The organism is Pseudomonas sp. NY15181 (assembly GCF_048068055.1).
Lineage (GTDB): Bacteria > Pseudomonadota > Gammaproteobacteria > Pseudomonadales > Pseudomonadaceae > Pseudomonas.
On sequence record NZ_JBLUPT010000005.1, the window covers coordinates 1 to 53,944 of the forward strand.

The 53,944-nt window shown below is 62.2% G+C and carries 62 protein-coding genes, 4 tRNA genes and 1 riboswitch (1 of these 67 cut by a window edge); of the genes, 59 read left to right on the forward strand and 7 right to left on the reverse strand.

What is annotated here, in order from left to right:
- The first annotated feature begins 184 nt into the window (after positions 1-184).
- The 50 genes from birA (at position 185) to bfr (ending at position 36,877) form a co-directional block, all read left to right on the forward strand.
- Positions 185-1,129 carry a bifunctional biotin--[acetyl-CoA-carboxylase] ligase/biotin operon repressor BirA gene (birA, locus tag ACNFBT_RS13610; protein WP_416750119.1) on the forward strand — a complete coding sequence of 315 codons (945 nt, stop codon included), beginning with the start codon at positions 185-187 and terminating at the stop codon, positions 1,127-1,129.
- A complete protein-coding gene (locus tag ACNFBT_RS13615) occupies positions 1,119-1,868 on the forward strand; it encodes a pantothenate kinase (RefSeq protein ID WP_416750121.1) in 750 nt (249 codons plus the stop codon). The genes birA and ACNFBT_RS13615 overlap by 11 nt, the downstream gene beginning before the upstream one ends.
- Before the next feature lie 9 nt (positions 1,869-1,877).
- A complete protein-coding gene (locus ACNFBT_RS13620) occupies positions 1,878-2,555 on the forward strand; it encodes an SPOR domain-containing protein (protein ID WP_416750123.1) in 678 nt (225 codons plus the stop codon).
- A 141-nt stretch (positions 2,556-2,696) separates the two neighbouring features.
- Positions 2,697-2,781, forward strand: a tRNA-Tyr gene (locus ACNFBT_RS13625).
- Between the two features lie 25 nt (positions 2,782-2,806).
- A tRNA-Gly gene (locus ACNFBT_RS13630) sits at positions 2,807-2,880 on the forward strand.
- Between the two features lie 19 nt (positions 2,881-2,899).
- Positions 2,900-2,975, forward strand: a tRNA-Thr gene (locus ACNFBT_RS13635).
- A gap of 83 nt (positions 2,976-3,058) precedes the next feature.
- Positions 3,059-4,252, forward strand: coding sequence for an elongation factor Tu (gene tuf / locus ACNFBT_RS13640; RefSeq protein WP_152219891.1), 1,194 nt, complete (start codon positions 3,059-3,061; stop codon positions 4,250-4,252).
- A gap of 53 nt (positions 4,253-4,305) precedes the next feature.
- Positions 4,306-4,381: transfer RNA gene (locus ACNFBT_RS13645), tRNA-Trp, on the forward strand.
- Positions 4,382-4,425: 44 nt separating this feature from the next.
- Entirely contained in the window at positions 4,426-4,794 is a 369-nt protein-coding gene (gene secE / locus ACNFBT_RS13650; RefSeq protein ID WP_275609977.1) for a preprotein translocase subunit SecE, read from the forward strand.
- A 9-nt stretch (positions 4,795-4,803) separates the two neighbouring features.
- Positions 4,804-5,337 (forward strand): transcription termination/antitermination protein NusG, encoded by a 534-nt coding sequence (nusG, locus tag ACNFBT_RS13655; RefSeq protein WP_015475310.1) that lies wholly within the window; start codon positions 4,804-4,806, stop codon positions 5,335-5,337.
- Between the two features lie 119 nt (positions 5,338-5,456).
- Positions 5,457-5,888 carry a 50S ribosomal protein L11 gene (gene rplK, locus ACNFBT_RS13660; protein WP_024767122.1) on the forward strand — a complete coding sequence of 144 codons (432 nt, stop codon included), beginning with the start codon at positions 5,457-5,459 and terminating at the stop codon, positions 5,886-5,888.
- Positions 5,888-6,583, forward strand: a complete 696-nt coding sequence (gene rplA, locus ACNFBT_RS13665) for a 50S ribosomal protein L1 (protein WP_275609979.1) — start codon at positions 5,888-5,890, stop codon at positions 6,581-6,583. Before rplK ends, rplA begins: the two co-directional genes overlap by 1 nt.
- 202 nt (positions 6,584-6,785) lie before the next feature.
- Positions 6,786-7,286 carry a 50S ribosomal protein L10 gene (rplJ, locus tag ACNFBT_RS13670; protein ID WP_015475313.1) on the forward strand — a complete coding sequence of 167 codons (501 nt, stop codon included), beginning with the start codon at positions 6,786-6,788 and terminating at the stop codon, positions 7,284-7,286.
- A gap of 76 nt (positions 7,287-7,362) precedes the next feature.
- Positions 7,363-7,731, forward strand: coding sequence for a 50S ribosomal protein L7/L12 (gene rplL, locus ACNFBT_RS13675; protein WP_015475314.1), 369 nt, complete (start codon positions 7,363-7,365; stop codon positions 7,729-7,731).
- A gap of 222 nt (positions 7,732-7,953) precedes the next feature.
- Positions 7,954-12,027, forward strand: coding sequence for a DNA-directed RNA polymerase subunit beta (gene rpoB, locus ACNFBT_RS13680; protein WP_416750127.1), 4,074 nt, complete (start codon positions 7,954-7,956; stop codon positions 12,025-12,027).
- A gap of 62 nt (positions 12,028-12,089) precedes the next feature.
- A complete protein-coding gene (gene rpoC / locus ACNFBT_RS13685; RefSeq protein WP_275609982.1) occupies positions 12,090-16,289 on the forward strand; it encodes a DNA-directed RNA polymerase subunit beta' in 4,200 nt (1,399 codons plus the stop codon).
- A gap of 154 nt (positions 16,290-16,443) precedes the next feature.
- Positions 16,444-16,815 (forward strand): 30S ribosomal protein S12, encoded by a 372-nt coding sequence (rpsL, locus tag ACNFBT_RS13690; RefSeq protein WP_015475317.1) that lies wholly within the window; start codon positions 16,444-16,446, stop codon positions 16,813-16,815.
- 84 nt (positions 16,816-16,899) lie between these two features.
- Positions 16,900-17,370, forward strand: a complete 471-nt coding sequence (gene rpsG, locus ACNFBT_RS13695) for a 30S ribosomal protein S7 (protein ID WP_152219902.1) — start codon at positions 16,900-16,902, stop codon at positions 17,368-17,370.
- A gap of 30 nt (positions 17,371-17,400) precedes the next feature.
- Positions 17,401-19,530 carry an elongation factor G gene (gene fusA / locus ACNFBT_RS13700; protein WP_416750130.1) on the forward strand — a complete coding sequence of 710 codons (2,130 nt, stop codon included), beginning with the start codon at positions 17,401-17,403 and terminating at the stop codon, positions 19,528-19,530.
- 30 nt (positions 19,531-19,560) lie between these two features.
- Positions 19,561-20,754 (forward strand): elongation factor Tu, encoded by a 1,194-nt coding sequence (tuf, locus tag ACNFBT_RS13705; protein ID WP_152219891.1) that lies wholly within the window; start codon positions 19,561-19,563, stop codon positions 20,752-20,754.
- Positions 20,755-20,909: 155 nt separating this feature from the next.
- A complete protein-coding gene (rpsJ, locus tag ACNFBT_RS13710) occupies positions 20,910-21,221 on the forward strand; it encodes a 30S ribosomal protein S10 (RefSeq protein ID WP_003243886.1) in 312 nt (103 codons plus the stop codon).
- Between the two features lie 82 nt (positions 21,222-21,303).
- Positions 21,304-21,939 carry a 50S ribosomal protein L3 gene (rplC, locus tag ACNFBT_RS13715; protein ID WP_024767389.1) on the forward strand — a complete coding sequence of 212 codons (636 nt, stop codon included), beginning with the start codon at positions 21,304-21,306 and terminating at the stop codon, positions 21,937-21,939.
- A 14-nt stretch (positions 21,940-21,953) separates the two neighbouring features.
- Positions 21,954-22,556: a 50S ribosomal protein L4 gene (gene rplD, locus ACNFBT_RS13720; protein WP_017521904.1), complete on the forward strand. Its 603-nt coding sequence runs from the start codon at positions 21,954-21,956 to the stop codon at positions 22,554-22,556.
- Positions 22,553-22,852: a 50S ribosomal protein L23 gene (rplW, locus tag ACNFBT_RS13725; protein WP_015475322.1), complete on the forward strand. Its 300-nt coding sequence runs from the start codon at positions 22,553-22,555 to the stop codon at positions 22,850-22,852. Before rplD ends, rplW begins: the two co-directional genes overlap by 4 nt.
- Positions 22,853-22,863: 11 nt before the next feature.
- Positions 22,864-23,685, forward strand: a complete 822-nt coding sequence (gene rplB, locus ACNFBT_RS13730; RefSeq protein ID WP_024767388.1) for a 50S ribosomal protein L2 — start codon at positions 22,864-22,866, stop codon at positions 23,683-23,685.
- A gap of 16 nt (positions 23,686-23,701) precedes the next feature.
- Positions 23,702-23,977, forward strand: a complete 276-nt coding sequence (rpsS, locus tag ACNFBT_RS13735; protein ID WP_015475324.1) for a 30S ribosomal protein S19 — start codon at positions 23,702-23,704, stop codon at positions 23,975-23,977.
- Between the two features lie 12 nt (positions 23,978-23,989).
- Complete coding sequence (gene rplV, locus ACNFBT_RS13740) at positions 23,990-24,322, forward strand: 50S ribosomal protein L22 (RefSeq protein WP_015475325.1); 333 nt, start codon at positions 23,990-23,992, stop codon at positions 24,320-24,322.
- Between the two features lie 13 nt (positions 24,323-24,335).
- A complete protein-coding gene (gene rpsC, locus ACNFBT_RS13745; RefSeq protein ID WP_024767387.1) occupies positions 24,336-25,022 on the forward strand; it encodes a 30S ribosomal protein S3 in 687 nt (228 codons plus the stop codon).
- 11 nt (positions 25,023-25,033) lie between these two features.
- On the forward strand, positions 25,034-25,447 hold the full coding sequence (gene rplP, locus ACNFBT_RS13750; protein ID WP_009617163.1) for a 50S ribosomal protein L16: 414 nt from the start codon (positions 25,034-25,036) through the stop codon (positions 25,445-25,447).
- Complete coding sequence (gene rpmC / locus ACNFBT_RS13755; RefSeq protein WP_416750135.1) at positions 25,447-25,638, forward strand: 50S ribosomal protein L29; 192 nt, start codon at positions 25,447-25,449, stop codon at positions 25,636-25,638. Before rplP ends, rpmC begins: the two co-directional genes overlap by 1 nt.
- 2 nt (positions 25,639-25,640) lie before the next feature.
- Positions 25,641-25,907, forward strand: a complete 267-nt coding sequence (rpsQ, locus tag ACNFBT_RS13760) for a 30S ribosomal protein S17 (RefSeq protein ID WP_152219907.1) — start codon at positions 25,641-25,643, stop codon at positions 25,905-25,907.
- Between the two features lie 16 nt (positions 25,908-25,923).
- Entirely contained in the window at positions 25,924-26,292 is a 369-nt protein-coding gene (rplN, locus tag ACNFBT_RS13765; RefSeq protein ID WP_017521901.1) for a 50S ribosomal protein L14, read from the forward strand.
- Positions 26,293-26,304: 12 nt separating this feature from the next.
- Positions 26,305-26,619: a 50S ribosomal protein L24 gene (gene rplX / locus ACNFBT_RS13770; RefSeq protein ID WP_015475328.1), complete on the forward strand. Its 315-nt coding sequence runs from the start codon at positions 26,305-26,307 to the stop codon at positions 26,617-26,619.
- A gap of 19 nt (positions 26,620-26,638) precedes the next feature.
- The gene (rplE, locus tag ACNFBT_RS13775; protein WP_043248941.1) at positions 26,639-27,178 is read left to right on the forward strand and encodes a 50S ribosomal protein L5; all 540 of its coding nucleotides are present in this window, start codon (positions 26,639-26,641) and stop codon (positions 27,176-27,178) included.
- A gap of 13 nt (positions 27,179-27,191) precedes the next feature.
- Complete coding sequence (rpsN, locus tag ACNFBT_RS13780) at positions 27,192-27,497, forward strand: 30S ribosomal protein S14 (RefSeq protein WP_416750141.1); 306 nt, start codon at positions 27,192-27,194, stop codon at positions 27,495-27,497.
- 189 nt (positions 27,498-27,686) lie between these two features.
- Positions 27,687-28,079 carry a 30S ribosomal protein S8 gene (gene rpsH / locus ACNFBT_RS13785; RefSeq protein WP_015475331.1) on the forward strand — a complete coding sequence of 131 codons (393 nt, stop codon included), beginning with the start codon at positions 27,687-27,689 and terminating at the stop codon, positions 28,077-28,079.
- A gap of 11 nt (positions 28,080-28,090) precedes the next feature.
- Positions 28,091-28,624 (forward strand): 50S ribosomal protein L6, encoded by a 534-nt coding sequence (gene rplF / locus ACNFBT_RS13790; protein ID WP_015475332.1) that lies wholly within the window; start codon positions 28,091-28,093, stop codon positions 28,622-28,624.
- Between the two features lie 10 nt (positions 28,625-28,634).
- Positions 28,635-28,985, forward strand: coding sequence for a 50S ribosomal protein L18 (gene rplR, locus ACNFBT_RS13795; RefSeq protein ID WP_009617172.1), 351 nt, complete (start codon positions 28,635-28,637; stop codon positions 28,983-28,985).
- Positions 28,986-28,988: 3 nt separating this feature from the next.
- Positions 28,989-29,489: a 30S ribosomal protein S5 gene (gene rpsE, locus ACNFBT_RS13800; protein WP_009617173.1), complete on the forward strand. Its 501-nt coding sequence runs from the start codon at positions 28,989-28,991 to the stop codon at positions 29,487-29,489.
- Between the two features lie 2 nt (positions 29,490-29,491).
- Positions 29,492-29,668 carry a 50S ribosomal protein L30 gene (gene rpmD / locus ACNFBT_RS13805; protein WP_021219605.1) on the forward strand — a complete coding sequence of 59 codons (177 nt, stop codon included), beginning with the start codon at positions 29,492-29,494 and terminating at the stop codon, positions 29,666-29,668.
- 3 nt (positions 29,669-29,671) lie between these two features.
- The gene (gene rplO / locus ACNFBT_RS13810; RefSeq protein ID WP_138216856.1) at positions 29,672-30,106 is read left to right on the forward strand and encodes a 50S ribosomal protein L15; all 435 of its coding nucleotides are present in this window, start codon (positions 29,672-29,674) and stop codon (positions 30,104-30,106) included.
- Positions 30,107-31,438 carry a preprotein translocase subunit SecY gene (gene secY, locus ACNFBT_RS13815; RefSeq protein ID WP_207884734.1) on the forward strand — a complete coding sequence of 444 codons (1,332 nt, stop codon included), beginning with the start codon at positions 30,107-30,109 and terminating at the stop codon, positions 31,436-31,438.
- A 24-nt stretch (positions 31,439-31,462) separates the two neighbouring features.
- Positions 31,463-31,579 (forward strand): 50S ribosomal protein L36, encoded by a 117-nt coding sequence (rpmJ, locus tag ACNFBT_RS13820; RefSeq protein ID WP_014854209.1) that lies wholly within the window; start codon positions 31,463-31,465, stop codon positions 31,577-31,579.
- Between the two features lie 130 nt (positions 31,580-31,709).
- Positions 31,710-32,066, forward strand: a complete 357-nt coding sequence (rpsM, locus tag ACNFBT_RS13825; protein ID WP_017521894.1) for a 30S ribosomal protein S13 — start codon at positions 31,710-31,712, stop codon at positions 32,064-32,066.
- Between the two features lie 18 nt (positions 32,067-32,084).
- Positions 32,085-32,474 carry a 30S ribosomal protein S11 gene (rpsK, locus tag ACNFBT_RS13830; RefSeq protein ID WP_003093689.1) on the forward strand — a complete coding sequence of 130 codons (390 nt, stop codon included), beginning with the start codon at positions 32,085-32,087 and terminating at the stop codon, positions 32,472-32,474.
- 16 nt (positions 32,475-32,490) lie between these two features.
- The gene (gene rpsD / locus ACNFBT_RS13835) at positions 32,491-33,111 is read left to right on the forward strand and encodes a 30S ribosomal protein S4 (RefSeq protein WP_207884733.1); all 621 of its coding nucleotides are present in this window, start codon (positions 32,491-32,493) and stop codon (positions 33,109-33,111) included.
- A 22-nt stretch (positions 33,112-33,133) separates the two neighbouring features.
- Complete coding sequence (locus ACNFBT_RS13840; protein ID WP_009617182.1) at positions 33,134-34,135, forward strand: DNA-directed RNA polymerase subunit alpha; 1,002 nt, start codon at positions 33,134-33,136, stop codon at positions 34,133-34,135.
- A 43-nt stretch (positions 34,136-34,178) separates the two neighbouring features.
- Positions 34,179-34,568 carry a 50S ribosomal protein L17 gene (rplQ, locus tag ACNFBT_RS13845; protein WP_015475338.1) on the forward strand — a complete coding sequence of 130 codons (390 nt, stop codon included), beginning with the start codon at positions 34,179-34,181 and terminating at the stop codon, positions 34,566-34,568.
- A gap of 262 nt (positions 34,569-34,830) precedes the next feature.
- Positions 34,831-36,279, forward strand: coding sequence for a catalase KatA (gene katA / locus ACNFBT_RS13850; protein WP_416750150.1), 1,449 nt, complete (start codon positions 34,831-34,833; stop codon positions 36,277-36,279).
- A gap of 133 nt (positions 36,280-36,412) precedes the next feature.
- On the forward strand, positions 36,413-36,877 hold the full coding sequence (gene bfr, locus ACNFBT_RS13855; RefSeq protein WP_416750152.1) for a bacterioferritin: 465 nt from the start codon (positions 36,413-36,415) through the stop codon (positions 36,875-36,877).
- 155 nt (positions 36,878-37,032) lie between these two features.
- Here bfr and uvrA read toward each other — a convergent pair whose 3' ends face one another.
- Positions 37,033-39,867: an excinuclease ABC subunit UvrA gene (uvrA, locus tag ACNFBT_RS13860; protein WP_416750156.1), complete on the reverse strand. Its 2,835-nt coding sequence runs from the start codon at positions 39,865-39,867 to the stop codon at positions 37,033-37,035.
- 214 nt (positions 39,868-40,081) lie between these two features.
- Here uvrA and ACNFBT_RS13865 point away from each other — a divergent pair, with 214 nt between their 5' ends.
- The 3 genes from ACNFBT_RS13865 (at position 40,082) to ACNFBT_RS13875 (ending at position 42,358) form a co-directional block, all read left to right on the forward strand.
- Entirely contained in the window at positions 40,082-41,470 is a 1,389-nt protein-coding gene (locus tag ACNFBT_RS13865; protein WP_343575479.1) for an MFS transporter, read from the forward strand.
- 18 nt (positions 41,471-41,488) lie between these two features.
- On the forward strand, positions 41,489-41,986 hold the full coding sequence (ssb, locus tag ACNFBT_RS13870) for a single-stranded DNA-binding protein (protein ID WP_416750159.1): 498 nt from the start codon (positions 41,489-41,491) through the stop codon (positions 41,984-41,986).
- 183 nt (positions 41,987-42,169) lie between these two features.
- Positions 42,170-42,358: a hypothetical protein gene (locus ACNFBT_RS13875; RefSeq protein WP_416750160.1), complete on the forward strand. Its 189-nt coding sequence runs from the start codon at positions 42,170-42,172 to the stop codon at positions 42,356-42,358.
- 83 nt (positions 42,359-42,441) lie between these two features.
- Here ACNFBT_RS13875 and cobJ read toward each other — a convergent pair whose 3' ends face one another.
- From cobJ to cobG, 4 genes are read right to left on the reverse strand one after another with little or no spacing between them, the layout of a single operon-like run.
- Positions 42,442-44,091, reverse strand: coding sequence for a precorrin-3B C(17)-methyltransferase (cobJ, locus tag ACNFBT_RS13880; RefSeq protein WP_416750162.1), 1,650 nt, complete (start codon positions 44,089-44,091; stop codon positions 42,442-42,444).
- A complete protein-coding gene (locus tag ACNFBT_RS13885) occupies positions 44,091-44,834 on the reverse strand; it encodes a precorrin-2 C(20)-methyltransferase (protein WP_416750164.1) in 744 nt (247 codons plus the stop codon). The genes cobJ and ACNFBT_RS13885 overlap by 1 nt, the downstream gene beginning before the upstream one ends.
- Positions 44,831-45,457 carry a precorrin-8X methylmutase gene (locus ACNFBT_RS13890; protein ID WP_416750166.1) on the reverse strand — a complete coding sequence of 209 codons (627 nt, stop codon included), beginning with the start codon at positions 45,455-45,457 and terminating at the stop codon, positions 44,831-44,833. The genes ACNFBT_RS13885 and ACNFBT_RS13890 overlap by 4 nt, the downstream gene beginning before the upstream one ends.
- The gene (gene cobG / locus ACNFBT_RS13895) at positions 45,450-46,808 is read right to left on the reverse strand and encodes a precorrin-3B synthase (RefSeq protein ID WP_416750168.1); all 1,359 of its coding nucleotides are present in this window, start codon (positions 46,806-46,808) and stop codon (positions 45,450-45,452) included. Before cobG ends, ACNFBT_RS13890 begins: the two co-directional genes overlap by 8 nt.
- An 84-nt stretch (positions 46,809-46,892) precedes the next feature.
- A riboswitch (cobalamin riboswitch) is annotated at positions 46,893-47,134 on the reverse strand.
- A gap of 70 nt (positions 47,135-47,204) precedes the next feature.
- On the opposite strand from cobG, the gene cbiE reads away from it, so the two are divergent.
- From cbiE to ACNFBT_RS13915, 4 genes are all read left to right on the forward strand, one after another.
- Entirely contained in the window at positions 47,205-48,416 is a 1,212-nt protein-coding gene (gene cbiE, locus ACNFBT_RS13900; protein WP_416750170.1) for a precorrin-6y C5,15-methyltransferase (decarboxylating) subunit CbiE, read from the forward strand.
- Between the two features lie 15 nt (positions 48,417-48,431).
- Positions 48,432-49,529, forward strand: a complete 1,098-nt coding sequence (locus tag ACNFBT_RS13905) for a cobalt-precorrin-5B (C(1))-methyltransferase (protein WP_416750172.1) — start codon at positions 48,432-48,434, stop codon at positions 49,527-49,529.
- Entirely contained in the window at positions 49,526-50,254 is a 729-nt protein-coding gene (locus tag ACNFBT_RS13910) for a cobalt-precorrin-6A reductase (RefSeq protein WP_416750174.1), read from the forward strand. The genes ACNFBT_RS13905 and ACNFBT_RS13910 overlap by 4 nt, the downstream gene beginning before the upstream one ends.
- Before the next feature lie 78 nt (positions 50,255-50,332).
- On the forward strand, positions 50,333-50,956 hold the full coding sequence (locus ACNFBT_RS13915; RefSeq protein WP_416750175.1) for a glutathione S-transferase family protein: 624 nt from the start codon (positions 50,333-50,335) through the stop codon (positions 50,954-50,956).
- 199 nt (positions 50,957-51,155) lie between these two features.
- Here the strand turns inward: ACNFBT_RS13915 and ACNFBT_RS13920 are convergent, their stop codons facing one another.
- Positions 51,156-51,893: a vWA domain-containing protein gene (locus ACNFBT_RS13920; RefSeq protein ID WP_416750177.1), complete on the reverse strand. Its 738-nt coding sequence runs from the start codon at positions 51,891-51,893 to the stop codon at positions 51,156-51,158.
- Positions 51,818-52,825 carry an ATP-binding protein gene (locus tag ACNFBT_RS13925; RefSeq protein ID WP_416750179.1) on the reverse strand — a complete coding sequence of 336 codons (1,008 nt, stop codon included), beginning with the start codon at positions 52,823-52,825 and terminating at the stop codon, positions 51,818-51,820. The genes ACNFBT_RS13920 and ACNFBT_RS13925 overlap by 76 nt, the downstream gene beginning before the upstream one ends.
- A 143-nt stretch (positions 52,826-52,968) precedes the next feature.
- Between ACNFBT_RS13925 and ACNFBT_RS13930 the strand changes: the two genes are divergently transcribed.
- Positions 52,969-53,103 carry a hypothetical protein gene (locus tag ACNFBT_RS13930; protein ID WP_256205205.1) on the forward strand — a complete coding sequence of 45 codons (135 nt, stop codon included), beginning with the start codon at positions 52,969-52,971 and terminating at the stop codon, positions 53,101-53,103.
- Positions 53,104-53,403: 300 nt separating this feature from the next.
- On the forward strand, positions 53,404-53,944 hold the 5' portion of the coding sequence (locus ACNFBT_RS13935) for a 3-deoxy-7-phosphoheptulonate synthase (RefSeq protein ID WP_416750181.1). 557 nt of this gene lie beyond the right edge of the window; 541 of the gene's 1,098 nt are visible here — the first part of the coding sequence; its start codon is at positions 53,404-53,406; its stop codon lies beyond the right edge, outside the window.

Here is a 53,944-nt window from a genome sequence, read left to right on the forward strand (position 1 = left end):
CCGATGGTAGTGTGGGGTTTCCCCATGTGAGAGTAGGTCATCGTCAAGCGCCTATCCCAAAGCCCCTGATCAGCACTGCTGGTCGGGGGCTTTGCTTTTGCGCGCGGGAAAACTGGCAGCTTTGCTGCATAGGCAAGTCCGGCATGCCTCTATATGATGCGTGCCTGAATATTGCGGGGGTGATATGCAGACCTTGCTGACATTGCTGAGTGACGGCCGCTTCCATTCAGGAGAAGAACTCGGTGCTCTGCTCGGCGTGAGCCGAAGTGCCGTCTGGAAACGCCTCGAGGGTTTCGAGCGCGACTATGGCGTGGTCGTGCAGAGGGTGCGCGGCCGTGGCTATCGCCTGGAGGAGCCGCTGAGCATCATCGCGCCCAGGCAGGACTCCGGTCCCTGGCCGCTGGATGTGCTCTTCTCTATCGACTCCACTAACGCCGAGGTGCTCCGGCGACTCTCCGCGGGCGTGCCCGCGCCGTTTGCTGTTCTGGCTGAGCGCCAGACCGCGGGGCGTGGCCGGCGTGGGCGCCAATGGGAAAGTCCGTTCGGTGCCAACCTCTATTACACCCTGGGCATTAGCGTTCGTGGTGGCGCCAAGGAGCTCGAGGGCCTGAGTCTTGTGGTTGGGCTTGGTGTCGCACGTGCCATTCGCTCCCTAGGTGTTCTCGATGTCGGGCTCAAATGGCCCAACGATGTCCTGGTCGGTGGTAGGAAGATTGCGGGAATATTGCTGGAACTCACCGGAGATCCCGCCGATATCTGCAGCGTCGCCATTGGTATCGGCATCAATGTGAATATGCGCAAGGCAGAGGCTATCGATCAGCCCTGGACGTCGCTGCGCGAGGCGCTGGGTGTTCTGGTTGACCGTAACGCGCTGCTCGCGGCGTTGGAGTCGGAGCTCTCCCAGGTGCTTTCCCGCCACCGCGAGCAAGGCTTCTCCGCCAGTCTCGATGAGTGGGAGTCTCTCCATCTTTGGCAGGGAAAGCAGGTCACGCTATCCACTGCCGCCAATAATATCGTTGGGCGTGCGCTGGGCATCGATGAGCGAGGCGCCTTGCGCCTTCTCGTTGATGGGCAGGAGCAGCGTTACAGCGGAGGCGAGCTGAGCCTGAGGTTGTCTGATGATTCTTGAATTGGATTGCGGTAATAGCCTGATCAAGTGGCGTGTGGTCAGGAAGCACGATCTGGTAACGGTCGCAGGAGGCGTTGCCGATTCCGATCGGGCGCTGCTTGGGCAGTTGCAGGCGAACGGTGCCCTGGATATTCGTTATTGCCGCATGGTGAGTGTGCGTAGCGAGCAGGAGACCAATGCGCTGCGCTCCAGTCTTGAGAATGCTTTTTCCGTCTCCGTCCAGATTGCCGCGCCGGCGCAGGAGCTCAGTGGCGTGGTGAACGGCTACCGCGAATATCAGCGCCTGGGCATGGATCGTTGGCTTGCACTGGTGGCTGGGCACTGTCTTGCCGGGCGAGGTTGTCTGGTCATCGATCTTGGCACTGCAGTGACTTCCGACCTGGTGGATGCCTCGGGGCGGCACATGGGCGGCTATATCGCTCCTGGCATGCCGTTGATGCGCAGCCAGTTGCGCACGCATACACGCCGTATTCGTTACGACGATGAGGCGGCCCATGAGGCGTTGCAGAACCTGTTGCCGGGGCAGGAAACCTCTGAAGCGGTGGAGCGGGGCTGCGTGCTGATGCTGCGCGGCTTTGTGCGCGAGCAATACACCTTGGCGAGTCGTCTTCTGGGTGATGACTGTGCGGTTTACCTCACTGGCGGCGATGCCGAGCTGGTGAGGGACGAGCTCCCGCGCGCCGTGGTGCTTCCGGATCTGGTGTTCCTCGGCTTGGCGCTCGCCTGCCCGATTGAGTGAGTTTGATCGATGCGTTGGTTCTTTCTGTTCCTGCTGGCCCTGAATGTCTTCTATTACGTCTGGCATCAGCAGCAGGCGCCGCTCCGCCCCAAGGAAGTCGCTCCCCTGAGTCTGTTCCATAGCGAACAGAAGAATATCCGTTTGCTGAGTGAGTCGAGCGATGCGCCCCAGCGTCGTCCGTCTGACGAAAAGCCGGCAGCGCCGGCGTCGGCCTGCCTGTTCCTGGGGAGCTTCCCGGCCGAAGACCGTGCCCGGCTGCTGACGCAGCGACTGCTCAGCCTCGATGTGCAGGCTTCGGTGCAGACGGTGGATGCTGCGGCCGGTATGGATTACTGGGTGTATCTGCCGCCCTTGGCTTCGCGTCAGGCCTCACTGTGGCAGCTGCGTGAGCTGCAGGCGCGCAAGATCGACAGCTACATCATTACCGAGGGGGATCTCACGGACGGCATCTCGCTGGGGATCTTCCAGCGTAAGGATTCTGCGGACAGCATCGTGGAGCGCCTGAAGGGTGCGGGCTATGACGCGCTTATCCGCGAACTGGCGCGCTCGCAGCACGATTACTGGGTGCAGGTTGCCCCGGACAGCAGTCGCCTGGTGGACGACTCCCTGGTGCGTCAGTTGGCTGCGGATTTCCCGGAAATGCAAAAACAAACAATGCCGTGCAAAAACGTTGCAAGCCTTCAATAGTTTGAATAGAATGGCGCCCGCTTCACAGGGGTGACCTGAAAAGGGAGTGCACTGGAAGCCGTTGTCAAAGAGCTAAGCTCAAGTTTTTTAAAGAAAAACAGTTGACAACGCGGTGGCAGGCTGTAGAATGCCGCCTCACTCGGAGGGGTTCCCGAGCGGCCAAAGGGATCAGACTGTAAATCTGACGTCTCAGACTTCGAAGGTTCGAATCCTTCCCCCTCCACCAGTTTCAAGCGTGAGCCTCAAGCTCCGCGGGTATAGTTCAGTGGTAGAACCTCAGCCTTCCAAGCTGATGATGCGGGTTCGATTCCCGCTACCCGCTCCAAGTTTGTTGCTTATGTCTTGCTCATGTAGCTCAGCTGGTAGAGCACACCCTTGGTAAGGGTGAGGTCAGCGGTTCAAATCCGCTCATGAGCTCCATCTCGCAAAGGCAGATATGAAAATATCTGCCTTTGTTTTAATGGTGGCGTGACTTTCTCAATTCCTTACGGGAGGCGGTCAAGATGGCTAAAGAAAAGTTTGAGCGTAACAAGCCGCACGTTAACGTCGGCACCATCGGTCACGTTGACCACGGTAAAACCACTCTGACCGCTGCTCTGACCAAGGTCTGCTCCGAGACCTGGGGCGGCTCCGCTCGCGCTTTCGACCAGATCGACAACGCGCCGGAAGAGAAGGCTCGTGGTATCACCATCAACACCTCTCACGTTGAATACGACTCGCCCGTTCGCCACTACGCGCACGTAGATTGCCCGGGCCACGCCGACTACGTGAAGAACATGATCACCGGTGCTGCCCAGATGGACGGCGCGATCCTGGTTTGCTCGGCTGCTGACGGCCCCATGCCGCAGACCCGCGAGCACATCCTGCTGTCCCGTCAGGTAGGCGTTCCTTACATTGTCGTGTTCCTGAACAAGGCCGACATGGTTGACGACGCCGAGCTGCTGGAACTGGTCGAGATGGAAGTTCGCGACCTGCTGAACACCTACGACTTCCCGGGCGATGACACCCCGATCGTCGTGGGTTCGGCTCTGATGGCTCTGAACGGCCAGGATGACAACGAGATGGGCGTTTCCGCCGTGCGCAAGCTGGTAGAGACCCTGGACTCCTACATCCCTGAGCCGGTTCGTGCAATCGACCAGCCGTTCCTGATGCCGATCGAAGACGTGTTCTCGATCTCCGGTCGTGGCACCGTGGTAACCGGCCGTGTTGAGCGTGGCATCGTCAAGGTTCAGGAAGAAGTGGAAATCGTCGGCATCAAGGCGACCACCAAGACCACCTGCACCGGTGTTGAAATGTTCCGCAAGCTGCTCGACGAAGGTCGTGCTGGTGAGAACGTCGGCGTTCTGCTGCGTGGCACCAAGCGTGAAGACGTAGAGCGTGGCCAGGTTCTGGCCAAGCCGGGCACCATCAAGCCGCACACCAAGTTCGAGTGCGAAGTGTACGTGCTGTCCAAGGAAGAAGGTGGTCGTCACACCCCGTTCTTCAAGGGCTACCGTCCGCAGTTCTACTTCCGTACCACCGACGTAACCGGCAACTGCGAACTGCCGGAAGGCGTTGAGATGGTAATGCCGGGCGACAACGTGAAAATGGTTGTTACCCTGATCGCTCCGATCGCCATGGAAGATGGCCTGCGCTTCGCGATCCGCGAAGGCGGCCGTACCGTTGGTGCCGGCGTGGTTGCCAAGATCATCGAATAATCGATTGATCTTTTCTCCTCAGGCCGGCATAATGGTCGGCCTGACTTTGTTCTAGGCCAGTAGCTCAATTGGCAGAGCGGCGGTCTCCAAAACCGCAGGTTGGGGGTTCGATTCCCTCCTGGCCTGCCAGATTCCTCAAGATCTGGCACTTCTTTAAACGGGATTCCTAGCAGATGAATGCGAAGGTAGAAGCCAAAGAGTCGCGTCTTGATCTCTTGAAGTGGCTTGTGGTTGCGGTGCTGGTTGTGGTGGCGGTGGTTGCCAACCAGTATTACTCGGCGCAACCGATCTTCTATCGCGTTCTCGGTATTCTCGTGATGGCGGCTGCTGCAGGTTTCACTGCGCTGCAGACCGTCAAGGGGCGTGCATTCTTTACTCTGGCTAAAGAGGCTCGCGCCGAGATTCGCAAGGTTGTATGGCCGTCTCGTCAAGAGACAACTCAGACCACGCTGATCGTAGTGGCAGTAGTGCTGGTAATGGCGCTGGTGCTTTGGGGGCTCGACTCCCTGCTGGGTTGGCTGGTTTCCATGATCGTAGGTTAAGGGTGTTCCGTGGCTAAGCGTTGGTACGTTGTGCATGCCTACTCGGGTTACGAGAAGCATGTCATGCGCTCGCTGATCGAGCGGGTCAAACTGGCCGGCATGGAAGACGGGTTTGGTGAGATTCTCGTCCCCACCGAAGAAGTCGTGGAGATGCGGAACGGCCAGAAGCGCAAGAGTGAGCGCAAGTTCTTCCCTGGCTATGTCCTGGTGCAGATGGAAATGAACGAGGGTACTTGGCACCTGGTCAAGGATACTCCTCGCGTCATGGGCTTCATTGGTGGTACTGCCGACAAGCCGGCGCCGATCACCGATAAGGAAGCCGATGCCATTCTGCGTCGCGTTGCCGACAGCGGCGACAAGCCGAAGCCGAAGACCCTGTTCGAGCCGGGCGAGACTGTTCGCGTCATCGATGGTCCGTTCGCTGACTTCAATGGCGTCGTCGAAGAAGTTAACTACGAAAAGAGTCGCATCCAGGTCGCTGTGCTCATTTTCGGTCGCTCTACCCCGGTAGAGCTGGAGTTCAGCCAGGTAGAGAAAGTCTAACCGGCACAATGAATCCCACACCCCGCAGCCCTAGGCTGCGGGGTTTTGTCGTCATTGGGATAAACGCGATAGCAACCGGGGAGCCCGTCAGGGCGCTTGACCCGCATTTGGAGTAGCAAATGGCTAAGAAAATCACGGCTTACATCAAGCTGCAAGTTAAGGCCGGCCAGGCCAACCCGTCGCCGCCCGTAGGCCCCGCTCTGGGTCAGCACGGCGTGAACATCATGGAATTCTGCAAGGCGTTCAACGCCAAGACCCAAGGCCAAGAGCCGGGTCTGCCGACTCCTGTGATCATCACCGTTTACAGCGACCGTAGCTTCACCTTTGAAACCAAGAGCACCCCGGCTGCCGTTCTGCTGAAAAAAGCAGCTGGCATCACCAGCGGTTCCGCTCGTCCGAACTCTCAGAAAGTCGGCACCGTTACCCGTGCCCAGCTGGAAGAGATCGCCAAGGCCAAGCAGGCTGACCTGACCGCTGCTGACCTGGACGCTGCCGTACGCACCATTGCTGGCTCCGCGCGCAGCATGGGCCTGAACGTGGAGGGTGTGTAATGGCTAAGCTGACCAAGCGTCAAAAGGCTATCGCCGAGAAGGTTGAAGCTGGCAAGCAATACGGCTTCGAAGATGCCGCCAAGCTGCTGGCCGAGCTGTCGACCATCAAGTTCAAGGAGTCCGTGGACATCGCCATCAATCTGGGCGTCGATCCGCGTAAATCCGACCAGGTCGTACGTGGCGCCACCGTTCTGCCGAACGGTACCGGCAAATCCGTACGCGTTGCCGTCTTCACCCAGGGTCCGGGCGCTGAAGCTGCTCTGGCTGCCGGTGCTGACAAGGTCGGTATGGACGAACTGGCTGCCGAAATGAAGGCCGGCGACCTGAACTACGACGTCGTCATCGCTTCCCCGGACGCCATGCGCGTTGTCGGCCAGCTGGGCCAGGTTCTCGGCCCGCGCGGTCTGATGCCGAACCCGAAAGTCGGCACCGTGACCCCGGACGTTGCTACCGCCGTCAAGAACGCCAAGGCCGGTCAGGTACGTTTCCGTACCGACAAGAACGGCATCATCCACGCTTCTGTTGGCAAGATCGACTTCGAGCCGGCCAAGCTGAAGCAGAACGTGGAAGCGCTGCTGAGCGATCTGAAGCGTCTGAAGCCGTCCTCCTCGAAGGGCGTGTACGTTCAGCGCGTAACCCTGAGCACCACCATGGGCCCGGGTCTGCAGATCGATCAGGCTTCGCTGGAAGGCTGATGAACTAAGTCGAACAGTGGGTTCGCCCACTGTTCGCAGGTATTGGGGTCCCTGCCTGGCGGGGGCTGTCCAAGACCGTAGGCGGCGCAAGCCTTAAACCTCAAGCCTACGCAGATGGTGCTCCCGATTCGTTAACCGAATCAGACACCAAAACGCCGTCCGGCTCCGGCTGGACGAATCGGTAACATCCAGGAGTAAACCCGTGGCAATTAAACTCGAAGACAAGAAGGCCATCGTCGCTGAAGTCAACGAGGCTGCCAAAGCCGGTCTGTCCGCTGTCGTGGTTGATGCACGCGGCGTGACTGTCGGCGCTATGACCGGACTCCGTAAAGAGGCCCGCGCAGCTGGTGTGTACGTGAAAGTCGTACGTAACACCCTGCTTAAGCGCGCCGTTGAAGGCACTCAGTTTGAAGTGCTCAACGACGTGTTCAAGGGCCCGACCCTGATTGCTTTCTCCAACGAACATCCGGGCGCTGCCGCTCGTATCTTCAAGGAGTTTGCCAAGGGTCAGGACAAGTTCGAGATCAAGGCGGCCGCGTTCGAGGGTCAGTTCCTCGCAGCCAATCAGATCGACGTGCTGGCGACCCTGCCGACCTACAACGAAGCTGTTGCACAGCTGATGAGCGTGATCCAAGGCGCTACCAGCAAGCTGGCTCGTACTCTGGCGGCAATTCGCGATCAGAAAGAAGCTACCGCAGCCTAAGGCTCGGGATCTGCTTTCAACCTTTTTTGTTTAATTCGATGGCCTTAGGCCGTCACCCAATACAGGAATTAGAGTCATGGCTCTGACCAACGAAGACATCATCTCCGCCGTATCCGAAATGTCCGTCATGCAGATCGTTGAACTGATCAAGGCGATGGAAGAGAAGTTCGGCGTTACCGCTGCTGCCGCTGTTGCTGCTGGCCCGGCTGTTGCCGCTGCCGCTGCTGAAGAGCAGACCGAGTTCACCATCGTCCTGGCCGAAGCTGGCGACAAGAAAGTGAACGTGATCAAGGTCGTTCGTGAACTGACCGGCCTGGGCCTGAAAGAAGCCAAGGCTGTCGTTGACGGCGCCCCGGGCGTGGTCAAGGAAGGCGCTTCGAAAGAAGAAGCCGAAGCTGCCAAGAAAGCCCTGGAAGAAGCAGGCGCCAAGGTCGAGCTCAAGTAAGCTCAGACCTTGCGTCTACAGCCCGAGCGTTAAGCGACAGGCTGATGGCTGGTGGCAACTGCCACCGGCCTTTTTCCGTTATGGGTGGGGTGCCGTGGGTGCCCCTCCATAACGCGAAAACCCCGCCCGAGTGGCGGCGCAAACCAAGGGTTTGCACGATTTTTGGGCTGCTCCCTGCGAGGGAGAGGCCAAACAAGCAGGTGACCAAGCTGGGGAACGCTGATGGCTTACTCATACACTGAGAAAAAACGTATCCGCAAGGACTTTAGCAAGTTGCCGGACGTCATGGATGTGCCGTATTTGCTGGCCATCCAGCTGGATTCCTATCGCGAATTCCTGCAGGCCGGCGCGAGCAAGGACCAGGTTCGAGACATCGGCCTGCATGCGGCCTTCAAGTCCGTTTTCCCGATTATCAGCTATTCCGGCAATGCTGCCCTGGAATACGTCGGCTACCGTCTGGGTGAGCCGGCATTCGACGTCAAGGAATGCGTGCTGCGCGGCGTGACCTTCGCTGTCCCGCTGCGTGTGAAAGTGCGCCTGATCATTTTCGACAAAGAATCGTCGAACAAAGCGATCAAGGACATCAAGGAACAGGAAGTCTACATGGGGGAAATCCCCCTGATGACCGAGAACGGTACCTTCATCATCAACGGTACCGAGCGCGTCATCGTTTCCCAGCTGCACCGTTCCCCGGGTGTGTTCTTCGACCACGACCGTGGCAAGACCCACAGCTCCGGCAAGCTGCTGTACTCCGCTCGTATCATTCCTTACCGCGGTTCCTGGCTGGACTTCGAGTTCGATCCGAAGGACTGCGTATTCGTCCGTATCGACCGTCGCCGCAAGCTGCCGGCGTCTGTCCTGCTGCGTGCGCTGAACTACAGCACCGAGGAAATCCTCAACGCCTTCTATGACACCAACGTCTTCCAGATCAAGGGCGAGACCCTGAACCTGGAACTGGTGCCGTCGCGTCTGCGTGGTGAGATCGCCAGCTTCGATATCAAGGATGCCAGCGGCAAGGTCATCGTCGAAGCGGGTCGTCGTATCACCGCACGCCACATCAACCAGCTCGAGAAGGCTGGCATCACCCAGCTGGAAGTGCCGTTCGACTACCTGATTGGCCGTACCGTAGCCAAGGCCGTCGTGCACCCGGCGACTGGCGAGATCATCGCCGAGTGCAACACCGAGCTGACCGTCGACGCCCTGGCCAAGATCGCCAAGGCCCAGGTCGTACGGATGGAAACTCTGTACACCAACGACATCGACTGCGGTCCGTTCATCTCCGACACGCTGAAGATCGATTCCACCAGCAACCAACTGGAAGCGCTGGTCGAGATCTATCGCATGATGCGTCCTGGTGAGCCGCCGACCAAGGAAGCTGCCGAGACCCTGTTCGGCAACCTGTTCTTCAGCGCCGAGCGTTACGACCTGTCCGCCGTTGGCCGCATGAAGTTCAACCGCCGCATCGGTCGTACCGAGATCGAGGGGCCGGGCGTACTGAGCAAGGAAGACATCGTCGAGGTCCTCAAGACCCTGGTTGCCATCCGTAACGGTAAAGGCATCGTCGACGACATCGACCACCTGGGTAACCGTCGTGTCCGTTGCGTCGGCGAGATGGCCGAGAACCAGTTCCGCGTTGGCCTGGTGCGTGTAGAGCGCGCGGTCAAGGAACGTCTGTCGATGGCCGAAAGCGAAGGCCTGATGCCGCAGGACCTGATCAACGCCAAGCCGGTGGCTGCCGCGATCAAGGAGTTCTTCGGCTCCAGCCAGCTGTCGCAGTTCATGGACCAGAACAACCCGCTCTCCGAGATCACCCACAAGCGCCGCGTCTCCGCACTCGGCCCAGGTGGTCTGACCCGTGAGCGTGCGGGCTTCGAGGTCCGTGACGTACACCCGACCCACTACGGCCGCGTGTGCCCGATCGAAACCCCTGAAGGTCCGAACATCGGTCTGATCAACTCCCTGGCGACCTATGCCCGCACCAACAAGTACGGCTTCCTGGAAAGCCCGTACCGCGTGGTGAAGGAAGGTCTGGTCAGCGACGAGATCGTCTTCCTGTCCGCAATCGAAGAGGCTGACCACGTCATCGCTCAGGCGTCCGCGACCCTGAACGAAAAAGGCCAGCTGATCGACGAACTGGTAGCCGTACGTCACCTGAACGAATTCACCGTGAAGGCGCCGGAAGACGTTACCCTCATGGACGTTTCGCCGAAGCAGGTCGTTTCCGTCGCTGCCTCGCTGATTCCGTTCCTCGAGCACGACGACGCCAACCGTGCACTCATGGGTTCGAACATGCAGCGTCAGGCTGTACCGACCCTGCGCGCCGACAAGCCGCTGGTAGGTACCGGCATGGAGCGCAACGTCGCCCGTGACTCCGGTGTCTGCGTGGTTGCACGTCGTGGCGGTGTGATCGACTCCGTCGACGCCAGCCGTATCGTGGTCCGTGTGAACGACGACGAAGTCGAGACTGGCGAAGCCGGCGTCGACATCTACAACCTGACCAAGTACACCCGTTCCAACCAGAACACCTGCATCAACCAGCGTCCGCTGGTGCAGAAGGGTGACAAGGTTTCGCGCAGCGACATCCTGGCCGACGGTCCGTCCACCGACATGGGTGAACTGGCTCTGGGGCAGAACATGCGCGTAGCGTTCATGCCCTGGAACGGCTTCAACTTCGAAGACTCCATCTGCCTGTCCGAGCGCGTGGTCCAGGAAGATCGTTTCACCACGATCCACATCCAGGAACTGACCTGCGTTGCCCGTGACACCAAGCTCGGCCCAGAAGAAATCACCGCGGACATCCCGAACGTGGGTGAGGCTGCGCTGAACAAGCTGGACGAAGCTGGCATCGTCTACGTCGGCGCCGAAGTACAGGCCGGCGACATCCTGGTCGGCAAAGTCACCCCGAAAGGCGAGACCCAGCTGACTCCGGAAGAGAAGCTGCTGCGCGCGATCTTCGGTGAGAAGGCGTCCGACGTGAAGGACACCTCCCTGCGCGTGCCGACTGGCACCAAGGGCACCGTCATCGACGTACAGGTCTTCACCCGTGATGGTGTGGAGCGCGACAGCCGCGCGCTGTCCATCGAGAAGATGCAGCTGGACGAGATCCGCAAGGACCTGAACGAAGAGTTCCGCATCGTCGAAGGCGCGACCTTCGAGCGTCTGCGTTCCGCTCTGGTCGGTGCCAAGGCCGACGGCGGTCCTGCCCTGAAGAAAGGCGCAGAGATCACCGACGAGTACCTGGACGGTCTCGAGCGTGGCCAGTGGTTCAAGCTGCGCATGGCGGAAGACGCTCTGAACGAGCAGCTGGAGAAGGCCCAGGCCTACATCAGCGACCGCCGTCAGATGCTCGACGACAAGTTCGAAGACAAGAAGCGCAAGCTGCAGCAGGGCGACGACCTGGCTCCGGGAGTACTGAAGATCGTCAAGGTCTACCTGGCCATCAAGCGCCGCATCCAGCCGGGCGACAAGATGGCGGGCCGCCACGGTAACAAGGGTGTGGTCTCCGTGATCATGCCGGTCGAAGACATGCCGCACGACGTCAACGGTACTCCGGTGGACATCGTTCTGAACCCGCTGGGCGTACCGTCGCGTATGAACGTCGGTCAGATCCTCGAAACCCACCTGGGCCTCGCGGCCAAGGGCCTGGGCGAGAAGATCAACCGCATGCTCGAAGAGCAGCGCAAGATCGCCGAACTGCGTGCCTTCCTGAACGAGATCTACAACGAGATCGGTGGCCGCCAGGAGAACCTGGACGAGCTGAACGATAACGAGATCATCGCTCTGGCCAACAACCTCAAGGGCGGCGTGCCCATGGCTACCCCGGTATTCGACGGTGCCAAGGAACGCGAGATCAAGGCCATGCTGAAGCTGGCCGATCTGCCGGAGAGCGGCCAGATGCGTCTGTTCGATGGCCGCACCGGCAATCAGTTCGAGCGTACGACCACCGTTGGTTACATGTACATGCTCAAGCTGAACCACCTGGTCGATGACAAGATGCACGCACGTTCCACCGGCTCCTACAGCCTGGTTACCCAGCAGCCGCTGGGTGGTAAGGCGCAGTTCGGTGGCCAGCGTTTCGGGGAGATGGAGGTCTGGGCGCTGGAAGCCTACGGTGCCGCCTACACCCTGCAGGAAATGCTGACCGTGAAGTCGGACGACGTGAACGGCCGTACCAAGATGTACAAGAACATCGTGGACGGGGATCACCGCATGGAGGCCGGCATGCCCGAGTCCTTCAACGTGCTGATCAAAGAGATCCGCTCGCTCGGCATCGATATCGAACTGGAAACCGAATAACACGTGACGCTAAAACGGTGCGGCGGTGAGCCGCCGCACCGGGTCCGTGAGGAGGAAAGGCCTTGAAAGACTTGCTCAATCTGTTGAAAAACCAGGGTCAAATCGAGGAGTTCGATGCCATCCGTATTGGTCTGGCCTCGCCCGAGATGATTCGTTCCTGGTCCTTCGGCGAAGTTAAGAAGCCGGAGACCATCAACTACCGTACCTTCAAGCCGGAGCGCGATGGCCTGTTCTGCGCCAAGATCTTCGGCCCGGTGAAGGACTACGAGTGCCTGTGCGGTAAGTACAAGCGCCTCAAGCACCGCGGTGTGATCTGCGAGAAGTGCGGCGTCGAAGTCGCGCTGGCCAAGGTGCGCCGTGAGCGCATGGGCCACATCGAACTGGCCTCGCCGGTCGCCCACATCTGGTTCCTGAAGTCCCTGCCGTCCCGTATCGGCCTGCTGCTGGACATGACCCTGCGTGACATCGAGCGCGTGCTCTATTTCGAGAGCTACGTGGTGATCGATCCGGGCATGACCACCCTGGAAAAGGGCCAGCTGCTGAACGACGAGCAGTACTTCGAAGCCCTCGAAGAGTTCGGTGACGACTTCGACGCCCGCATGGGTGCGGAAGCCGTTCGCGAGCTGCTCAACGCTATCGATCTGGAGCACGAGATCGGCCGCCTGCGCGAAGAGATTCCGCAGACCAACTCGGAAACCAAGATCAAGAAGCTGTCCAAGCGCCTGAAGCTGATGGAAGCCTTCCAGGGCTCCGGCAACCATCCGGAGTGGATGGTGCTGACCGTCCTGCCGGTGCTGCCGCCGGACCTGCGTCCGCTGGTTCCGCTGGATGGCGGACGCTTCGCGACCTCGGATCTGAACGATCTTTACCGTCGCGTGATCAACCGTAACAACCGTCTGAAGCGCCTGCTCGACCTGGCTGCTCCGGACATCATCGTGCGCAACGAAAAGCGCATGCTGCAGGAAGCCGTCGACGCCCTGCTGGACAACGGCCGTCGCGGCCGTGCCATCACCGGCTCGAACAAGCGCCCGCTGAAGTCCCTGGCCGACATGATCAAGGGCAAGCAGGGTCGCTTCCGTCAGAACCTGCTCGGCAAGCGCGTGGACTACTCCGGCCGTTCGGTAATTACCGTAGGTCCGACCCTGCGTCTGCACCAGTGCGGTCTGCCGAAGAAAATGGCCCTGGAGCTGTTCAAGCCGTTCATCTTCGGCAAGCTGGAAGGTCGTGGCATGGCCACCACCATCAAGGCCGCCAAGAAGATGGTCGAGCGCGAGCTGCCGGAAGTGTGGGACGTTCTCGCCGAGGTGATCCGCGAGCATCCCGTACTGCTGAACCGTGCGCCGACCCTGCACCGTCTGGGCATCCAGGCGTTCGAACCGGTACTGATCGAAGGTAAAGCCATCCAGCTGCACCCGCTGGTCTGCGCCGCGTACAACGCCGACTTCGACGGTGACCAGATGGCCGTGCACGTTCCGCTGACCCTCGAGGCTCAGCTGGAAGCGCGCGCGCTGATGATGTCCACCAACAACATTCTGTCGCCCGCCAACGGCGAGCCGATCATCGTTCCGTCGCAGGACGTGGTAATGGGTCTGTACTACATGACCCGTGAAGCGATCAACGCGAAGGGCGAGGGCATGGCTTTCGCAGACCTGCAGGAAGTTGACCGCGCGTACCGCAGCGGTCAGGTGTCCCTGCACGCCCGCGTGAAAGTGCGCATCAACGAGAAGATCAAGAACGAAGACGGCTCCCTGACCGCCAACACCCGCATCGTCGACTCCACCGTCGGCCGTGCGCTGCTGTTCCAGGTTGTCCCGGCCGGCCTGCCCTTCGACGTGGTCAACCAGTCGATGAAGAAGAAGGCGATCTCCAAGCTGATCAACCACTGTTACCGCGTGGTAGGTCTGAAGGACACCGTCATCTTCGCTGACCAACTGATGTACACCGGCTTCGCCTACTCGACCATCTCCGGTGTGTCGATCGGCGTGAACGACTTCGTCATCCCGGACGAAAAGGCCCGCATCATCGATGCCGCCACCGAGGAAGTGAAGGAGATCGAGAGCCAGTACGCCTCCGGCCTGGTAACCCAGGGCGAGAAGTACAACAAGGTGATCGACCTCTGGTCCAAGGCCAACGACGAAGTGTCCAAGGCGATGATGGCCAACCTCTCGAAAGAGAAGGTGACCGATCGCGAGGGCAAGCAGGTCGACCAGGAGTCCTTCAACTCCATGTACATGATGGCGGACTCCGGTGCGCGGGGTTCCGCGGCCCAGATCCGTCAGCTGGCCGGTATGCGTGGTCTGATGGCCAAGCCGGACGGCTCCATCATCGAGACCCCGATCACCGCGAACTTCCGTGAAGGCCTGAACGTACTCCAGTACTTCATCTCCACTCACGGTGCTCGTAAGGGGCTGGCGGATACCGCACTGAAGACCGCGAACTCCGGTTACCTGACTCGTCGTCTCGTCGACGTGGCCCAGGACCTGGTAGTGACCGAGATCGACTGCGGCACCGAGCATGGCCTGGTAATGTCGCCGCACATCGAAGGCGGCGACGTGGTAGAGCCGCTGGGTGAGCGTGTACTCGGCCGCGTGATTGCTCGCGACGTGTTCAAGCCGGGCAGCGACGACGTGATCGTCGAAGCTGGCACCCTGATCGACGAGAAGTGGGTCGATTTCCTCGAGCAGATGAGCGTCGACGAAGTCGTTGTTCGTTCGCCGATCACCTGCGAAACCCGTCATGGCATCTGCGCCATGTGCTACGGCCGCGATCTGGCCCGTGGTCACCGCGTGAACATCGGTGAGGCTGTCGGCGTTATCGCTGCCCAGTCGATCGGTGAGCCGGGTACTCAGCTGACCATGCGTACCTTCCACATCGGTGGTGCGGCCAGCCGTACTTCCGCCGTGGACAACGTCCAGGTCAAGAACGGCGGCACCATCCGCCTGCACAACCTGAAGCACGTAGAGCGTGCCGACGGCGCCCTGGTAGCGGTTTCCCGTTCCGGTGAGCTGGCGGTGGCCGACGACTTCGGTCGTGAGCGCGAGCGCTACAAGCTGCCGTACGGTGCTGTGATTTCCGTGAAGGAAGGTGACAAGGTCGACCCGGGCGCCATCGTCGCCAAGTGGGACCCGCACACCCACCCGATCGTCACCGAGATGGACGGCACCGTGGCCTTCGTGGGCATGGAAGAGGGCATCACCATCAAGCGCCAGACCGACGAACTGACCGGTCTGACCAACATCGAGGTGATGGATCCGAAGGATCGTCCGGCTGCCGGCAAGGACATCCGTCCGGCCGTGAAGCTGATCGACGCCGCAGGCAAGGATCTGCTGCTGCCGGGTACCGACGTACCGGCCCAGTACTTCCTGCCGGCGAACGCCCTGGTCAACCTCAACGATGGCGCGAAAGTGCGTATCGGTGACGTTATCGCGCGTATCCCGCAGGAAACCTCGAAGACCCGCGACATCACCGGTGGTCTGCCGCGCGTTGCCGACCTGTTCGAAGCTCGTCGTCCGAAAGAGCCTTCGATCCTGGCGGAAATCAGCGGCACCATCTCCTTCGGCAAGGAAACCAAGGGTAAGCGCCGCCTGGTCATCACTCCCACCGACGGTAGCGATCCGTACGAGGAGCTGATTCCGAAGTGGCGTCACCTGAACGTGTTCGAAGGTGAACAGGTAAGCCGTGGTGAAGTGATCTCCGACGGCCCGAGCAACCCGCACGACATCCTCCGTCTGCTGGGTGTGAGCTCGCTGGCCAAGTACATCGTCAACGAGATCCAGGACGTTTACCGTCTGCAGGGCGTGAAGATCAACGACAAGCACATCGAGACCATCCTGCGTCAGATGCTGCGCAAGGTCGAAGTGGCCGAGTCGGGCGATTCGTCCTTCATCAAGGGCGACCAGGTCGAGCTGGTTCACGTACTGGAAGAGAACGAAGTGCTGGGTACCCAGGACAAGTTCCCGGCCAAGTACGAGCGCGTTCTGCTGGGTATCACCAAGGCCTCGCTGTCCACCGAGTCGTTCATCTCGGCGGCCTCCTTCCAGGAGACCACCCGCGTCCTCACCGAGGCGGCGGTCACCGGCAAGCGCGACTTCCTGCGCGGCCTGAAGGAAAACGTGGTCGTGGGTCGTCTGATCCCGGCAGGTACCGGCCTTGCTTACCACAGTGAGCGCAAGCGTCAGCGCGATCTCGGCAAACCGCAGCGCGTCAGCGCGAGCGAAGCCGAAGCCGCACTGGCCGAAGCGCTCAATCTGAGCGGTAACTAAGCCTCAAACAAAGCCCCGGTTGTCTTGACAACCGGGGCTTTGTCTTGACGGTGTACAGGAAGCTCATTAGTATCTTGTACCCCGAAAATTGGCAGGGCTCACGCTCTGCCCATTTTCGTTTTTAAGTGTCGTAAGACAATCAGTGGAGCTATAGATGGCAACTATCAACCAGCTGGTGCGCAAGCCGCGCAAGCGCCTGGTAGACAAGAGCGGCGTTCCTGCCCTGCAGAACTGCCCTCAGCGTCGCGGCGTATGCACCCGCGTATACACCACCACCCCGAAGAAGCCGAACTCCGCACTGCGTAAAGTGTGCCGTGTTCGTCTGACCAACGGTTTCGAGGTTTCCTCGTACATCGGCGGTGAAGGTCACAACCTGCAAGAGCACAGCGTAGTGCTGATCCGCGGCGGTCGTGTAAAGGACCTCCCGGGTGTGCGTTACCACACCGTGCGCGGTTCGCTGGATACCTCCGGCGTTAAAGACCGTAAGCAGGGTCGTTCGAAGTACGGCGCGAAGCGTCCGAAGTAATTTTGTTTTCCTATTTTCTGAGTCGATAAGAGTAAGGTCGGGCATCGTCCCGGGCTAACCTGAAGACCGTTTGAGGGCTTATCAATGCCAAGACGTCGTGTAGCGGCCAAACGTGAGATCCTGGCCGATCCGAAATACGGAAGCCAGATTCTGGCGAAGTTCATGAACCACGTGATGGAGAGCGGCAAGAAAGCCGTTGCCGAGCGTATCGTTTACGGTGCTCTGGACAAGGTCAAAGAGCGCGGTAAAGCCGACCCCCTGGAACTCTTCGAAAAAGCACTCGACGCCATCGCTCCGCTGGTCGAAGTGAAGTCCCGCCGTGTTGGCGGTGCTACCTACCAGGTTCCGGTCGAAGTACGCCCGTCCCGTCGTAATGCTCTGGCCATGCGTTGGCTGGTGGACTACGCCCGCAAGCGTGGCGAGAAGTCCATGGCTCTGCGCCTCGCTGGCGAACTGATGGACGCCGCTGAAGGTAAAGGCGCCGCCGTCAAGAAGCGTGAAGACGTGCACCGTATGGCTGAAGCCAACAAAGCGTTCTCGCACTACCGCTTCTAATTACGGCAACAACACTTCTGCGAGGGCTTTATGGCTCGTAATACAGCAATCAACCGCTACCGGAACATTGGTATCTGTGCCCACGTTGACGCGGGCAAGACCACCACTACCGAGCGGATCCTGTTCTACACAGGTCTCAGCCACAAGATGGGTGAGGTACACGACGGCGCTGCTACCACCGACTGGATGGTGCAGGAGCAGGAGCGTGGTATCACCATCACTTCCGCTGCGATCACCACCTTCTGGGAAGGTTCGCGCGGCCAGTACGACAAGTACCGCGTAAACGTCATCGACACCCCCGGCCACGTAGACTTCACCATTGAAGTTGAGCGCTCCCTGCGCGTGCTGGACGGCGCTGTCGTTGTGTTCTGCGGCACCTCCGGCGTTGAGCCGCAGTCCGAAACCGTATGGCGTCAGGCCAACAAGTACGGCGTTCCGCGTATCGTCTACGTGAACAAGATGGACCGCGCCGGGGCCAACTTCCTGCGCGTCGTCGGTCAGATCAAGAACCGTCTGGGTCACACCCCGGTTCCAGTTCAGCTGGCCATCGGTGCAGAAGATGACTTCCAGGGTCAGATCGACCTGATGAAGATGAAGGCCATCTACTGGAACGAAGACGACAAGGGCACCTCTTACCGTGAGGAAGAGATCCCTGCCGAGCTGCTGGACCTGGCCACCGAGTGGCGCAGCAACATGGTCGAGGCTGCTGCCGAAGCCAACGAAGAGCTGATGAACAAGTACCTGGAAGAGGGTGAGCTGTCGATCGAAGAGATCAAGGCCGGCCTGCGTCAGCGTACTATCGCCTGCGAAATCGTTCCGGCTGTCTGCGGTTCCTCCTTCAAGAACAAGGGTGTGCCCCTGGTTCTCGACGCCGTCATCGACTTCCTGCCTGCTCCGACCGAGATTCCGGCGATTCAGGGCGTCCACCCGGACAGCACTGATGACAACGAAATCCACGACGAGCGTCCGGCTGACGACAACGCTCCGTTCTCCGCTCTGGCGTTCAAGATCGCTACCGACCCGTTCGTAGGTACTCTCACCTTCGTTCGCGTTTACTCGGGCGTTCTGGAGTCCGGCAACTCGGTTGTCAACTCCGTGAAAGGCAAGAAAGAGCGCGTTGGTCGTATGGTGCAGATGCACGCGAACCAGCGTGACGAGATCAAAGAAGTACGCGCTGGCGACATCGCGGCTCTGATCGGCATGAAGGACGTCACCACCGGTGACACCCTGTGCGACATCGAGAAGCCGATCATCCTCGAGCGTATGGACTTCCCGGAGCCGGTAATCTCGGTAGCTGTTGAGCCGAAGACCAAGGCTGACCAGGAGAAGATGGGCATCGCCCTCGGCAAGCTGGCTCAGGAAGACCCGTCGTTCCGCGTCAAGACCGACGAAGAAACCGGCCAGACCATCATCTCCGGTATGGGTGAGCTGCACCTGGACATCCTCGTCGACCGCATGAAGCGCGAGTTCGGCGTTGAGGCCAACATCGGCAAGCCGCAGGTTTCCTACCGCGAAACCATCTCCAAGGACAACGTTGAGATCGAAGGCAAGTTCGTTCGCCAGTCCGGCGGTCGTGGCCAGTTCGGTCACTGCTGGATTCGTTTCTCGACTCCGGACGTGGACGAGAAGGGCAACATCACCGAAGGTCTGGTCTTCGTCAACGAAGTCGTAGGTGGTGTGGTTCCGAAGGAATACATCCCGGCGATCCAGAAGGGTATCGAAGAGCAGATGAAGAACGGCGTCGTTGCCGGCTATCCGCTCATCGGCCTGAAGGCGACCGTCTTCGATGGTTCCTACCACGACGTCGACTCCAACGAGATGGCGTTCAAGATCGCTGCCTCCATGGCGACCAAGCAGCTGGCCCAGAAGGGCGGTGGTAAGGTGCTTGAGCCGATCATGAAGGTAGAGGTGGTGACTCCTGAGGACTACATGGGCGACGTGATGGGTGACCTGAACCGTCGTCGCGGTCTGATTCAGGGGATGGAAGACTCGGTTTCCGGTAAGGTGATTCGTGCCGAGGTTCCGCTGGGCGAAATGTTCGGTTACGCAACCGACGTGCGTTCCATGTCCCAGGGTCGCGCAAGCTACTCTATGGAATTCTCCAAGTACGCCGAAGCTCCGTCGAACATCGTCGAAGCTCTCGTTAAAAAACAAGCTTGATTCAGCCCTTTAAGTAAGAGGTTTACTGTCGTGGCTAAGGAAAAATTCGAACGTAACAAACCGCACGTCAACGTCGGCACCATCGGTCACGTTGACCACGGTAAAACCACTCTGACCGCTGCTCTGACCAAGGTCTGCTCCGAGACCTGGGGCGGCTCCGCTCGCGCTTTCGACCAGATCGACAACGCGCCGGAAGAGAAGGCTCGTGGTATCACCATCAACACCTCTCACGTTGAATACGACTCGCCCGTTCGCCACTACGCGCACGTAGATTGCCCGGGCCACGCCGACTACGTGAAGAACATGATCACCGGTGCTGCCCAGATGGACGGCGCGATCCTGGTTTGCTCGGCTGCTGACGGCCCCATGCCGCAGACCCGCGAGCACATCCTGCTGTCCCGTCAGGTAGGCGTTCCTTACATTGTCGTGTTCCTGAACAAGGCCGACATGGTTGACGACGCCGAGCTGCTGGAACTGGTCGAGATGGAAGTTCGCGACCTGCTGAACACCTACGACTTCCCGGGCGATGACACCCCGATCGTCGTGGGTTCGGCTCTGATGGCTCTGAACGGCCAGGATGACAACGAGATGGGCGTTTCCGCCGTGCGCAAGCTGGTAGAGACCCTGGACTCCTACATCCCTGAGCCGGTTCGTGCAATCGACCAGCCGTTCCTGATGCCGATCGAAGACGTGTTCTCGATCTCCGGTCGTGGCACCGTGGTAACCGGCCGTGTTGAGCGTGGCATCGTCAAGGTTCAGGAAGAAGTGGAAATCGTCGGCATCAAGGCGACCACCAAGACCACCTGCACCGGTGTTGAAATGTTCCGCAAGCTGCTCGACGAAGGTCGTGCTGGTGAGAACGTCGGCGTTCTGCTGCGTGGCACCAAGCGTGAAGACGTAGAGCGTGGCCAGGTTCTGGCCAAGCCGGGCACCATCAAGCCGCACACCAAGTTCGAGTGCGAAGTGTACGTGCTGTCCAAGGAAGAAGGTGGTCGTCACACCCCGTTCTTCAAGGGCTACCGTCCGCAGTTCTACTTCCGTACCACCGACGTAACCGGCAACTGCGAACTGCCGGAAGGCGTTGAGATGGTAATGCCGGGCGACAACGTGAAAATGGTTGTTACCCTGATCGCTCCGATCGCCATGGAAGATGGCCTGCGCTTCGCGATCCGCGAAGGCGGCCGTACCGTTGGTGCCGGCGTGGTTGCCAAGATCATCGAGTAATCGCTGATCCGCTCCAGAAAAAGGGACCCTTCGGGGTCCCTTTTTTGTTGAGTTGGTTAAATATTGACACCCCCCAGGTGCATCCGTACAATTGCGCCTCCTTTTAACGGGCGGAGTCCGTCCGTTGGGAATGGCAACTTGGAGTCTGAGGTCAAATGCAAAATCAACAAATCCGTATTCGGTTGAAGGCTTTTGATCACCGCCTGATCGACCAATCTACCCAGGAAATCGTGGAAACCGCGAAACGTACTGGCGCTCAGGTGCGTGGTCCGATTCCTCTGCCGACCCGCAAGGAACGTTACACCGTGCTGATTTCCCCGCACGTCAACAAGGACGCTCGTGACCAGTACGAAATTCGTACCCACAAGCGTGTTCTCGACATCGTTCAGCCGACCGACAAAACCGTCGACGCGCTGATGAAGCTCGACCTTGCTGCTGGCGTCGAAGTACAGATCAGCCTCGGCTAATGCCTTCGGCATTGGTCGTGTAACGCTCTGAAATGGGCGGCCATAGCGGGTGAAAGCCCCGTACACTAAAGAGGTTCTAAAGATGACAATTGGTGTTGTCGGTCGTAAGTGCGGCATGACCCGCATCTTCACCGAAGATGGTGTCTCCATTCCGGTCACGGTCATTGAGGTCGAGCCGAATCGCGTCACCCAGTTCAAAAACGAAGAAAGCGATGGCTATCGCGCTGTGCAGGTAACTGCTGGCGAGCGCCGTGCTTCTCGCGTGACCAAGGCGCAAGCTGGTCACTTTGCCAAGGCGAATGTCGCCGCCGGTCGCGGCGTGTGGGAGTTCCGTCTGGGCGAAGAGGAGTTCAAGGCAGGCGATTCCATCTCTGTCGATCTGTTCCAGGCAGGCCAGCTGGTAGACGTTACCGGCGAGTCCAAGGGTAAAGGCTTCGCCGGTACCATCAAGCGCTGGAACTTCCGTGGTCAAGATAACACCCACGGTAACTCCGTTTCCCACCGCGTCCCGGGTTCCATCGGCCAGTGCCAGACTCCTGGTCGAGTGTTCAAGGGCAAGAAAATGTCGGGCCACATGGGTGCTGAGCGCGTAACCGTTCAATCCCTTGAGGTCGTGCGTGTCGACGCAGAGCGCAATCTGCTGCTGGTCAAAGGTGCCGTTCCCGGCGCTACCGGTGGTGATGTGCTGGTGCGTCCGGCAGCCAAGGCTCGCGGTTAAGAGAGGAAGCTGAGATGCAACTGAATGTAAATGGCGCTCAGGCGATCGAAGTTTCCGAGCGTACTTTTGGTAGCGAATTCAACGAGACTCTGGTTCACCAGGCAGTCGTCGCCTACATGGCTGGCGGTCGTCAGGGCACCAAGGCTCAGAAAACTCGTTCCGAAGTCTCCGGTGGTGGCAAGAAGCCGTGGCGTCAGAAGGGCACTGGCCGTGCTCGTGCTGGCACCATCCGTAGCCCCATCTGGCGTGGCGGCGGCGCGACCTTCGCAGCCAAGCCCCAGGATCACTCCCAGAAGCTCAACAAGAAGATGTACCGCGCTGCTCTGCGCTCCATCCTCTCTGAGCTGGTTCGTCTGGATCGTCTGGTTGTCGTTGCCGACTTCGCTGTCGACGCACCGAAGACCAAGGGTCTGGTCAGCAAGCTGGAAGGCCTGGGCCTGAAAGATGTACTGATCGTCACCGAAGGCGTCGATGAGAACCTGTACCTGGCAGCTCGCAACCTGGCCCATGTCGACGTACGTGACGTCCAGGCTTCCGATCCGGTCAGCCTCATCGCCTACGACAAGGTGCTGGTCACCGTGTCTGCCGTGAAGAAGTTCGAGGAGCTGCTGGCATGAACCAGGAACGCGTATTCAAAGTGCTGCTGGGCCCGCATATCTCCGAGAAGGCCACTGGCCTGGCGGACGGCAACAGCCAATTCGTTTTCAAGGTTGCCACTGATGCAACCAAGCTGGAAATCAAGAAGGCCGTAGAAAGCCTGTTCGGCGTGAAAGTACGTCGCGTCACCACCCTGAACGTTCAGGGCAAGACCAAGCGTACCGTTCGCGGCCTGGGCAAGCGTAACGACTGGAAAAAAGCGTACATCGCTCTCCAGCCGGGCCAGGATCTCGATTTCGCAGCTGGCGCTGAGTAAAGGGGTGCATCATGGCAATCGTTAAATGCAAACCGACTTCCGCTGGTCGTCGTTTCGTCGTCAAGGTAGTGAACCAGGACCTGCACAAAGGTGCTCCGTTCGCTCCCCTGCTCGAGAAGAAGTCCAAGTCGGGCGGCCGTAACAACAACGGTCGTATCACCACCCGTCATATCGGTGGTGGCCACAAGCAGCACTATCGTCTGGTCGACTTCCGTCGCAACAAGGATGGCATTCCTGCCATCGTTGAGCGCGTCGAATACGATCCGAACCGTACTGCTCACATCGCTCTGCTGAAATACGCGGACGGCGAGCGTCGTTACATCATCGCCCCCAAAGGCGTGGTGGCGGGTGATCAACTGATCTCCGGTATCGGCGCTCCGATCAAGGCCGGCAACAACATGCCGCTGCGCAACATCCCGGTGGGTAGCACCATCCACGGTATCGAACTGAAGCCTGGCAAAGGCGCTCAGATCGCTCGCTCCGCTGGCGCTTCGGCTCAGCTGGTTGCCCGTGAAGGCGCTTACGTAACCGTGCGTCTGCGTTCCGGCGAAATGCGCAAAGTCCTGGCTGACTGCCGTGCGACCCTGGGCGAAGTCTCGAACTCCGAGCACAGCCTGCGTTCGCTGGGTAAAGCTGGTGCCAAGCGCTGGCGTGGCGTTCGCCCGACCGTTCGTGGTGTTGCCATGAACCCGGTCGACCACCCGCATGGTGGTGGTGAAGGTCGTACCTCTGCTGGTCGTCATCCGGTATCGCCGTGGGGTCTTCAGACCAAGGGTAAGAAGACTCGCGCGAACAAGCGTACCGACAACATGATCGTCCGTCGCCGCAAGTAAATAGAGGGATACGACAGTGCCACGTTCTCTGAAAAAAGGTCCTTTTATCGATCTTCACCTGCTGAAGAAGATCGAAGTGGCGGTGGAAAAGAACGACCGCAAGCCGATCAAGACCTGGTCGCGCCGTTCGATGATTCTGCCGCACATGGTTGGTCTGACCATCGCTGTCCACAACGGCCGTCAACACGTGCCGGTCCTGGTCAACGAAGACATGGTCGGTCACAAACTCGGCGAGTTCGCTGCTACCCGCACTTATCGTGGGCACGCTGCGGACAAGAAAGCCAAGCGTTAAGGGGTAAGGAAGATGGAAGTAGCCGCTAAGCTCTCGGGCGCTCGTATCTCCGCCCAGAAAGCCCGCTTGGTCGCCGACCAGATCCGCGGGAAGAAGGTGGGCGATGCGCTCAACCTCCTGGCTTTCAGCAACAAGAAAGCCGCCGAGATCATGAAGAAAGTGCTGGAGTCGGCCGTGGCCAACGCCGAGCACAACGAAGGCGCCGATGTAGACGATCTCAAAGTCTCCACCGTCTTCGTCAACGAAGGTCGTTCGCTCAAGCGCATCATGCCGCGTGCCAAAGGCCGTGCTGATCGCATCGTCAAGCGGTCTTGCCATATCACTGTCAAGGTTGCGGACAAGTAACGGAGTCGATCAGATGGGTCAGAAAGTACATCCCAATGGCATCCGCCTGGGTATCGTCAAGGAGCACACCTCCGTTTGGTACGCAGATAAGCGCACTTACGCCGATTATCTGTTCGCCGACCTGAAGGTACGTGAGTATCTCCAAGACAAACTAAAAAGCGCGTCCGTAAGCCGTATCGATATCCATCGTCCGGCTCAAACCGCACGCATCACCATCCACACCGCTCGTCCCGGCATCGTGATCGGCAAGAAAGGTGAAGATGTTGAGAAGCTGCGTCAGGACCTGACCAAGCAAATGGGTGTGCCGGTGCACATCAACATCGAAGAGATCCGCAAGCCGGAACTCGACGGTATGCTGGTTGCGCAAAGCGTAGCTCAGCAGCTGGAGCGTCGCGTTATGTTCCGTCGCGCCATGAAGCGCGCTGTACAGAACGCCATGCGCATTGGTGCCAAAGGCATCAAGATCCAGGTAAGCGGTCGTCTGGGCGGCGCTGAAATCGCTCGTACCGAGTGGTATCGCGAAGGTCGTGTGCCCCTGCACACCCTGCGTGCCGACATCGACTACGCAACCTACGAAGCGCACACCACCTACGGTGTGATCGGTGTGAAGGTTTGGATCTTCAAAGGCGAGGTCATCGGTGGCCGCCAGGAAGAGCTGAAGCCCCAAGCGCCCGCTCCTCGTAAAAAAGCTGCTAAGTAAGGAGTACGCAAATGCTGCAACCTAAGCGTACGAAGTTCCGCAAGCAAATGACCGGTCACAACCGTGGCCTGGCTCATCGCGGTTCCAAAGTCAGCTTCGGCGAGTTCGCCCTCAAGGCAACCAGCCGTGGCCGTCTCACCGCACGTCAGATCGAGTCCGCGCGTCGTGCGCTGACCCGTCACGTTAAGCGTGGCGGCAAGATCTGGATCCGTGTATTCCCCGACAAGCCTGTTACCAAGAAGCCCCTGGAAGTACGTATGGGTAAAGGTAAGGGCGGCGTCGAGTACTGGGTAGCCCAGATTCAACCGGGCAAGGTCCTGTACGAGATCGAGGGTGTATCCGAAGAGCTGGCGCGTGAGGCATTCGCCCTGGCTGCTGCAAAGCTGCCGCTCGCCACCTCCTTTGTTAAGCGGACGGTGATGTGATGAAAGCGAATGAACTTCGTGAAAAATCCGTTGAGCAGCTGAACGAGCAACTGCTCGGCCTGCTGCGCGACCAGTTCAATCTGCGCATGCAGAAAGCAACTGGCCAGTTGGGGCAGTCTCACCTGCTCTCGCAAGTGAAGCGCGACATCGCTCGCGTTAAAACTGTGCTCAACCAGCAAGTAGGTAAGTAATCATGGCTGAAGCTCAGAACACCGTCCGTACGCTGACTGGCCGCGTCGTCAGCGACAAGATGGACAAGACCGTTACCGTTCTGATCGAGCGTCGCGTAAAGCACCCGATCTACGGCAAATACGTGAAGCGTTCGACCAAACTGCACGCCCACGACGAAACCAATCAGTGCCGCGTTGGTGACCTGGTCACCATCCGCGAGACCCGTCCGCTGGCCAAGACCAAGGCCTGGACCCTGGTTGATATCGTCGAGCGCGCGGTTGAAGTCTAAGGGTCGGAGATAGAAGATGATTCAGACTCAATCCATGCTCGAAGTCGCTGATAACAGCGGCGCGCGTCGCGTAATGTGCATCAAGGTGCTCGGCGGTTCCCACCGCCGTTACGCCGGCATTGGCGACATCATCAAGGTCACCGTCAAGGAAGCGATTCCGCGTGGCAAGGTGAAGAAGGGCCAGGTAATGACTGCCGTGGTCGTTCGCACCAAGCACGGCGTACGTCGTACCGACGGTTCCATCATTCGCTTCGACGGCAACGCCGCCGTCCTGCTGAATAACAAGCAGGAGCCGATCGGCACCCGTATCTTCGGGCCGGTGACTCGTGAACTTCGTACCGAGAAGTTCATGAAGATCGTCTCCCTTGCCCCTGAAGTGCTGTAAGGAGTAGCCGTCATGCAAAAAATTCGTCGTGACGACGAAGTCATCGTCATTGCCGGCAAGGACAAGGGCAAGCGTGGCAAGGTGCTGAAAGTTCTCGCTGACGACCGTCTGGTCGTTGGCGGTGTGAACCTGATCAAGCGCCACACCAAGCCCAACCCCATGCTCAATCAGCAAGGCGGGATCGTCGAGAAGGAGGCGCCTCTGCACGTCTCCAACGTCGCCATCTTCAACGCTGAAACCAACAAGGCTGACCGCGTTGGCTTCAAGGTCGAAGACGGTAAGAAGATTCGTGTCTTCAAGTCGACCCAGAAACCGGTTCAGGCTTGAGGGAGCTAGGTAGATCACCATGGCACGATTGAAAGAAATTTATCGGAAGGAAATCGCTCCCAAGCTGAAGCAAGAGCTTCAGCTGGCGAACGTGATGGAAGTTCCGCGCGTTACCAAAATCACCCTGAACATGGGTCTTGGCGAAGCTGTTGGTGACAAGAAAGTCATCGAGAGCGCCGTTGCCGATCTGGAAAAGATCGCGGGTCAAAAGCCGGTTGTGACTTACGCTCGTAAGTCCATCGCTGGCTTCAAGATCCGTGAAGGCTGGCCGATTGGCGTGAAAGTCACCCTGCGTGGCGATCGCATGTACGAGTTCCTGGACCGTCTGCTGTCGATCTCCCTGCCGCGCGTACGTGACTTCCGCGGTCTGAACGCCAAGTCCTTCGACGGTCGTGGCAACTACAGCATGGGCGTCAAAGAGCAGATCATCTTCCCGGAAATCGATTACGACAAGATCGATGCCCTCCGTGGTATGGATATCACTCTGACCACCACCGCTCGTTCGGATGATGAAGGTCGTGCCCTGCTGCGCGCCTTCAACTTCCCGTTCCGCAACTGATTGGAGTAGGACCATGGCTAAAGAGAGCATGAAAAACCGTGAGCTGAAGCGTCAGCAAACGGTAGCCAAGTACGCCAAAAAGCGTGCCGAGCTGAAAGCGATCATCGCTAATCCGAACTCCTCCGCGGAAGAGCGTTGGAGCGCCCAGGTCGCCCTGCAGAAGCAGCCCCGTGACGCGAGCGCCAGCCGCCTGCGTAACCGCTGCCGTCTGACCGGTCGTCCGCACGGCTTCTACCGCAAGTTCGGTCTGAGCCGTAACAAGCTGCGCGAAGCTGCAATGCGCGGTGACGTACCGGGTCTGGTGAAAGCCAGCTGGTAAGTCATTAACGGAGTCGGTGACGACTCCGTTGATCGCTTAACGAAGCAAGCCCCCTCGTGGGGCTTGATTCGTTTTTGAGCGATCTCTAGAATACCCGGCTCCCCCGAGCCAGGGTTTTTGTACGCCTGGTGTTTTGAGGGCGAGTAAAGAAGTTGAAGGCTTATCTTTTGTATCAGGAGCATTAAGCCCATGAGTATGCAGGACCCGTTAGCAGACATGCTAACTCGCATCCGTAATGCCCAGATGGCTGAGAAGACCGTCGTGAGCATGCCGTCTTCCAAGCTGAAAGCGGCAGTCGCCAAAGTCCTCAAGGATGAAGGTTACATTGCGGATTTCCAAGTCACCGCCGAGGCCAAGCCTCTGCTGTCGATCGAGCTGAAGTACTTCGAAGGCAAGCCTGTCATCGAGGAAGTGAAGCGAATCAGCCGTCCTGGCCTGCGCCAGTACAAATCCGTAGACCAGCTGCCGAAAGTTCGCGGCGGCCTGGGTGTTTCGATCGTCTCCACCAACAAGGGTGTGATGACTGATCGTGCTGCCCGTGCCGCTGGCGTTGGTGGCGAAGTGCTCTGCACTGTGTTCTAAGGGGAATCAGCATGTCTCGCGTTGCTAAGAACCCCGTCATTCTGCCCGCCGGCGTTGAAATCAAGCTGGCTGGTCAGGAACTTTCGATCAAGGGTGCCAAGGGCGCTCTCGAGCTGAAAGTACATCCGTCCGTCGAAGTCATTCAGGACAACGGTGAGCTGCGTTTCGCTGCGCGTAACGGCGACCAGCAGACCCGTGCCATGGCCGGTACCACCCGCGCTCTGGTCAACAATATGGTAATCGGCGTCAGCCAGGGCTTCGAGCGCAAGCTCCAGCTGGTCGGCGTTGGTTACAAGGCGCAGGCCAAAGGCCAAGTGCTGTCCCTGGCTCTCGGCTTCTCCCACCCGGTTGATTACGAACTGCCTGCCGGCATCGTCGCGGAAACCCCCAGCCAGACCGACATCCTGATCAAGGGTATCGACAAGCAGCTGGTCGGCCAGGTTGCCGCGGAAATCCGCGACTTCCGTCCGCCGGAGCCGTACAAAGGCAAGGGCGTGCGTTACGCCGACGAAGTCGTCCTTCGTAAAGAAGCCAAGAAGAAGTAGGGCATAGCAAATGAGCGTCAAGAAAGAAACCCGTCTGCGCCGCGCTCGCAAGGCACGCCTGAAGATGCGCGAACTGGAAGCCGTACGCCTCTGCGTGTACCGCTCCTCCCAGCACATCTACGCCCAGGTCATTGCGGCCGATGGCGGCAAAGTCCTGGCCAGCGCCTCGACTCTCGACAAGGAACTGCGCGAAGGTGCCACCGGCAACGTCGACGCAGCCAAGAAAGTTGGTCAACTGGTCGCGGAACGCGCCAAGGCTGCCGGCGTCACTCAGGTGGCGTTCGACCGTTCTGGCTTCAAGTACCACGGTCGTATCAAGGCCCTGGCTGATGCCGCTCGTGAAGGCGGTCTGGAGTTCTAAGTTATGGCAAACAACGATCAAAAGCGCGACGAAGGCTACATCGAGAAGCTGGTTCAAGTTAACCGCGTCGCCAAAACCGTAAAAGGTGGCCGTATCTTCGCCTTCACCGCGCTGACCGTGGTTGGCGATGGCAAGGGCCGTGTTGGCTTCGGTCGTGGCAAGGCGCGTGAAGTGCCGGCCGCTATCCAGAAGGCAATGGAAGCTGCTCGCCGCAACATGATCCAGGTTGATCTGAACGGCACCACCCTGCAGTACCCGACCAAGTCCGCCCATGGCGCCTCCAAGGTGTACATGCAGCCGGCTTCCGAAGGTACCGGTATCATCGCCGGCGGCGCCATGCGTGCTGTCCTGGAAGTGGCCGGTGTGCAGAACGTTCTGGCGAAGTGCTACGGCTCCACCAACCCGGTGAACGTGGTCTACGCAACCTTCAAGGGCCTGAAGAACATGCAGTCCCCTGAGTCGGTCGCGGCCAAGCGTGGCAAGAGCGTCGAGGAGATTCTCTAACCATGGCAACTGTCAAAGTTACCCTGATCAAGAGCGTGAGCGGCCGTCTGGCCAATCACAAGGCTTGCGTCAAAGGCCTGGGCCTGCGTCGCATTGGTCACACCGTTGAGGTTCAGGACACTCCTGAAAACCGCGGCATGATCAACAAGGCCTACTACCTGCTGCGTGTGGAGGGTTAATCCATGCAACTGAACGATCTGCGTTCCGCGCCGGGTGCCCGTCGCGAAAAGCACCGTCCGGGCCGTGGCATCGGTAGCGGTCTGGGCAAGACCGGTGGCCGTGGTCACAAAGGTCAAACCTCCCGCTCCGGTGGCTCCATCGCTCCGGGCTTCGAGGGTGGTCAGCAGCCGCTGCACCGTCGCCTGCCGAAGTTCGGCTTCAACTCGCTGAAGGCTATGGATCGCGCAGAAGTGCGCACTTCCGAACTGGCCAAGGTCGAGGGTGATGTCGTTACCGTGCAGTCCCTGAAGGATGCCAACGTGATTAACCAGAACGTACAGCGTGTGAAAGTCATGCTGTCGGGCGAAGTTACTCGCGCAGTCACCCTGAAAGGCATCGGCGCCACCAAGGGCGCTCGTGCGGCTATCGAAGCAGCTGGCGGCAAAATCGAGGACTAAATGGCTAAGCAAGGTGCTCTCTCTGCGCTGAGCAACGGTGGTGGTTTGTCCGAGCTCTGGGCACGTCTGCGTTTCCTGTTCCTGGCGATCATCGTCTATCGGATCGGCGCGCATATCCCAGTCCCGGGCATCAACCCCGATCGCTTGGCGGCACTGTTCCGGCAGAACGAGGGGACCATTCTTAGCCTCTTCAACATGTTTTCCGGCGGCGCGCTGGAGCGCATGAGTATCTTTGCACTGGGGATCATGCCGTACATCTCGGCATCGATCATCATGCAGCTCATGACCGCTATCAGCCCGCAGCTGGAGCAGTTGAAGAAAGAGGGTGAGTCTGGGCGTCGCAAGATCAGCCAGTACACCCGCTACGCAACTCTCGCTCTGGCACTTGTTCAGGCCATCGGCATGTCCGTTGGTCTGGGCAGCCAGGGTGTAGCCTTCTCCAACGACTTCGGCTTCTACTTCGTGTCGGTCACCACCTTCGTGGCGGGTGCACTCTTCATGATGTGGCTGGGTGAGCAGATCACCGAGCGGGGTGTCGGCAACGGCATCTCCATGTTGATCTTCTCCGGTATCGTCGCAGGCCTGCCCCGAGCAATCGGCCAGTCCTTCGAGTCCGCGCGTCAAGGTGACATCAACATCTTCGCCCTGATCGCCATCGGCCTGCTGGCCGTGGCCATCATCGCGTTCGTGGTGTTCATCGAGCGTGGTCAGCGTCGTATCGCCGTGCATTACGCCAAGCGCCAGCAAGGTCGCAAGGTGTTTGCCGCCCAGACCAGCCATCTGCCGCTGAAAGTGAACATGGCGGGTGTAATTCCCGCGATCTTCGCCAGCAGCATCCTGCTGTTCCCGGCATCCCTGGGTGCCTGGTTCGGTCAGTCGGAAGGCCTGGGTTGGCTGCAGGACGTCGCGCAAGCGATCGCTCCGGGACAGCCGCTGAACATTCTGCTGTTTAGTGCAGGGATCGTCTTCTTCTGCTTCTTCTACACAGCGCTGATGTTCAACCCGAAGGACGTGGCGGAAAACCTCAAGAAGTCCGGTGCATTTATTCCGGGTATTCGTCCGGGCGAACAGTCGGCGCGCTACATCGATGGCGTACTGACCCGTTTGACCATGTTCGGTGCCCTGTACATGACGGCTGTGTGCCTGCTGCCCCAGTTCCTGGTCGTAGCTGCCCACGTACCGTTCTACCTTGGCGGGACCTCGTTGCTGATCGTGGTCGTGGTTGTGATGGACTTTATGGCCCAAGTACAATCGCACCTCGTTTCTCACCAGTACGAATCCCTCATGAAGAAAGCCAACCTGAAGGGCTATGGCAGCGGTCTGCTGCGCTGACCCGTAAGGTTCGAGGAGTCACTGATGAAAGTTCGTGCATCGGTTAAGAAGCTGTGCCGTAACTGCAAGATCGTCCGTCGCGAAGGCGTCGTTCGTGTGATCTGCAGCGCGGAGCCGCGTCACAAGCAGCGCCAAGGCTGAGTGTGATCCACGCGTTATAACCCGGCAGCTAGTGTGCTGCCGGGTTGATTATTTGTTTTTACAGCGCTAATATCCGCGCCCTTTCTTGGCTTCCTGGGCGCCGGGTAGCTGTCAATTGGAGTTTTTCTGAATGGCCCGTATTGCAGGCGTAAACATTCCGGATAACAAGCACACTGTTATCTCGCTGACCTACATCTATGGTGTCGGTCGCACTACCGCACAGAGCATCTGTGCAGCCACCGGCATCAGCCCGGCTGCAAAGATCAAGGACCTGAGCGAAGAGCAGATTGATTCGCTGCGTACCGAGGTGGCCAAGCTGACCACCGAAGGTGACCTGCGTCGCGAAATCAACATGAACATCAAGCGTCTGATGGACCTCGGTTGCTACCGCGGTCTGCGTCATCGTCGCGGTCTGCCGGTTCGCGGTCAGCGTACCAAGACCAACGCGCGTACCCGTAAGGGCCCGCGTAAGCCGATCCGCAAGTAATCGCTTAGGAATTTAGTCATGGCAAAACCTGCTGCTCGTCCTCGTAAGAAAGTCAAAAAGACGGTGGTCGACGGGATCGCGCATATCCACGCGTCCTTCAACAACACCATCGTTACCATCACCGACCGTCAGGGCAACGCTCTGTCCTGGGCCACCTCCGGTGGTTCGGGCTTCCGCGGCTCGCGTAAGAGCACCCCGTTCGCTGCCCAGGTAGCGGCCGAGCGTGCCGGCCAGGCTGCTCTGGAATACGGTCTGAAGAACCTCGACGTCAACGTCAAGGGCCCGGGCCCGGGCCGCGAGTCGGCTGTTCGTGCGCTGAATGCCTGCGGTTACAAGATCGCCAGCATCACCGACGTAACCCCGATCCCGCACAACGGCTGCCGTCCGCCGAAAAAGCGTCGCGTGTAATAGGAGACAGTGAGAAATGGCTCGTTACATTGGTCCCAAGTGCAAACTGTCCCGCCGCGAAGGCACTGATCTGTTCCTGAAGAGCGGCGTCCGCGCCCTCGACTCGAAGTGCAAAGCTGAAAACGTTCCTGGCCAGCACGGCCAGCGTCGTGGTCGCCTGTCCGACTACGGTCTGCAGCTGCGCGAGAAGCAGAAAGTCCGCCGCATCTACGGCGTTCTGGAACGTCAATTCCGTGGCTACTATCAGGAAGCGTCCCGCCGCAAGGGCTCCACTGGTGAGAACCTGCTGCAGCTGCTCGAGTGCCGTCTGGACAACGTCGTCTACCGTATGGGCTTCGGTTCCACTCGTTCCGAATCCCGTCAGCTGGTGTCCCACAAGACCATCAGCGTGAACGGTCAGACCGTGAACATCCCGTCCTACCAGGTCAAAGCAGGCGACGTCGTTGCTGTTCGCGAGAAATCGAAGAACCAGCTGCGTATTGCCCAAGCTCTGGACCTGTGCGCCCAGCGCGGTCGCGTTGAGTGGGTCGAAGTGGATAGCGACAAGAAGTCCGGCACCTTCAAAAGTGTTCCGGCTCGTGCCGACCTGTCCGCCGACATCAACGAAAACCTGATTGTCGAGCTCTACTCCAAGTAAGGGCTAGAAAATAGGTGCATCCATGCAGAGTTCGGTAAATGAGTTCCTGACCCCCCGCCACATTGATGTGCAGGTGGTCAGCCAAACCCGCGCCAAGATCACTCTCGAGCCCCTCGAGCGTGGTTTCGGCCATACCCTGGGCAACGCGCTGCGTCGCATCCTGTTGTCCTCCATGCCTGGCTGTGCAGTGGTCGAGGCCGAGATCGACGGCGTACTCCATGAGTACTCCGCCATCGAAGGTGTGCAGGAAGATGTCATCGAGATCCTGCTCAACCTGAAAGGCCTGGCCATCAAGCTGCACGGCCGTGACGAAGTGACGCTGACCCTGGCGAAAAAGGGCTCGGGTGTGGTGACCGCTGCCGATATTCAGCTGGATCATGATGTCGAGATCGTCAACGGTGACCATGTTATCGCCCACCTGGCCGATAACGGCGCGCTGAACATGAAGCTGAAAGTCGCTCGTGGCCGTGGCTACGAGCCGGCTGATGCCCGTTCGAGCGATGAAGACGAAAGCCGTAGCATCGGCCGTCTGCAGCTCGACGCCTCGTTCAGCCCCGTACGTCGTGTTGCCTACGTGGTCGAGAACGCCCGTGTCGAACAGCGTACCAACCTGGACAAGCTGGTCCTCGATCTGGAAACCAACGGCACCCTGGACCCCGAAGAGGCTATCCGTCGCGCCGCTACCATCCTGCAACAGCAGCTGGCAGCGTTCGTGGACCTCAAGGGTGACAGCGAGCCTGTCGTTGAAGAGCAGGAAGACGAGATCGATCCGATCCTGCTGCGTCCGGTTGATGACCTGGAGCTGACCGTCCGTTCGGCCAACTGCCTGAAGGCAGAGAACATCTACTACATCGGTGACCTGATTCAGCGCACCGAAGTAGAGCTGCTCAAAACGCCGAACCTGGGCAAGAAGTCCCTGACCGAAATCAAGGACGTTCTGGCCTCTCGCGGTCTGTCCCTCGGTATGCGCCTCGACAACTGGCCGCCGGCAAGTCTCAAGAAAGACGACAAGGCTACTGCCTGATCGTCGTAGCTACCGAACGTAAAGTTTGGAAAGGAATTGAACCATGCGCCATCGTAAAAGTGGTCGTCACCTGAGCCGCACCAGCGCGCACCGCAAGGCTATGTTCCAGAACATGGCTGTGTCGCTCTTCGAACACGAACTGATCAAAACCACCCTGCCCAAGGCCAAGGAACTGCGTCGCGTTGCCGAGCCGCTGATCACCCTGGCTAAAGTGGATAGCGTTGCCAACCGTCGTCTCGCTTTCGACCGTACCCGTTCGAAAGAGGCCGTAGGCAAGCTGTTCAACGAACTGGGCAAGCGCTACGCCAACCGTCCGGGCGGCTACCTGCGCATCCTGAAGTGCGGCTTCCGCGCCGGCGACAATGCCCCCATGGCATACGTCGAACTGATTGACCGCGCTGTTGGCGGCCAAGCAGTAGAAGCTGCAGAGTAAGGTTCACGCCTTATAAAGAACCGGGCCCTGTGCCCGGTTTTTTATCGCCTATTGAAAAGTTTTTATCTATCGATCATCTCGAATCAATAAATTGGATGATGAGTCGCTCCTCGCCGATCCTTGACTACGCCGACCTCTACGGCGTCTGAGCTGGATCAACAGACGGCAGTCGTGGAGGCGCTTAATTGTCCGATCGGGAAGTCGGGCCGCGCTCACCCCTTGTGAGCACCGGAAACCGCGCCCGCCGTTGAGGAGAGTAACGATGAGCGACAAGACCCGCCTGACGACCGCTGCTGGAGCGCCGGTCGCCGATAACCAGAATGTCCAGACCGCCGGCCCGCGGGGCCCGATGCTGCTGCAGGACGTCTGGTTCCTGGAGAAACTGGCGCACTTCGACCGCGAAGTGATCCCTGAGCGCCGCATGCACGCCAAGGGCTCGGCCGCCTACGGCACCTTCACCGTCACCCATGACATTACCCGCTACAGCCGCGCCAAGCTGTTCTCCCAGGTCGGCAAGCAGACTCCGTTGTTCCTGCGCTTCTCCACCGTCGCCGGCGAGCGTGGTGCGGCAGACGCCGAGCGCGATATCCGTGGCTTCGCCCTGAAGTTCTACACCGAGGAAGGCAACTGGGATCTGGTCGGCAACAACACCCCAGTCTTCTACTTCCGCGACCCGCTGAAATTCCCAGACCTGAACCACGTGGTTAAGCGCGACCCGCGTACCAACCTGCGCAACGCCACGTTGAAGTGGGACTTCTTCTCCCACCTGCCGGAAGCCCTGCACCAACTGACCATCGACTTCAGCGATCGCGGCCTGCCGCGCAGCTATCGCCACGTCCACGGCTTTGGCAGCCACACGTTCAGCTTCATCAATGCCAGCAACGAGCGCTTCTGGGTCAAGTTCCACTTCAAGACCCAGCAGGGCATCGAGAACCTGAGCAACGACGAAGCCGCCAAGCTGGTGGGCGCCGACCGCGAAAGCTCGCAGCGTGACCTCTACGAGGCCATCGAGCGCGGCGACTTCCCGCGCTGGACGATGTACGTGCAGGTGATGCCGGAGAAGGACGCGGCGACTTACCGCTACAACCCGTTCGACCTGACCAAGGTCTGGCCCCACGGCGATTACCCGCTGATCGAGGTGGGCTACTTCGAGCTGAACCGCAACCCGGCCAACTATTTCGCCGAGGTCGAGCAGTCCGCCTTCACCCCGGCGAACATCGTCCCCGGTATCGGCTTCTCGCCGGACAAGATGCTCCAGGGCCGCCTGTTCTCCTACGGTGACGCGCACCGCTACCGCCTGGGCGTGAACCACCACCAGATCCCGGTGAACGCCGCGCGCAACAACCCGCGCATCTACCACCGGGACGGGGCCATGCGGGTGGATGGCAACAACGGCGACATGACCGTCACCTACGAACCGAACGGCTTCAACCAGTGGCAGGAGCAGCCGGACTACTCCGAGCCGCCGCTGACCCTGGAAGGCAGCGCCGACCACTGGAACCACCGGGTGGATGACGACTACTACAGCCAGCCGGCCGCCCTGTTCCGCCTGTTCGACGAGGCCCAGCGGCAACGTCTGTACGAGAACATCGCCGCTGACATGGCGGGCGTGCCGGAAACCATCCAGCGTCGCCAGCTAGCGCTGTTCTTCAAGATTGATCCGGCCTATGGCGAAGGCGTCGCCAAGGCGCTGGGCTTGAAGCTGGACTAAGCTCAGGCGTCAGAACAAGCCGCCCTCTTCGGAGGGCGGCCTTGTTTCCGGCCAATCCTGGGCTTGACCCCGGTCATCCCCGGTCGGACCATAGCGCCGTTTAATCTGCTGTTACGTTCCAGGGAGAAGGCTGATGCAAGGCCACGCCGAGGTTATCGACTATCTGAACACGCTGCTGACTGGTGAGCTGGCCGCTCGCGACCAGTACTTCATCCACTCGCGCATGTACGAGGACTGGGGTTTCACCAAGCTCTACGAGCGCCTCAACCATGAGATGGAAGAGGAAACCCAGCACGCCGACGCCCTGCTGCGCCGCATCCTGCTGCTCGAAGGCACCCCGCGCATGCGCCCGGACGACATCCACCCGGGCAAGACAGTGCCGGAGATGCTCGAAGCCGATCTCAAGCTGGAGCGCCAGGTACGCGCTGCCCTGGCCAAAGGCATCGCCCTGTGCGAGAAGCACAAGGACTTCGTCACCCGCGACATCCTCCGCGTGCAGCTGACCGACACCGAAGAAGACCATGCCTACTGGCTGGAGCAGCAGCTCGGGCTGATCCAGAAGATGGGCCTGGAGAATTACCTGCAGTCGCAGATCTGATGCGCTGCATGCGCTTTTCGTAGGAGCGAGCTTGCTCGCGAACCGCCCAACACTGGCATCGCCGGGAGCCTCTGTTCGCGAGCAAGCTCGCTCCTACAAGAGCAAAAAAGCCCCTGCGCCGATTGGCAGCAGGGGCTTTTTTCATGCAGGGCGGATCAGGCCCGATCGCGCTCCAGCAGCGGCTTGAGGAAGTGCCCGGTGTGCGACACCGCCAGCTCCGCGACCTGTTCCGGCGTGCCGGTGGCGATGATCTGCCCGCCCTTGGAGCCGCCCTCGGGGCCGAGGTCGACCAGCCAGTCGGCGGTCTTGATCACGTCCAGGTTGTGCTCGATGACGACCACGGTGTTGCCGTGGTCGCGCAGGCGGTGCAGCACGTCGAGCAGTTGCTGGATATCCGCGAAGTGCAGACCGGTGGTCGGTTCGTCGAGGATGTACAGGGTCTTGCCGGTATCGCGCTTGGACAGCTCGCGGGACAGCTTCACCCGCTGCGCTTCGCCACCGGACAACGTGGTCGCACTCTGCCCCAGCTTGATGTACGACAGACCGACATCCATCAGCGTCTGCAGCTTGCGGGCGATGGCCGGCACGGCGTCGAAGAACGTGCGGGCGTCCTCGATGGTCATGTCCAGCACCTCGGTGATGCTCTTGCCCTTGTAGCGGACTTCGAGGGTCTCGCGGTTGTAGCGCTTGCCCTTGCAGACGTCGCAGGGGACGTAGATGTCCGGCAGGAAGTGCATCTCCACCTTGATCACGCCGTCGCCCTGGCAGGCCTCGCAGCGGCCGCCCTTGACGTTGAACGAGAAGCGCCCCGGCCCGTAGCCGCGCGAGCGGGCTTCCGGCACGCCGGCGAACAGCTCGCGGATCGGCGTGAACAGGCCGGTGTAGGTCGCCGGGTTGGAGCGCGGGGTGCGGCCGATGGGGCTCTGGTCGATGTCCACCACCTTGTCCAGATGCTGCAGGCCATCGAATGAATCGTAGGGCGCGACTTCCAGCGTGGTGGCGCCGTTGAGCGCAGTAGCGGTGATTGGGAACAGAGTGTTGTTGATCAGCGTCGACTTGCCCGAGCCGGAGACGCCGGTGATGCAGGTGAACAGGCCGACCGGGATTTCCAGGTTGACGTTCTGCAGGTTGTTGCCGCGCGCGCCCTTGAGCTTGAGCAACTGCTTCTTGTTGCGCGGGGTGCGCTCGGCGGGTACGAGGATCTTGGTGCGGCCGGACAGGTACTTGCCGGTGACCGAGTCCGGATGGTCCATGACCTGCTGCGGCGTGCCCTCGGCGACGATCTGGCCGCCATGCACGCCCGCGCCCGGGCCGATGTCCACGACGTAGTCGGCGAGGCGGATGGCGTCTTCGTCGTGCTCGACCACGATCACCGTGTTGCCCAGGTTGCGCAGGTGGGTGAGGGTGCCCAGCAGACGTTCGTTGTCGCGCTGGTGCAGGCCGATGGACGGCTCGTCGAGGATATACATGACGCCCACCAGGCCGGCGCCGATCTGGCTGGCCAGGCGGATACGCTGGGCCTCGCCGCCGGACAGGGTGTCGGCGCTGCGGTCCAGGGTCAGGTAATCGAGGCCGACGTTGACCAGGAACTGCAGGCGCTCGCGGATCTCCTTGAGGATCTTCGAGGCGATCTCGCCGCGGCGGCCGGTCAGGGTCAGGCCCTCGGCGTATTCACAAGCGGTACCCACCGGCATCGAGGTGATCGCCGGCAGCGTCTTGTCGCCCACCCACACATGGCGTGCCTCGCGGCGCAGGCGGGTGCCGTGGCAATCCGGGCAGGGCTGGGTGCTGAGGAACTTGGCCAGTTCCTCGCGCACGGTGGCCGACTCGGTCTCGCGGTAGCGGCGCTCCAGGTTCGGCAGGATGCCTTCGAACGGGTGCGCGCGCTTGACGATGTCGCCGCGGTCGTTGAGGTAGCGGAATTCGACGTTTTCGCGGCCCGAGCCGTTGAGGATGAACTTCTGGTGCTCCGGGTCGAGGTTCTGGAAAGGCTCCTCCAGGCTGAAGCCGAAGTGCCCGGCCAGGGAGCCGAGCATCTGGAAGTAGTAGACGTTGCGCCGGTCCCAGCCGCGGATCGCGCCTTCTGCAAGGGTCAGCTCGCCGTTGACCACCCGGCGCGCGTCGAAGAACTGCTTCACGCCCAGGCCGTCGCAGGTCGGGCAGGCGCCGGCCGGGTTGTTGAAGGAGAACAGCTTGGGTTCCAGCTCGCTGATCGAGTGGCCGCAGATCGGACAGGCGAAGCGGGCGGAGAAGATCATCTCTTCGCCTTCTTCATCATCCATCGGTGCGACCAGGGCAATGCCGTCGGCCAGGTTGATTGCCGTCTCGAAGGACTCGGCCAGGCGCTGCTGCAGGTCGCCGCGCACCTTGAAGCGGTCCACCACCACGTCGATGGAGTGCTTGAGCTTCTTGTCCAGCTTGGGCAGCTCGTCCAGCTCATAGAGCTTGCCGTTGACGCGTGCGCGGACGAAGCCCTGGGCGCGCATTTCCTCGAACACCGCCAGGTGCTCGCCCTTGCGCTCGCGGATCACCGGGGCCAGCAGCATCAGCTTGCGGCCTTCGGGCAGCGCCAGTACCTGGTCGACCATCTGGCTGACGGTCTGCGCCTCCAGCGGGATGTCGTGGTCCGGGCAGCGCGGAATGCCCACCCGTGCATACAGCAGACGCAGGTAGTCGTAGATCTCGGTGATGGTGCCCACGGTGGAGCGCGGGTTGTGCGAGGTGGACTTCTGCTCGATGGAAATCGCCGGCGACAGGCCTTCGATGGTGTCGACGTCGGGCTTTTCCATCATCGAGAGGAACTGCCGGGCGTAGGCCGACAGGGATTCCACGTAGCGGCGCTGGCCCTCGGCGTAAAGCGTGTCGAAGGCCAGGGAAGACTTGCCGGAACCGGACAGGCCGGTGATCACGATCAGCTTGTCGCGCGGCAGGGTCAGGTCGATGTTCTTCAGGTTGTGGGTACGTGCCCCACGGATGAGGATCTTGTCCACAGCGGCCTCGCATGGCGGGCGAAAACCGCTGAGTATACGGCCGGCCATCCGTGCGCGGCAAAGTCGCGCGAGAGTGTCGGCGGGCGGCAGGACTGATAGAATGCGCGGCTATTTTTCGGCGTTGGCGACAGCCGGCCCTTCGCGGAGTGGAAGGGCACGCCGTCACGGGGGCACTGAAGCGCAACCCCGACATCCGTCTTCCCATGAGGGGCTTATGCACGATTCCCACACTGAGCGCATGAGTGGCACCGAAACCCGCGCGGCCGCCGGCCTGTCCCTGGTCTTCGCGTTCCGCATGCTCGGCATGTTCATGGTCCTGCCGGTCCTGGCGACCTATGGCCAGGATCTTGCCGGCGCGACCCCGGCCCTGATCGGCCTGGCCATCGGCGCCTACGGCCTGACCCAGGCCATCCTGCAGATTCCCCTGGGCACCCTGTCCGACCGCATCGGCCGCCGGCCGATCATCGTCGTCGGCCTGCTGGTGTTCGCCGCTGGCGCGGCGCTAGCGGCCAATGCCGACTCCATCTGGGGCATCATCGCCGGCCGCGTGCTGCAGGGCGCCGGAGCCATCTCCGCCGCTGTGATGGCGATGCTCTCCGACCTCACCCGCGAGCAGCACCGCACCAAGGCCATGGCGATGATCGGTATGAGCATCGGTGTGTCCTTCGCCGTGGCCATGGTCGCAGGGCCGGTGCTGACCCACTGGTTCGGCCTGCACGGCCTGTTCTGGTTCACTGCCGGCATGGCGCTGGTGGGGATGCTGATCATCCTGTTCGTCGTGCCGACGCCGGACCACCGCATGCAGCACCGCGAATCCAGCGTGGCCAAGCAGTCGCTGATCCCGACCCTGAAGAACGGCGAGCTGCTGCGCCTGGACGCCGGCATCCTGGTCCTGCATGCCATCCTCATGGCCAGCTTCGTGGCCCTGCCGCTGGCGCTGGTGGAGCGCGCCGGGCTGCCCAAGGAGCAGCACTGGTGGGTGTACCTGACCGCGCTGCTGGTCGGCTTCTTCGGCATGGTGCCGTTCATCATCTACGCCGAGAAGAAGCGCCAGATGAAGCGCGTGCTGAGCGGCGCGGTGGCGACCCTGATGCTCTGCGAGCTGTACTTCTGGGCGTTCGGCGACAGCCTGCAGGAGCTGGTGTTCGGCATCATCGTCTACTTCACCGCGTTCAACCTGCTGGAGGCCTCGTTGCCGTCCCTGGTGAGCAAGGTTTCGCCCGCCGGCGGCAAGGGCACGGCGATGGGCGTGTACTCCACCAGCCAGTTCCTCGGCGCCGCTGTGGGCGGCATTCTGGGCGGCTGGATGTTCCAGCACGGTGGCCTGAACGGGGTATTCATCGGCTGCGCCGTGCTTGCTGCCATCTGGCTGGCGATTGCTGTTACCATGCGTGAACCGCCGTATGTAACGAGCATTCGTCTGCCTCTGTCCGATGAGGCGCTGCGCGATGCCTCGTTGGCCGAGCGTTTCAAGGCATTGCCCGGTGTGAGCGATGTGATGGTGGTCATTGAAGAGGCCGCCGCTTATGTCAAAGTAGATTCCCAACAAGTGGATCGCACGTCCCTCGAGCGCCTCGCCGGTGCCGAGCCGGCGACGTGCTGAAGCCTTTAGGAGAGCGTCATGGCCCGTGGGGTTAACAAAGTCATTCTGGTTGGTAACGTCGGTGGCGATCCGGAAACCCGCTACCTGCCCAACGGCAACGCCGTCACCAACGTCACCCTGGCCACCAGCGAGAGCTGGAAGGACAAGCAGACCGGCCAGCAGCAGGAGCGTACCGAGTGGCACCGCGTGGTGTTCTTCGGTCGTCTGGCTGAGATCGTCGCCGAGTACGTGCGCAAGGGCTCGCAGATCTACGTCGAAGGCAGCCTGCGTACCCGCAAGTGGCAGGGTCAGGACGGCCAGGACAAGTACACCACCGAAATCGTGGTCGACATCAACGGCAACATGCAGCTGCTCGGCGGCCGTCCGGGTGCTGGTGGTGACGACGCTCCGCGCGCTCCCCGCGAGCCGCAGCAGCGTCCGCAGCAGGCGCCGCGTCCGGCCCCGCAGCAGCAGTCCCAGCCCGCTCCGCAGCCGGCTCCGGACTACGACAGCTTCGACGACGACATTCCGTTCTAATCGAACGTTGCTCGTCAGCCGTCACCAAAAGCGCAGCCTTCGAGCTGCGCTTTTGCGTTTCTGGGACGCACGTTTTGGCGAATGTTCGTAACGGTCTTTCTCGAAAGTGGCTATTTAATTAGCTGGCTAATTAAATGATTCTGGAATTGCCTTGATGTGCGGCAAAACCGGAGAAGAAAAGCCATGAGCATTACAGTGACCGAGCGTGACGACGACCATAAATCCCGCGAGTTTCGCGCCCTGGGCGGGCGTTGCTGGGATGTGTACCAGGAGGGCCAACTGGTCGGCATCTTCCACACCGAAGGCGAGGCGCAGGCCTATCGCATCTCGCTGGAACTGGAAGCGCGTTACCGCCACGCGGCGGAGTTCTAACTGCTTTTGTAGGAGCGAGCTTGCTCGCGAACGAACTCCGCAGCGGGGCGGTTCGCGAGCAAGCTCGCTCCTACAGGTACAGATCAGCGATACCAACGCGGCGTGTACACCCAGTCGCCACCGTCGGCGCGTGGGAAGCGCCGGGTCAGCGATGAACCGACGATCACCAGGGTGCGCATGTCCACCATCTCCGGCACCAATTCGCCGAGTGTGACGACGCGCAGCGCCTCGGCCGGCCGGCCGACGTCGCGGCCGAGCACCACCAGGGTTTCCGGCGAGCGGTGGCGGCGCACGATCTCCAGTGCCCGTCCCAGTTGCCAGGGGCGGGCCTTGGAGATGGGGTTGTAGAAGGCCATGGCCAGGTCGGCGGCGCCGGCGTGGTCGAGGCGTTTCTCGATGGTCTCCCAGGGCTTGAGGTTGTCCGACAGCGAGATCAGACAGAAGTCGTGTCCCAGCGGTGCCCCGGCCTTGGCCGCGGCCGCCAGCGCGGCGGACACGCCCGGCAGCACTTCCAGCTCCACGCCGTGCCAGTGCGGATCGCTGCTCTCGTGCAGGGCTTCCATCACTGCGGCGGCCATGGCGAACACGCCCGGGTCGCCGGAAGAAATCACCACCACGCGCCGACCGCTGGCGGCCAGCTCGAAGGCGTGACGGGCGCGCTGCATTTCCTCGCGGTTGTCGGTGCAATGGCGCACCTGGTCGTCGCGCAGGGGCTCGGCCATCTTCACGTAGGTCTCGTAGCCGAGCAGGTCCTGCGCCTCGTCCAGCGCGCGGCGCACGGCGGGGATCATGAAATCGCTGGCGCCGGGGCCGAGGCCGATCACGCTGAGTCGCCCGCGCGGTTGGCCGATGTTCTCGGCCTCGGCGGGCGTCGCGGCGCGGTGCAGGTGGAAGGAGTCGCCCTGCAGCACGGCCGGCGGCAGCTCGCCGTCGTTGTGGATGAAGCGCAGTGGCACGCCCAGCTCGCGGGCGGCCTCGGCCAGCGCCGGATCGGCCATCCGGCAGCGCGGCGCCACCAGTGCTGCCAGCGACGCGCTCGCCAACCCGGCTTGCGCCAGGCCCTGGCGGATGCGCTCGGGCAACTGCGAATCCACCAGCGTGATGTGGGCCAGGACGATGCGCGGATGGATGCGCAGCTCGTTCTGCCCGATGCCCTCGGTGCGTGCGTCGATGCGAAGGGTGTGCACGGCGTCGTCGGCCAGCGGCAGGTCCAGATCGTCCAGCCAGGGCGCGTCGCCTTCGATGCGCAGGGTGTCGCCGCCCAGCAGGTCGGAGACGAAGCGCTTGCCCTGTTCGATATCGGCCAGCGCGTAGCCTTCCGGTGGATCGAGCAGGCAGGCGCCGAAGCGCAGCTCGCCACTGGTGGTGATGGCGGGCGCCACCTCCAGCGCGGCGGCAATCTCACGGGCCATGCGATTCACACCGCCCAACCCGCCGAGCAGCGGCACCACGGCGCTGCCATCTTCGGCGACGGCCAGCACCGGCGGCTCCGCGCCTTTCTCGGTGAGCAGCGGGGCGAGAGTACGGATGACGATGCCGGCGGCGCACAGGGCGATGATCGGGGTGTCGTCGCGGTACAGCTGACGCAGGGTCTCGCCGAAGTTTGCGTAGGACTCGTCGGCACCTTCGACGCGGTCCTTCAGGCCCAGTACGCGTGCCTGTGGATAAACGCCCTGGACGCGTCGCGCAGTGGCCAGCGCGCCCTGGCCGAGAATGACGATGGCGGCGCGCATCAGCCGTTCCACCGCTGGCCGGGGATGACGATCATCGAGAAGTACGGCGAGGCCATCGGGTCCACTTCATCCAGCGCCACGATGCGCTGCTCGCGCATGGTCGCCCGCTCGACGTAATGGGCGCCGCCGTCGCGGCCCAGCTCGCGCAGCACGCGGCGGACCTTGTCGAAGTTGCGGCCGAGCTTCATCACCACCGCCGCGTCGGCGTCGGCCAGGCGACGCTTGAGCTCTTCTTCCGGCAGCACGCCGGAGAGCACCGACAGGCTCTGGTTGCGGTACACCAGCGGCACGCCGAGCACCGCCGCGCTGCCGAGCATCGAGCAGACGCCGGGTACGACTTCGGTGTCATACCGCTCTGAAAGACGGTCATGCAGGTACATGTAGGAGCCATAGAAGAATGGGTCACCCTCGCAGATCACCGCCACGTCGCGGCCGGCATCCAGGTGCGCGGCCACTTGTTCAGCGGCGGTGTCGTAGAAGTCGCTGATCACCCCTTCGTAGGTCAGAGGCGGCTCCAGCTTTTCGGTGGTTACCGGGTAGACCAGCGGCAGGCGCTGCTGCGATTCCAGCAGGTGTTCCGCGATGATGGCGAAGGCGTTGCCGCCCTGGCCGGCGTGGTGCTTGGCCTTGGCCACGAAGTAGCCGATCACCGGGGATGCGCGCAGCAGGCGCAGGGCCTTGAGGGTCAGCAGTTCCGGGTCGCCCGGGCCGACGCCCAGGCCGATGAGGCGGCCGGTCATCATTCCACCTCCGTGGCCAGGGCGTTCACCGCCGCGGCCGCCATTGCGCTGCCGCCACGGCGGCCGCGCACGATCACGTAGGGCACGCCACGGCTGTCGGCGGCTAGGGCGTCCTTGGACTCCATGGCACCGACGAAGCCCACTGGGAAGCCGAGGATCAGCGCCGGTTTCGGCGCGCCGGCGTCGAGCATTTCCAGCAGGTAGAAGAGGGCGGTCGGTGCGTTGCCGATCACCACCACGCTGCCTTCCAGGTGCTCGCGCCAGTGCTCCAGCGCCACCGCCGAGCGGGTGTTGCCCAGCTCGCGGGCCAGCGCCGGTACGTCCGGATCGTTGAGCGTGCAGATCACCTCGTTGTGCGCCGGCAAGCGCGCGCGGGTGATGCCCTCGGCGACCATCCGCGCGTCGCAGAGAATCGGCGCGCCGGCGGCCAGCGCGGCGCGGCCGATGGCCCCGGCGCCTTCGGAGAAGCGCAGGTCCTGCACCACGTCGACCATGCCGCAGGCGTGGATCACCCGCACGGCGAGCTTCTCAAGGTCGGCGGGGATGCCGGAGAGGTCGGCCTCGGCGCGAATGGTGGCGAAGGATTGGCGATAGATCGCCTGGCCGTCGCGGATGTAATCAAGCATCGGTGGGAGCTCCGGGCGCGGCGAGCAGGTCGCTCGCGGCATCGAGGGAAAGGTTGCGCGCCAGCGGCTGGCCGAAGCCGGCCACGCCGTCGGCGCGACGGAACAGGTCATAGCGGCCGTCGGCAACGGCCAGCAGGGTGTAGGGGGCGACGTGCGCGGCGGCGCAGGAGCGCGGGCAGCCGCACAGGTGCACGCCGGCGGGCGGCGCATGGCGCAGGCGTTCGGCCAGGCGCAGGGCATCGGCCTTGGTGTCGGCCAGCCCGCGCGCGCAGCCGCTGGAGCCGCTGCAGGCGACGATGCGCGACAGCGCTTGGGCGGCATCGATCACCAGACCGAGATTGGCCAGCGCAGCGAGCACCACAGCGGCGTCGGCCTGCGCCACGTCGGGGAGGATCAGACTTTGCCAGGGCGTCAGACGCAGCTGTCCGCCACTGAAGCGTTCGGCCAGGTCGGCAAGGGCGAGCAGGGTGGTGCTGTCGAGGCGTCCGAGGGCGAATCCCGCGCCGACGAGGGAGCGCTCCGGCTGGCGCTGGGGATGAATCCCGAGGTGCGCAAAGGCTGTCGGTGAAGGGCGGCGCCAGTTTTCCACGCGCGGGCCGAGGTGCAGCGGGAAGGGTAGGCGTTGTTGCAGGCGCTCCTGCAGCACCTCGTCAGAATGCATTTCGCGCAGGTGGCGCATGCGCGTCTGGCCATCGCTGGCGAGATCGAGGAACAGGTGCAGCAGGGTTTCCACCAGCAGCGGTACCTGCTCGGCGGTGACGGCGGCGAGGGCGGGGCAATCCGTCTCGTTTTGCGGCGGACAACCGGCCAGGCCGAAGGCGAACAGCGGCGCCGCATCGTTGGACATGGCCGACAGCCAGATGTCGTTGGGGTGCTCCAGCATCGCCAGCGACTCGCCGCCGTCCAGCTGCACGCCGAACTTGGGCGACAGGCCATGGAAGCGCGGCGTGCGCTCCAGCAGGTCGAGCAGTTGGCGCGCCAGCGGGCTTGCGTCGAAGGCGGTGTCCAGGCCAAGGGCCGGGCTGACCAGCAGGTTGCGCACGTCGTCCGCCGCCAGTTCGCGCGGGCCCAGGCCGGCGGCGAGCAGTTCATGGCTCAGCGCATTTTCGGCGCCGGCCTGTACGCCACGGATCTGCAGGTTGGCGCGATTGGTCGCCTCCAGCACGCCGTCGGCGTGGCGCTCGGCGGCCCGGGCGATGGCGCGTGCGGCGTGGGCGTCGAGTTGTCCACAGGGCAGCTTGATGCGGCAGATGCCGCCATCGCGGGAGGCGACGATGCGCAGCAGGCCGGGGCAGGCCGATGGACGGACTGCGGGCGCCGAATGGGTGGAGCGTGCGGACGAGTCGTGCACTTGGGTCACCAGGGCTGGGTCGCGGTGACCTGCGAGTCCCCGAGGGGACTTCACGACACCGATACACCCCGCTCGATGTCCGCACGCGCGACTGGTCTCGTCGGCAGGTCTCCTGGCTGACAGGTCGTCATCCTGCGCGGCCTTCCCGGTTGCCCAGTGGCCAGATCGACCGCATGAAAGGGATCATCATGCTGTCGGATTGCGCGGACTCGCTGCTTACAGTTGCGGGGGCAGCCACGGTTTTTCCGTGTTCCCTCTTCGGCTCTCGGACGCATTGCCTTAAAACAGCGAAGCATCCTACGAGCACCGACGATGCGGGTATTATGCCTGCTTTGCCCGAGGGCGGAACAAGCCTGCCCGTCGGATCGATCGCCGCACCCCTTCAGAGGAATTCCCATGACGCCCTGGCTGACCATCGTCGGCATCGGCGAGGACGGTTACGCCGGCCTCGGCAAGGCCGCGCGCCGTGCGCTGCTCGCCGCCAGCGAAGTGATCGGCGCGCCGCGTCAGCTGGAGCTGCTGCCGCATTGCCTGGGCGCCCGCCGCCAGGCCTGGCCAAGTCCGTTCAGCCTGGAGCCGGTGCTGCGCCGGCGCGGTGAGCCAACCTGCGTGCTGGCCAGTGGCGACCCGATGCTGTTCGGCGTCGGCGCGAGCCTGGCCCGTCAGATTCCACCTGAGGAAATGCTCGTGTTTTCCGCTCCTTCCTCCGCCTCGCTGGCCGTAGCGCGGTTGGGCTGGGCGCTCCAGGAGTGCACCTTGCTGTCGCTGGTGGCGCGACCGTTGGCGGCGCTCAATGCGCAGCTCCATGACGGCGCGAAGCTGCTGATCCTCAGCAATGACGGCGAGAGCCCTGCGGCGATCGCCGCGCTGCTCCGCGAACGCGGTTTCGGCCCGAGCCGGATCCACGTGCTGGAACACCTGGGAGGCGAATCCGAGCGGCGCATCGATGGCCTGGCCAGCGACTGGTCGCTGGGCGAGACCGCCGCCCTGAACCTGGTGGCGGTGGAGTGCGTGGCGGGTGCCGACGCCGTTCGCCTGCCGCTGACCACCGGCCTGCCGGACGACGCCTTCCGCCACGACGGCCAACTGACCAAGCGCGATGTGCGCGCCGTGACCCTGGCGCGGCTGGCGCCCAGGCCGGGCGAGCTGCTCTGGGACGTCGGCGCCGGTTGTGGCTCCATCGGCATCGAATGGATGCGCGCGCACCCGAGCTGCCGCGCGCTGGCCATCGAAGCCAACGACGGGCGCCAGGAACACATCCGCTTCAACCGCGACGCCCTTGGCGTACCGGCATTGCAGCTGGTCTGCGGCGCGGCGCCGGAGGCCCTGCAAGGACTGGAGCGCCCCGACGCGATCTTCATCGGCGGCGGCGTGACCGTGCCCGGCGTCCTCGAACACTGCTGGGAGCAACTCAAGCCCGGTGGCCGCCTGGTGGCCAACGCCGTCACGCTGCAGAGCGAGGCGCTGCTGGTGAGCTGGCGCGAACACATCGGTGGCGAACTGACCCGCCTTGCCGTGGCCCAGGCCCAGCCGCTGGGAGGTTTCGATACCTGGCGCGCGGCATTGCCGATTACCCTGTTGGAAGTCTGGAAACCGCGGGCCGACTGAACCATGCGCTCCACTATGCGAGAAGAGACTCCCGAAGAACCCCGCCCGCTGCGCAGCGGCTACACCACCGGCAGCTGCGCCACCGCCACCAGCCTCGCGGCGGCGCGCCTGCTGCTGACCGGCGAGGCCAGCGACGCGGCGCAGATTGCCTTGCCCAGGGAACGTATCGCCACCCTGCGCCTGGAGTTCTGCCGGCTGATCGATGGAGGCGCGGAGGCGGGTACGCTGAAGGATGCCGGTGACGACCCGGATGTGACACACGGCGCGTTGGTCTTCGCCCGCGTCGCCTTGAGCGCCGAACCGGGCGTGCGCTTCCATGCCGGCGAAGGCGTCGGCACCGTGACCAAGCCCGGCCTGGTGCTCGCGGTGGGTGAACCGGCGATCAATCCGGTGCCGCGCCAGATGATGGGCGACAACCTCGCCGCGCTGGCGGCCGAATGCGGTTACACCGGTGGTTTCGACGTCACCATCGGCGTCGAGGGCGGCGCCGAGCTGGCGCTGAAGACCATGAACCCGCGCCTGGGCATCCTCGGCGGGCTGTCGATTCTCGGCACCACCGGCATCGTCCGGCCGTTCTCCTGCTCGGCCTACATCGCCTCGATCCAGCAGGGCATCGATGTCGCCCGCGCCAACGGTTTCCGCCACCTCGCCGCCTGCACCGGTAACGCCAGCGAGGATGCCATGCGCCGCCACTATGGCTTCGACGACACCGCGCTGATCGAGATGGGCGACTTCGCCGGTGCCGCGCTCAAGCACCTGCGCAAGGCACCGGTGGAGCGTTTCAGCCTCTGTGGCGGCTTCGGCAAGATCAGCAAGCTCGCCGCCGGCCACATGGACCTGCACAGCCGTCACTCGAGCATCGACCTGCCGCAGCTGGCGGAGTGGGCGGCGGAGATCGGCGCATCGGCGGACCTGCAACAGCGCATGCGCGCGGCCAACACCAGCCAGCAGGCGCTGGCGCTGTGCCGCGCCGAGGGCATCGCCCTGGGCGACGCCGTCTGCGCCCGCGCGCTGGCCTTCGCCCGGCGTATCGTGCCGGAAGCCGTCCGACTGGAAGTCTTCGCCATCGACCGCCAGGGCAACCTGGTCGGCGAGGCCCTGGAGAGTCGATGACACGTGTCCTGCTGTTGGGCGGTATCGGCGAGGCCCTGGCCATCGCCCGGCGCCTCGGGCCGCAGCATCTCTACAGCCTTGCCGGGCTGGGCAAGGTGCCGGACGACCTGGCCTGTGCAGTGCGCGTCGGCGGTTATGGCGGCGCGGAAGGACTGGCTGCGTTCATCCGTGAACAGGGCTTCGATCTGCTGCTCGACGCCACTCATCCCTATGCCGCGCAGATCAGCGCCAACGCCGCGCGCGCCTCGCACTTGGCCGGCGTGCCCTGCTGGGCGCTGCGTCGCCCGGGCTGGCAGGCGGGAGCGAAAGACGATTGGCGGGAAGTGGCCGACTGGCCGGCGCTGATCGAAGCGCTGGAAGCATTCCAGCGCCCGCTGTTTACCCTGGGCCGCGAGCCGCTGGAGCATCTGGACGAGATTCCCGCGCACCAGCACTGGACCGTGCGTTGCCTGCAAAGCCTGCCGGGTAATGCGCGCGCCGATGTGCTGGGTGCGCGCGGTCCCTTCACCCTCGACGGTGAGCGTGAGCTGTTCGCCCGCCTCGGCACCGATGTGCTGGTCAGCAAGAACAGCGGCAGCCAGGCCACCGAGCCGAAGCTGCAGGTCGCCCGCGAACGCGGCGTGCCGGTGCTGATCCTGGCGCGGCCGCAACTGCCGGAGGTTACGCGGGCGTTCGAGAGTGTCGATGCGCTGTGGATGGCGCTGGAGCCACTTCTGCGCGCATAACGCGGGGCCGGTGATCCGAGGCTTTCTCCATCATCGCGCCGGCCCTATGCTGGCCCTGGTTATCACAGGGAGTGACTCATGCTGCGAATCCTCGGACGCGCCTCTTCGATCAACGTGCGCAAGGTGCTCTGGACCTGCGCCGAACTGGACCTGCCCTACGAGCGGGAAGACTGGGGCTCGGGCTTTCGCTCCACCGCCTCGGCGGAATTCCTCGCGCTCAATCCGAACGCCATGGTGCCGGTCATCGTCGATGGCGACTTCGTGCTCTGGGAGTCCAATGCCATCTGCACCTACCTGGCGGGCCAGTACCCGCGCAACGCATTGCTGCCGACCTCGCCGCGCGAGCGGGCGCGGGTGGAGCAATGGATGGGCTGGCAGGCCACCGAGCTGAACAACGCCTGGCGCTACGTGTTCATGGCCCGGGTGCGCAACAGTCCGAGCCACACCGATGAGGCGGCCATCGCCCTGAGTACGGCGCAGTGGAACCACTGCATGTCGATCCTCGATCAACAGTTGCGGGGCACCGGCGCCTTCGTGGCCGGCGAGCGTTTCAGCCTTGCCGATATCGTGCTCGGCCTGTCAGTGAACCGCTGGTACCTGACGCCCATGCAGCGCCCGGACCTGCCCGCCGTGGCCGCGTACTACGAGCGGCTGGGCGAGCGGCCGGGGTTTCTCCTGCATGGGCGAAATGGGGATCCGTGATTCTGGATGTCTCGGTGCGGCGAACTTCCCTCATCCCAACCCTGGCTGCGCGCCCCGCTTCAAAGGGAGAGTGGGCGTTCGGAGAGAGGCAATGTTTCGGCGTTAGCCGGTGAACTCCGGTGCAGCAGTGCATGCAGGACTGTCCCCTCTCCCTCTGGGAGAGGGCTAGGGTGAGGGGCTCTTGGCGGTTCTCAGTGATTCACGCAGGCAACTCACCGATCTGCCGATAGTCCGCCCCCAGCTCCTGTGCCAGCTTCTTTGCTCTGCCCAATCGCACCGCTCCGCCCTCGATATCCACCAGCACCGTCGGGCAGGCCAACGGCTGCAGCGTCGGCCAATCCCGCAGGCGGCCGTCGGTGAGGACCAGCAAGCGCTGGTGTTCACCGGGCTTCTGCCGCTGGCGCCTGTCCAGCCATTCACGTGCCTGCTGAAGCGCCTCGATCAGCGGGGAGCCGCCGCCGGCGCCGAGTTGTTCCAGCCAGTCCTGCAATTGAATCGAAGCCTTCTGGCCTTGCCAGAGCCAACGCGGTTGCGTGCCGGTGGCGTGGAGGACGGCGAGGCGGGCGCGTTGGCGGTAGGCCTGTTCGAAGGTATCGGCGAGCAATCCCTTGGCCTGGGCCAGCGCACCGTGGCGGCGGGTGCTGGCGGAGGCGTCGACTATCACCAGCCAGAGTTCGCCGGGCCGGCGGCTGCGGGCGCGCAGCACCAGGTCGGCACGGTGTTGCGGGCGGCCGTTGCGCAGGGTGGCGGGCCAGTCGATGCGGCCGAGCGCGCCCTGTTGGCGGGCGCCGCTGCGGCCGCCGGCGAGCTGGCCGGGTCTTGGGTTGGCATCCGCGCCTGGGGCCGGGCGCGGGCGGATGCTCAGGGCTTTTTTGGCCAGCCCGTCAGTTGCCGGCGTTCGCCCATGGCGACGCTCTGGGCGGGCAGCTCGCCCCATTGGCCTTCGCCGTTGGAAGCATTGGACGATGCCTGGGGCTGGCTGGAAGAGGACTGCGGTGGCGTGGTCGATTGCGGCGGTGCATGGCGGCGGCGGTGGGCGAGGGCGAAGTGCTCGACCGCGTCGATGTCCTGCGCCTCGATGGCGTGGGCGCCGCGCCAGGCGGCGTGGGCGCGGGCTGCGCGTAGCCAGACGAGATCGGCGCGCAGGCCGTCTACGCCGGCGGCGTGGCAACGCTCGGCGATGGTCTCCAGCGCGGTATCGTCCAGGGGGATCGCGGCCAGCAACTGGCGCGCATCGCAGCAGCGTTGTTGCAGGGCCTGCTGCGCGTCCTGCCACTGCGCGAAGAACGCGTGCGGATCGGCATCGAAGGCCAGCCGGCGGCGGACGATCTCGGCGCGCTCGGTCGGCGCCGGGGCGCCTTGCAGCTGCACCTTGAGGCCGAAGCGGTCCAGCAGTTGCGGGCGCAATTCGCCTTCCTCGGGGTTCATGGTGCCGATCAGCACGAAGCGCGCCGGGTGGCTGTGGGACAGCCCGTCGCGCTCGATCAGGTTGACCCCGCTGGCGGCGACGTCGAGCAACAGGTCGACGAGGTGGTCGGGCAGCAGGTTCACTTCATCCACATAGAGCACGCCGCCGTGGGCGTGGGCCAGCACGCCGGGGGAGAACTGCGCGCGGCCTTCGCCCAGCGCCGCGTCCAGATCGAGGGTACCGACGATGCGTTCCTCGCTGGCGCCCAGCGGCAGGGTGACGAAGCGCCCGCCGTCCAGCAGGTCGGCCACGCCGCGCGCCAGGGTGGACTTGGCCATGCCGCGCGGCCCTTCGATCAGCACGCCGCCGATGGCGGGATCGATGGCGGCCAGGCACAGGGCCAGCTTCAGCTCATCGGCGCCGACGACGGCTGCCAGTGGGAAATGGGGAAGGGCGCTCATGGGGATTTCCTGCGGATTTCGTCCGTGCATGGTAGCGAACCGGGCGTACGACGCGCGACTCATGTCCATCGCCTTCATAGAGACAAGTCATTGATCGGCGCACCGCGATGCAGTAAGTTGAGGCCCATTCCACGGAGAACATCATGCCGTCCAGCCTGTCCATCCAGTCCCTCGCCCGCCTCGGTGCCATTGGCTCCGTGGTCGCTCGCGCGCAGGTTCTGGCCGCTGCTGCCGGCTATTTCTTCTATGGGTATTGGTTTAGCCAAAGGCGCGCCTGATACCCCACAGGCGCCCTAGCAAGCAGGGTCGCCAACCAGACAGTTTCCCAAAACCCCGGTCGGCAACCCGACCGGGGTTTTTGTTTTTCCGGCCCACAAGGCCAACGAATTGAACCGAGCCAAAACGCTCAGACAGAGGATCGAGACATGACCGCCTACACCACTTATTACCGCTATTACCGCAACTCCGACTGGCGATTTAGCAGCGCGCTGCGTGCCACCCAACGAGCCTTGCCACGAACACTTAGATAGAGCGCCGAGCGCGGATAGAAGACCGCGCCGGCCGAGGATGCCAGTCAGATGAACGCTTCCACCTCCGCCCTGATCCGCCCCGAACACGCAGCCACCGCCGAAGTCCTCGACCTGCCGCTGCCCTCCGCTCGCCGTCGCGAACACCCGTTGCCGAGCCCCGCCGAACTGCGCCAGCGCCTGCCGCTGTCCGCCGCCATGGCCCACCGCGTCCGCGAAGGCCGCGATGCGATCCGCGCCGTACTCGACGGCCGTGACCCGCGCCTCTTGGTAGTGATCGGCCCCTGCTCGCTGCACGACCCCGTCTCCGCCCTCGAATACGCCGACCGCCTCGCCGAACTGGCGCCGCAGGTGAGCGACCAACTGCTGCTGGTGATGCGCGCCTACGTTGAAAAGCCGCGCACCACCATCGGCTGGAAAGGCCTGGTCTATGACCCGCAGCTCGACGGCACTGGCGACATGGCCGGCGGCCTGGAACTGTCGCGCCGGCTGATGCTGGGCATGCTCGAACGCGGCCTGCCGATCGCCACCGAACTGCTGCAACCGCTGGTGGCCGGCTACTTCGACGACCTGCTGGGCTGGGCCGCCATCG

Bases quoted from the DNA above. Each gene is read 5' to 3' on its own strand.
- cobJ (WP_416750162.1), bottom strand. From the start codon at position 44,091: ATGCGCGCCGCCATCGTCATTCTCGGCCAGGGCGCGCTGGCCACTGCG.
- tuf (WP_152219891.1), top strand. From the start codon at position 3,059: ATGGCTAAAGAAAAGTTTGAGCGTAACAAGCCGCACGTTAACGTCGGC.
- ACNFBT_RS13840 (WP_009617182.1), top strand. From the start codon at position 33,134: ATGCAGAGTTCGGTAAATGAGTTCCTGACCCCCCGCCACATTGATGTG.
- ACNFBT_RS13915 (WP_416750175.1), top strand. From the start codon at position 50,333: ATGCTGCGAATCCTCGGACGCGCCTCTTCGATCAACGTGCGCAAGGTG.
- rplC (WP_024767389.1), top strand. From the start codon at position 21,304: ATGACAATTGGTGTTGTCGGTCGTAAGTGCGGCATGACCCGCATCTTC.
- rpsL (WP_015475317.1), top strand. From the start codon at position 16,444: ATGGCAACTATCAACCAGCTGGTGCGCAAGCCGCGCAAGCGCCTGGTA.
- rpoB (WP_416750127.1), top strand. From the start codon at position 7,954: ATGGCTTACTCATACACTGAGAAAAAACGTATCCGCAAGGACTTTAGC.
- rpsD (WP_207884733.1), top strand. From the start codon at position 32,491: ATGGCTCGTTACATTGGTCCCAAGTGCAAACTGTCCCGCCGCGAAGGC.
- ACNFBT_RS13875 (WP_416750160.1), top strand. From the start codon at position 42,170: ATGAGCATTACAGTGACCGAGCGTGACGACGACCATAAATCCCGCGAG.
- rpmC (WP_416750135.1), top strand. From the start codon at position 25,447: ATGAAAGCGAATGAACTTCGTGAAAAATCCGTTGAGCAGCTGAACGAG.
- birA (WP_416750119.1), top strand. From the start codon at position 185: ATGCAGACCTTGCTGACATTGCTGAGTGACGGCCGCTTCCATTCAGGA.
- rplV (WP_015475325.1), top strand. From the start codon at position 23,990: ATGGAAGTAGCCGCTAAGCTCTCGGGCGCTCGTATCTCCGCCCAGAAA.
- rpsK (WP_003093689.1), top strand. From the start codon at position 32,085: ATGGCAAAACCTGCTGCTCGTCCTCGTAAGAAAGTCAAAAAGACGGTG.
- ACNFBT_RS13865 (WP_343575479.1), top strand. From the start codon at position 40,082: ATGCACGATTCCCACACTGAGCGCATGAGTGGCACCGAAACCCGCGCG.
- rplP (WP_009617163.1), top strand. From the start codon at position 25,034: ATGCTGCAACCTAAGCGTACGAAGTTCCGCAAGCAAATGACCGGTCAC.
- ACNFBT_RS13910 (WP_416750174.1), top strand. From the start codon at position 49,526: ATGACACGTGTCCTGCTGTTGGGCGGTATCGGCGAGGCCCTGGCCATC.
- fusA (WP_416750130.1), top strand. From the start codon at position 17,401: ATGGCTCGTAATACAGCAATCAACCGCTACCGGAACATTGGTATCTGT.
- rplW (WP_015475322.1), top strand. From the start codon at position 22,553: ATGAACCAGGAACGCGTATTCAAAGTGCTGCTGGGCCCGCATATCTCC.
- ACNFBT_RS13620 (WP_416750123.1), top strand. From the start codon at position 1,878: ATGCGTTGGTTCTTTCTGTTCCTGCTGGCCCTGAATGTCTTCTATTAC.
- ssb (WP_416750159.1), top strand. From the start codon at position 41,489: ATGGCCCGTGGGGTTAACAAAGTCATTCTGGTTGGTAACGTCGGTGGC.
- rpsQ (WP_152219907.1), top strand. From the start codon at position 25,641: ATGGCTGAAGCTCAGAACACCGTCCGTACGCTGACTGGCCGCGTCGTC.
- rplF (WP_015475332.1), top strand. From the start codon at position 28,091: ATGTCTCGCGTTGCTAAGAACCCCGTCATTCTGCCCGCCGGCGTTGAA.
- rplO (WP_138216856.1), top strand. From the start codon at position 29,672: ATGCAACTGAACGATCTGCGTTCCGCGCCGGGTGCCCGTCGCGAAAAG.
- ACNFBT_RS13920 (WP_416750177.1), bottom strand. From the start codon at position 51,893: ATGGGGCGAGCTGCCCGCCCAGAGCGTCGCCATGGGCGAACGCCGGCA.
- bfr (WP_416750152.1), top strand. From the start codon at position 36,413: ATGCAAGGCCACGCCGAGGTTATCGACTATCTGAACACGCTGCTGACT.
- rplL (WP_015475314.1), top strand. From the start codon at position 7,363: ATGGCTCTGACCAACGAAGACATCATCTCCGCCGTATCCGAAATGTCC.
- rplX (WP_015475328.1), top strand. From the start codon at position 26,305: ATGCAAAAAATTCGTCGTGACGACGAAGTCATCGTCATTGCCGGCAAG.
- rplR (WP_009617172.1), top strand. From the start codon at position 28,635: ATGAGCGTCAAGAAAGAAACCCGTCTGCGCCGCGCTCGCAAGGCACGC.
- rpsH (WP_015475331.1), top strand. From the start codon at position 27,687: ATGAGTATGCAGGACCCGTTAGCAGACATGCTAACTCGCATCCGTAAT.
- rpsJ (WP_003243886.1), top strand. From the start codon at position 20,910: ATGCAAAATCAACAAATCCGTATTCGGTTGAAGGCTTTTGATCACCGC.
- rplD (WP_017521904.1), top strand. From the start codon at position 21,954: ATGCAACTGAATGTAAATGGCGCTCAGGCGATCGAAGTTTCCGAGCGT.
- secE (WP_275609977.1), top strand. From the start codon at position 4,426: ATGAATGCGAAGGTAGAAGCCAAAGAGTCGCGTCTTGATCTCTTGAAG.
- rpsE (WP_009617173.1), top strand. From the start codon at position 28,989: ATGGCAAACAACGATCAAAAGCGCGACGAAGGCTACATCGAGAAGCTG.
- ACNFBT_RS13930 (WP_256205205.1), top strand. From the start codon at position 52,969: ATGCCGTCCAGCCTGTCCATCCAGTCCCTCGCCCGCCTCGGTGCCATT.
- ACNFBT_RS13890 (WP_416750166.1), bottom strand. From the start codon at position 45,457: ATGCTTGATTACATCCGCGACGGCCAGGCGATCTATCGCCAATCCTTC.
- rplQ (WP_015475338.1), top strand. From the start codon at position 34,179: ATGCGCCATCGTAAAAGTGGTCGTCACCTGAGCCGCACCAGCGCGCAC.
- rplN (WP_017521901.1), top strand. From the start codon at position 25,924: ATGATTCAGACTCAATCCATGCTCGAAGTCGCTGATAACAGCGGCGCG.
- rpsG (WP_152219902.1), top strand. From the start codon at position 16,900: ATGCCAAGACGTCGTGTAGCGGCCAAACGTGAGATCCTGGCCGATCCG.
- rplB (WP_024767388.1), top strand. From the start codon at position 22,864: ATGGCAATCGTTAAATGCAAACCGACTTCCGCTGGTCGTCGTTTCGTC.
- rpsM (WP_017521894.1), top strand. From the start codon at position 31,710: ATGGCCCGTATTGCAGGCGTAAACATTCCGGATAACAAGCACACTGTT.
- ACNFBT_RS13885 (WP_416750164.1), bottom strand. From the start codon at position 44,834: ATGATGACCGGCCGCCTCATCGGCCTGGGCGTCGGCCCGGGCGACCCG.
- secY (WP_207884734.1), top strand. From the start codon at position 30,107: ATGGCTAAGCAAGGTGCTCTCTCTGCGCTGAGCAACGGTGGTGGTTTG.
- rplA (WP_275609979.1), top strand. From the start codon at position 5,888: ATGGCTAAGCTGACCAAGCGTCAAAAGGCTATCGCCGAGAAGGTTGAA.
- ACNFBT_RS13925 (WP_416750179.1), bottom strand. From the start codon at position 52,825: ATGAGCGCCCTTCCCCATTTCCCACTGGCAGCCGTCGTCGGCGCCGAT.
- rpsC (WP_024767387.1), top strand. From the start codon at position 24,336: ATGGGTCAGAAAGTACATCCCAATGGCATCCGCCTGGGTATCGTCAAG.
- rplE (WP_043248941.1), top strand. From the start codon at position 26,639: ATGGCACGATTGAAAGAAATTTATCGGAAGGAAATCGCTCCCAAGCTG.
- ACNFBT_RS13905 (WP_416750172.1), top strand. From the start codon at position 48,432: ATGCGAGAAGAGACTCCCGAAGAACCCCGCCCGCTGCGCAGCGGCTAC.
- ACNFBT_RS13615 (WP_416750121.1), top strand. From the start codon at position 1,119: ATGATTCTTGAATTGGATTGCGGTAATAGCCTGATCAAGTGGCGTGTG.
- cbiE (WP_416750170.1), top strand. From the start codon at position 47,205: ATGACGCCCTGGCTGACCATCGTCGGCATCGGCGAGGACGGTTACGCC.
- rpmD (WP_021219605.1), top strand. From the start codon at position 29,492: ATGGCAACTGTCAAAGTTACCCTGATCAAGAGCGTGAGCGGCCGTCTG.
- rpsN (WP_416750141.1), top strand. From the start codon at position 27,192: ATGGCTAAAGAGAGCATGAAAAACCGTGAGCTGAAGCGTCAGCAAACG.
- rplK (WP_024767122.1), top strand. From the start codon at position 5,457: ATGGCTAAGAAAATCACGGCTTACATCAAGCTGCAAGTTAAGGCCGGC.
- rpmJ (WP_014854209.1), top strand. From the start codon at position 31,463: ATGAAAGTTCGTGCATCGGTTAAGAAGCTGTGCCGTAACTGCAAGATC.
- katA (WP_416750150.1), top strand. From the start codon at position 34,831: ATGAGCGACAAGACCCGCCTGACGACCGCTGCTGGAGCGCCGGTCGCC.